Annotated in this window: 54 protein-coding genes, 1 tRNA gene and 2 pseudogenes (2 of these 57 running past the window's edge); 23 read left to right on the forward strand and 34 right to left on the reverse strand. The window is 52.8% G+C overall.

Annotated elements, in window-relative coordinates; translation table 11 throughout:
* The 4 genes from mutM to radC form a co-directional block, all read right to left on the reverse strand.
* A protein-coding gene (mutM, locus tag GBC03_03810; GenBank protein QFS69399.1) for a bifunctional DNA-formamidopyrimidine glycosylase/DNA-(apurinic or apyrimidinic site) lyase crosses the window boundary here: on the reverse strand, nucleotides 1–302 show its 5' portion. Its footprint begins 508 nt before the window's first position; the window shows 302 of its 810 coding nt (coding positions 1–302); its start codon is at nucleotides 300–302; its stop codon lies off the left edge, out of view.
* Nucleotides 303–400: 98 nt separating this feature from the next.
* Complete coding sequence (gene rpmG, locus GBC03_03815; GenBank protein ID QFS69400.1) at nucleotides 401–568, reverse strand: 50S ribosomal protein L33; 168 nt, start codon at nucleotides 566–568, stop codon at nucleotides 401–403.
* Nucleotides 569–588: 20 nt separating this feature from the next.
* On the reverse strand, nucleotides 589–825 hold the full coding sequence (gene rpmB / locus GBC03_03820; GenBank protein QFS69401.1) for a 50S ribosomal protein L28: 237 nt from the start codon (nucleotides 823–825) through the stop codon (nucleotides 589–591).
* A 216-nt stretch (nucleotides 826–1041) separates the two neighbouring features.
* On the reverse strand, nucleotides 1042–1707 hold the full coding sequence (gene radC / locus GBC03_03825; GenBank protein ID QFS69402.1) for a DNA repair protein RadC: 666 nt from the start codon (nucleotides 1705–1707) through the stop codon (nucleotides 1042–1044).
* Nucleotides 1708–1877: 170 nt separating this feature from the next.
* Between radC and coaBC the strand changes: the two genes are divergently transcribed.
* The 3 genes from coaBC to slmA all read left to right on the forward strand — a co-directional run bounded on the left by coaBC (nucleotide 1878) and on the right by slmA (nucleotide 4242).
* A complete protein-coding gene (gene coaBC, locus GBC03_03830; GenBank protein QFS69403.1) occupies nucleotides 1878–3101 on the forward strand; it encodes a bifunctional phosphopantothenoylcysteine decarboxylase/phosphopantothenate--cysteine ligase CoaBC in 1224 nt (407 codons plus the stop codon).
* A complete protein-coding gene (locus tag GBC03_03835; protein ID QFS73905.1) occupies nucleotides 3082–3537 on the forward strand; it encodes a dUTP diphosphatase in 456 nt (151 codons plus the stop codon). The genes coaBC and GBC03_03835 overlap by 20 nt, the downstream gene beginning before the upstream one ends.
* 108 nt (nucleotides 3538–3645) lie before the next feature.
* Entirely contained in the window at nucleotides 3646–4242 is a 597-nt protein-coding gene (gene slmA / locus GBC03_03840; protein ID QFS69404.1) for a nucleoid occlusion factor SlmA, read from the forward strand.
* A gap of 39 nt (nucleotides 4243–4281) precedes the next feature.
* On the opposite strand, the gene pyrE is transcribed toward slmA, so the two are convergent.
* Nucleotides 4282–4923, reverse strand: coding sequence for an orotate phosphoribosyltransferase (pyrE, locus tag GBC03_03845; GenBank protein ID QFS69405.1), 642 nt, complete (start codon nucleotides 4921–4923; stop codon nucleotides 4282–4284).
* A 78-nt stretch (nucleotides 4924–5001) separates the two neighbouring features.
* Nucleotides 5002–5718, reverse strand: a complete 717-nt coding sequence (locus GBC03_03850) for a ribonuclease PH (protein QFS69406.1) — start codon at nucleotides 5716–5718, stop codon at nucleotides 5002–5004.
* Between the two features lie 125 nt (nucleotides 5719–5843).
* Between GBC03_03850 and GBC03_03855 the strand changes: the two genes are divergently transcribed.
* Nucleotides 5844–6707: a YicC family protein gene (locus GBC03_03855; protein ID QFS69407.1), complete on the forward strand. Its 864-nt coding sequence runs from the start codon at nucleotides 5844–5846 to the stop codon at nucleotides 6705–6707.
* A 255-nt stretch (nucleotides 6708–6962) separates the two neighbouring features.
* Complete coding sequence (locus GBC03_03860) at nucleotides 6963–7580, forward strand: trimeric intracellular cation channel family protein (protein QFS69408.1); 618 nt, start codon at nucleotides 6963–6965, stop codon at nucleotides 7578–7580.
* Here the strand turns inward: GBC03_03860 and ligB are convergent.
* Entirely contained in the window at nucleotides 7577–9262 is a 1686-nt protein-coding gene (ligB, locus tag GBC03_03865; protein ID QFS69409.1) for an NAD-dependent DNA ligase LigB, read from the reverse strand. The two genes, GBC03_03860 and ligB, sit on opposite strands and share 4 nt — an antisense overlap.
* Before the next feature lie 256 nt (nucleotides 9263–9518).
* Here ligB and GBC03_03870 point away from each other — a divergent pair, with 256 nt between their 5' ends.
* The 5 genes from GBC03_03870 to recG all read left to right on the forward strand — a co-directional run bounded on the left by GBC03_03870 (nucleotide 9519) and on the right by recG (nucleotide 15505).
* Nucleotides 9519–10142, forward strand: coding sequence for a guanylate kinase (locus GBC03_03870; GenBank protein ID QFS73906.1), 624 nt, complete (start codon nucleotides 9519–9521; stop codon nucleotides 10140–10142).
* Nucleotides 10143–10196: 54 nt separating this feature from the next.
* Complete coding sequence (gene rpoZ, locus GBC03_03875; GenBank protein QFS69410.1) at nucleotides 10197–10472, forward strand: DNA-directed RNA polymerase subunit omega; 276 nt, start codon at nucleotides 10197–10199, stop codon at nucleotides 10470–10472.
* Between the two features lie 18 nt (nucleotides 10473–10490).
* A complete protein-coding gene (gene spoT, locus GBC03_03880) occupies nucleotides 10491–12602 on the forward strand; it encodes a bifunctional GTP diphosphokinase/guanosine-3',5'-bis pyrophosphate 3'-pyrophosphohydrolase (GenBank protein ID QFS69411.1) in 2112 nt (703 codons plus the stop codon).
* A gap of 128 nt (nucleotides 12603–12730) precedes the next feature.
* Entirely contained in the window at nucleotides 12731–13420 is a 690-nt protein-coding gene (trmH, locus tag GBC03_03885) for a tRNA (guanosine(18)-2'-O)-methyltransferase TrmH (GenBank protein ID QFS69412.1), read from the forward strand.
* 3 nt (nucleotides 13421–13423) lie between these two features.
* Nucleotides 13424–15505: an ATP-dependent DNA helicase RecG gene (gene recG / locus GBC03_03890; GenBank protein QFS69413.1), complete on the forward strand. Its 2082-nt coding sequence runs from the start codon at nucleotides 13424–13426 to the stop codon at nucleotides 15503–15505.
* A 45-nt stretch (nucleotides 15506–15550) separates the two neighbouring features.
* On the opposite strand, the gene gltS is transcribed toward recG, so the two are convergent.
* Nucleotides 15551–16756: a sodium/glutamate symporter gene (gene gltS, locus GBC03_03895; protein ID QFS69414.1), complete on the reverse strand. Its 1206-nt coding sequence runs from the start codon at nucleotides 16754–16756 to the stop codon at nucleotides 15551–15553.
* Between the two features lie 229 nt (nucleotides 16757–16985).
* Here gltS and xanP point away from each other — a divergent pair, with 229 nt between their 5' ends.
* The 4 genes from xanP to GBC03_03915 all read left to right on the forward strand — a co-directional run bounded on the left by xanP (nucleotide 16986) and on the right by GBC03_03915 (nucleotide 23381).
* Complete coding sequence (xanP, locus tag GBC03_03900) at nucleotides 16986–18377, forward strand: xanthine/proton symporter XanP (GenBank protein QFS69415.1); 1392 nt, start codon at nucleotides 16986–16988, stop codon at nucleotides 18375–18377.
* 121 nt (nucleotides 18378–18498) lie between these two features.
* Nucleotides 18499–20232, forward strand: a complete 1734-nt coding sequence (locus GBC03_03905) for an AsmA family protein (protein ID QFS69416.1) — start codon at nucleotides 18499–18501, stop codon at nucleotides 20230–20232.
* Between the two features lie 194 nt (nucleotides 20233–20426).
* On the forward strand, nucleotides 20427–21989 hold the full coding sequence (locus GBC03_03910; protein ID QFS69417.1) for a PTS glucose transporter subunit IIBC: 1563 nt from the start codon (nucleotides 20427–20429) through the stop codon (nucleotides 21987–21989).
* A gap of 12 nt (nucleotides 21990–22001) precedes the next feature.
* Nucleotides 22002–23381 carry a glycoside hydrolase gene (locus GBC03_03915; GenBank protein ID QFS69418.1) on the forward strand — a complete coding sequence of 460 codons (1380 nt, stop codon included), beginning with the start codon at nucleotides 22002–22004 and terminating at the stop codon, nucleotides 23379–23381.
* On the opposite strand, the gene GBC03_03920 is transcribed toward GBC03_03915, so the two are convergent.
* Nucleotides 23365–24123, reverse strand: coding sequence for an SIS domain-containing protein (locus tag GBC03_03920; protein ID QFS69419.1), 759 nt, complete (start codon nucleotides 24121–24123; stop codon nucleotides 23365–23367). The two genes, GBC03_03915 and GBC03_03920, sit on opposite strands and share 17 nt — an antisense overlap.
* A gap of 97 nt (nucleotides 24124–24220) precedes the next feature.
* Here GBC03_03920 and GBC03_03925 point away from each other — a divergent pair, with 97 nt between their 5' ends.
* Complete coding sequence (locus GBC03_03925; GenBank protein QFS69420.1) at nucleotides 24221–25396, forward strand: MFS transporter; 1176 nt, start codon at nucleotides 24221–24223, stop codon at nucleotides 25394–25396.
* On the opposite strand, the gene yicI is transcribed toward GBC03_03925, so the two are convergent.
* Entirely contained in the window at nucleotides 25393–27711 is a 2319-nt protein-coding gene (yicI, locus tag GBC03_03930; protein ID QFS69421.1) for an alpha-xylosidase, read from the reverse strand. The two genes, GBC03_03925 and yicI, sit on opposite strands and share 4 nt — an antisense overlap.
* A gap of 11 nt (nucleotides 27712–27722) precedes the next feature.
* Nucleotides 27723–29105 carry a glycoside-pentoside-hexuronide family transporter gene (locus tag GBC03_03935; protein QFS69422.1) on the reverse strand — a complete coding sequence of 461 codons (1383 nt, stop codon included), beginning with the start codon at nucleotides 29103–29105 and terminating at the stop codon, nucleotides 27723–27725.
* A gap of 288 nt (nucleotides 29106–29393) precedes the next feature.
* Between GBC03_03935 and GBC03_03940 the strand changes: the two genes are divergently transcribed.
* From GBC03_03940 to GBC03_03955, 4 genes and pseudogenes are all read left to right on the forward strand, one after another.
* A tRNA-Sec gene (locus GBC03_03940) sits at nucleotides 29394–29488 on the forward strand.
* A gap of 194 nt (nucleotides 29489–29682) precedes the next feature.
* Nucleotides 29683–29841 (forward strand): annotated as a pseudogene (locus GBC03_03945) (integrase).
* 2 nt (nucleotides 29842–29843) lie between these two features.
* A complete protein-coding gene (locus GBC03_03950) occupies nucleotides 29844–30059 on the forward strand; it encodes a sugar nucleotide-binding protein (GenBank protein ID QFS73907.1) in 216 nt (71 codons plus the stop codon).
* A gap of 459 nt (nucleotides 30060–30518) precedes the next feature.
* Nucleotides 30519–33377, forward strand: coding sequence for an autotransporter outer membrane beta-barrel domain-containing protein (locus tag GBC03_03955; protein QFS69423.1), 2859 nt, complete (start codon nucleotides 30519–30521; stop codon nucleotides 33375–33377).
* 93 nt (nucleotides 33378–33470) lie between these two features.
* Here the strand turns inward: GBC03_03955 and GBC03_03960 are convergent.
* From GBC03_03960 to GBC03_03990, 7 genes and pseudogenes are all read right to left on the reverse strand, one after another.
* A pseudogene (locus GBC03_03960) lies at nucleotides 33471–33791 on the reverse strand (IS4 family transposase).
* Nucleotides 33792–33835: 44 nt separating this feature from the next.
* Nucleotides 33836–34327, reverse strand: a complete 492-nt coding sequence (locus tag GBC03_03965; protein ID QFS69424.1) for a GNAT family N-acetyltransferase — start codon at nucleotides 34325–34327, stop codon at nucleotides 33836–33838.
* 164 nt (nucleotides 34328–34491) lie between these two features.
* Complete coding sequence (locus GBC03_03970; protein ID QFS69425.1) at nucleotides 34492–35589, reverse strand: alkene reductase; 1098 nt, start codon at nucleotides 35587–35589, stop codon at nucleotides 34492–34494.
* A gap of 18 nt (nucleotides 35590–35607) precedes the next feature.
* The gene (locus GBC03_03975; GenBank protein QFS69426.1) at nucleotides 35608–35820 is read right to left on the reverse strand and encodes a DUF1471 domain-containing protein; all 213 of its coding nucleotides are present in this window, start codon (nucleotides 35818–35820) and stop codon (nucleotides 35608–35610) included.
* 157 nt (nucleotides 35821–35977) lie between these two features.
* Entirely contained in the window at nucleotides 35978–36394 is a 417-nt protein-coding gene (locus tag GBC03_03980) for an SRPBCC family protein (protein QFS69427.1), read from the reverse strand.
* A gap of 26 nt (nucleotides 36395–36420) precedes the next feature.
* Entirely contained in the window at nucleotides 36421–37218 is a 798-nt protein-coding gene (locus GBC03_03985; protein QFS69428.1) for an SDR family oxidoreductase, read from the reverse strand.
* A 19-nt stretch (nucleotides 37219–37237) separates the two neighbouring features.
* Nucleotides 37238–38248 (reverse strand): aldo/keto reductase, encoded by a 1011-nt coding sequence (locus GBC03_03990; GenBank protein ID QFS69429.1) that lies wholly within the window; start codon nucleotides 38246–38248, stop codon nucleotides 37238–37240.
* Nucleotides 38249–38380: 132 nt separating this feature from the next.
* Here GBC03_03990 and GBC03_03995 point away from each other — a divergent pair, with 132 nt between their 5' ends.
* On the forward strand, nucleotides 38381–39268 hold the full coding sequence (locus GBC03_03995; GenBank protein ID QFS69430.1) for a LysR family transcriptional regulator: 888 nt from the start codon (nucleotides 38381–38383) through the stop codon (nucleotides 39266–39268).
* Nucleotides 39269–39436: 168 nt separating this feature from the next.
* Here the strand turns inward: GBC03_03995 and GBC03_04000 are convergent, their stop codons facing one another.
* Entirely contained in the window at nucleotides 39437–39952 is a 516-nt protein-coding gene (locus tag GBC03_04000; protein QFS69431.1) for a hypothetical protein, read from the reverse strand.
* A gap of 192 nt (nucleotides 39953–40144) precedes the next feature.
* Between GBC03_04000 and GBC03_04005 the strand changes: the two genes are divergently transcribed.
* Entirely contained in the window at nucleotides 40145–41047 is a 903-nt protein-coding gene (locus GBC03_04005; protein ID QFS69432.1) for an EamA family transporter, read from the forward strand.
* 47 nt (nucleotides 41048–41094) lie between these two features.
* On the opposite strand, the gene GBC03_04010 is transcribed toward GBC03_04005, so the two are convergent.
* From GBC03_04010 to GBC03_04070, 13 genes are all read right to left on the reverse strand, one after another.
* Nucleotides 41095–41730, reverse strand: a complete 636-nt coding sequence (locus GBC03_04010) for a hypothetical protein (GenBank protein QFS69433.1) — start codon at nucleotides 41728–41730, stop codon at nucleotides 41095–41097.
* Nucleotides 41731–41746: 16 nt separating this feature from the next.
* Entirely contained in the window at nucleotides 41747–42595 is an 849-nt protein-coding gene (locus GBC03_04015) for a fimbria/pilus periplasmic chaperone (GenBank protein QFS69434.1), read from the reverse strand.
* Complete coding sequence (locus tag GBC03_04020) at nucleotides 42489–43574, reverse strand: fimbrial protein (GenBank protein QFS69435.1); 1086 nt, start codon at nucleotides 43572–43574, stop codon at nucleotides 42489–42491. The genes GBC03_04015 and GBC03_04020 overlap by 107 nt, the downstream gene beginning before the upstream one ends.
* Complete coding sequence (locus GBC03_04025; GenBank protein ID QFS69436.1) at nucleotides 43571–46132, reverse strand: fimbria/pilus outer membrane usher protein; 2562 nt, start codon at nucleotides 46130–46132, stop codon at nucleotides 43571–43573. Before GBC03_04025 ends, GBC03_04020 begins: the two co-directional genes overlap by 4 nt.
* Nucleotides 46104–46850 (reverse strand): fimbria/pilus periplasmic chaperone, encoded by a 747-nt coding sequence (locus GBC03_04030; GenBank protein QFS69437.1) that lies wholly within the window; start codon nucleotides 46848–46850, stop codon nucleotides 46104–46106. The genes GBC03_04025 and GBC03_04030 overlap by 29 nt, the downstream gene beginning before the upstream one ends.
* Nucleotides 46851–46901: 51 nt before the next feature.
* On the reverse strand, nucleotides 46902–47459 hold the full coding sequence (locus GBC03_04035; protein ID QFS69438.1) for a type 1 fimbrial protein: 558 nt from the start codon (nucleotides 47457–47459) through the stop codon (nucleotides 46902–46904).
* Between the two features lie 897 nt (nucleotides 47460–48356).
* Nucleotides 48357–49175 carry a lipoprotein NlpA gene (gene nlpA / locus GBC03_04040; protein ID QFS69439.1) on the reverse strand — a complete coding sequence of 273 codons (819 nt, stop codon included), beginning with the start codon at nucleotides 49173–49175 and terminating at the stop codon, nucleotides 48357–48359.
* A gap of 168 nt (nucleotides 49176–49343) precedes the next feature.
* A complete protein-coding gene (locus tag GBC03_04045) occupies nucleotides 49344–50087 on the reverse strand; it encodes a 2-dehydro-3-deoxy-phosphogluconate aldolase (protein QFS69440.1) in 744 nt (247 codons plus the stop codon).
* Entirely contained in the window at nucleotides 50074–51183 is a 1110-nt protein-coding gene (gene dgaE / locus GBC03_04050) for a D-glucosaminate-6-phosphate ammonia lyase (protein ID QFS69441.1), read from the reverse strand. Before dgaE ends, GBC03_04045 begins: the two co-directional genes overlap by 14 nt.
* A 3-nt stretch (nucleotides 51184–51186) precedes the next feature.
* Nucleotides 51187–52044: a PTS system mannose/fructose/sorbose family transporter subunit IID gene (locus tag GBC03_04055; protein QFS73908.1), complete on the reverse strand. Its 858-nt coding sequence runs from the start codon at nucleotides 52042–52044 to the stop codon at nucleotides 51187–51189.
* Nucleotides 52044–52793 (reverse strand): PTS sugar transporter subunit IIC, encoded by a 750-nt coding sequence (locus tag GBC03_04060; GenBank protein QFS69442.1) that lies wholly within the window; start codon nucleotides 52791–52793, stop codon nucleotides 52044–52046. Before GBC03_04060 ends, GBC03_04055 begins: the two co-directional genes overlap by 1 nt.
* 23 nt (nucleotides 52794–52816) lie before the next feature.
* The gene (locus GBC03_04065) at nucleotides 52817–53302 is read right to left on the reverse strand and encodes a PTS sugar transporter (GenBank protein ID QFS69443.1); all 486 of its coding nucleotides are present in this window, start codon (nucleotides 53300–53302) and stop codon (nucleotides 52817–52819) included.
* A gap of 11 nt (nucleotides 53303–53313) precedes the next feature.
* On the reverse strand, nucleotides 53314–53739 hold the full coding sequence (locus GBC03_04070) for a PTS fructose transporter subunit IIA (protein QFS69444.1): 426 nt from the start codon (nucleotides 53737–53739) through the stop codon (nucleotides 53314–53316).
* 1 nt (nucleotide 53740) lies between these two features.
* Between GBC03_04070 and GBC03_04075 the strand changes: the two genes are divergently transcribed.
* Nucleotides 53741–53947, forward strand: a complete 207-nt coding sequence (locus GBC03_04075; GenBank protein ID QFS69445.1) for a hypothetical protein — start codon at nucleotides 53741–53743, stop codon at nucleotides 53945–53947.
* A 4-nt stretch (nucleotides 53948–53951) separates the two neighbouring features.
* Here the strand turns inward: GBC03_04075 and dagR are convergent, their stop codons facing one another.
* Together dagR and GBC03_04085 are read right to left on the reverse strand one after the other, a co-directional pair.
* Nucleotides 53952–56750, reverse strand: coding sequence for a transcriptional regulator DagR (gene dagR, locus GBC03_04080; GenBank protein ID QFS69446.1), 2799 nt, complete (start codon nucleotides 56748–56750; stop codon nucleotides 53952–53954).
* A 103-nt stretch (nucleotides 56751–56853) separates the two neighbouring features.
* The gene (locus GBC03_04085; protein ID QFS69447.1) at nucleotides 56854–57270 is read right to left on the reverse strand and encodes a GNAT family N-acetyltransferase; all 417 of its coding nucleotides are present in this window, start codon (nucleotides 57268–57270) and stop codon (nucleotides 56854–56856) included.
* Between the two features lie 129 nt (nucleotides 57271–57399).
* Here GBC03_04085 and GBC03_04090 point away from each other — a divergent pair, with 129 nt between their 5' ends.
* On the forward strand, nucleotides 57400–57671 hold the 5' portion of the coding sequence (locus GBC03_04090) for a hypothetical protein (protein ID QFS69448.1). 22 nt of this gene lie beyond the right edge of the window; 272 of the gene's 294 nt are visible here — the first part of the coding sequence; the start codon lies at nucleotides 57400–57402; its stop codon lies beyond the right edge, outside the window.

The following is a 57671-nucleotide window of genomic DNA, read 5'->3' on the forward strand; positions in this document are numbered from 1 at the left end:
TTACCATTACTCATCACTAAATCGACGTGGTCGTGTTTTTCTGCCGGAAGTTCTTCAGGAAGGATACGCAAACTGCCCGACATCCCCAGATGGATGATTATCCAGCCATCGGGCAGTTCCAGCAGAAGATATTTCGCACGACGCTGAACGCTGAGCACCGGTTTGTCGCTCAGACGGTAGATCTCTTCTGACACCGGCCAACGCAGACGTCCATTACGCACATTGGCATGCAGAATGGTTGCCCCGACCAGGTGCGGCTCAATACCGCGGCGGCTGGTTTCGACTTCAGGTAATTCAGGCATAACGTCTCCGGCTGTGTATCAGGTCTCACTAATATGGGGATGGCCAGAAAACAAAAAACCCCGCCGAGGCGAGGTTTTTCATTACAGCAAAGCGGAAATTACTTAATTTTCGCTTCTTTGTAGAGAACGTGCTGACGGACAACTGGATCGAACTTTTTCAGTTCCAGTTTTTCCGGCTTAGTACGTTTGTTCTTCGTGGTGGTATAGAAGTGACCAGTACCAGCAGAAGAAACCAGCTTGATCTTCTCACGAATACCTTTAGCCATGATTTATTTCCTCTTAGTACTTAGTACTTTTCGCCACGGGCACGCAGTTCAGACAGAACTGTTTCGATGCCTTTCTTATCAATTACACGCATACCTTTAGCAGATACACGCAGGGTGACAAAACGCTTTTCGCTCTCAACCCAGAAACGGTGAGAGTGCAGGTTAGGCAGAAAACGGCGTTTAGTCGCGTTCAGTGCGTGGGAACGGTTGTTACCGGTCACCGGACGCTTGCCAGTAACTTGGCAGACTCGGGACATGTCTATTCTCCAAAAATCAAATTAGCTCGAGCTTCGTATGGGGTATCGGCGCCTCGTCAGGCTTTACAGCCCGGTCATCGCGGTTCTAAGCGAACACTCGATTGCCAGGCCCAAATGCCAAACCCGAGATTCTCAAAGGTGGCGTAGTATACGCTGAGTCAGCGATGTGCTCAAGTCCCGAACAGACAAAGATCCCGATGGATCGCGCAAAGTGCGTCAAATCCAACCACGTTCCGCAAACGAAACGTACTCTCCGCGTCCAATGACAAGGTGATCAAGCACACGGATATCCATGAACTGACAGCATTTTACGACACGCTCAGTGATAAGTTTATCCGCTTTACTCGGCTCTGCACACCCCGACGGATGATTATGTGCAAGGATCACCGCAGATGCATTGATTTTTATCGCTTCACGAATAATTTCACGCGGATGAATCTCAACATGGGTGAGGGTGCCAGAAAAAAGGCGGCTATGTTTAATGACCTTGTGTTGGGAATCGAGAAAAACCACCATAAAAACTTCTCGCCCTTCCCCCGCAAATTGACTCTGCAAAAAATCCCGTGTTAACAACGGGCTGAGTAACGGGTTCGAGCCTTTTATTTGTACTTCATAAAAGCGACGGGCCAGCTCCGCAATGCCTTTAAGCTGCGCGTATTTTGCCACGCCAATCCCTGTCACCGTACTGAACTGCGAGTAGTCCGCCGTCAACAAGCTATAGAGAGAGCCAAAATGTTCCAGGATCTCTTTTGCCAGCGTAAAGACATCTTTTCCGGGCGTTCCAGTCCGCAAGAAGAGCGCCAGCAGTTCATCATCCGTCAGCGTATCTACCCCAAGTGCCAACAGTTTTTCCCTTGGCAATACATACTCAGCAGTTTCCATCCCCACACCTCCTTATGCCAGCACGAATGGTGGCATAGCCATGAGGGGGAATCGACGTACAATTTCCACTCCTGCGTAGCGCCTCGCAAAGTGATTCATGGGTGAGCGCACGACAGTTTACGGATTGTGATAAAATATCCGCCTTCTGGTGTAATCCAACAGGAAAGATCATGATGAGCCTGGCCGGTAAAAAAATCGTTCTCGGCGTCAGCGGCGGCATTGCTGCCTACAAAACCCCTGAACTGGTGCGTCGTCTGCGCGAACGCGGTGCCGATGTCCGTGTGGCAATGACCGAGGCGGCTAAAGCCTTTATTACCCCACTCAGCTTACAGGCGGTTTCCGGGTATCCCGTTTCCGACAGTCTGCTGGATCCCGCGGCAGAAGCCGCGATGGGCCATATTGAGTTGGGGAAATGGGCCGACCTGGTGATTCTCGCCCCTGCCACCGCAGACCTTATCGCGCGTGTCGCAGCCGGCATGGCAAACGATCTGGTGTCCACGATTTGTCTGGCGACACCTGCGCCCATTGCCGTTTTACCGGCGATGAACCAGCAGATGTATCGGGCTGCGGCGACTCAGCACAATCTGGACGTTCTGACTTCCCGTGGGTTGCTCATCTGGGGGCCGGACAGCGGCAGCCAGGCATGCGGTGACGTGGGTCCGGGTCGCATGCTGGATCCCTTAACGATTGTCGATATGGCCGCGGCGCATTTCTCCCCTGTCAACGATCTGCAACATCTCAATATCATGATTACCGCGGGCCCGACGCGTGAACCGCTCGACCCGGTGCGTTACATTTCCAACCACAGCTCAGGTAAGATGGGGTTTGCCATCGCCGCTGCGGCCGCCCGTCGTGGGGCGAACGTTACGCTGGTCACCGGCCCCGTGTCGTTACCCACGCCGCCTTTTGTACAGCGTGTCGATGTGATGACCGCTCTGGAGATGGAAGCAGCAGTGCAATCCGCCGTACAACAGCAACATATTTTTATCGGCTGTGCTGCGGTAGCAGACTATCGCGCCGCCGTTGTCGCACCGGAAAAAATTAAGAAACAGGCAACGCAGGGTGATGAATTAACAATAAAAATGGTCAAAAACCCGGATATCATCGCCGGGGTTGCCGCACGTAAAGACCATCGTCCCTATGTCGTTGGGTTTGCCGCGGAAACGAATAATGTGGAAGAATACGCCCGGCAAAAACGTAACCGCAAAAATCTTGATTTGATCTGTGCAAACGATGTTTCACTCTCAACTCAAGGATTTAATAGCGACAGCAACGCTCTACACCTTTTCTGGCAGGATGGAGATAAAGTCTTACCGCTTGCGCGCAAAGCACTCCTTGGCCAATTATTACTCGACGAGATCGTGACCCTTTATGATGAAAAAAATCGACGTTAAGATTCTGGATCCGCGTGTTGGCAAGCAATTCCCGCTGCCGACGTATGCCACCTCCGGTTCCGCCGGACTTGACCTGCGGGCCTGTCTTGATGACGCCGTAGAACTGGCGCCGGGCGCAACCACGCTGCTGCCAACCGGGCTGGCTATTCATATCGCCGATCCGTCTCTGGCTGCCGTCATCCTGCCGCGTTCGGGTCTGGGCCATAAGCATGGTATCGTGCTGGGCAACCTGGTGGGGTTGATTGACTCTGACTATCAGGGGCAACTGATGGTGTCCGTCTGGAACCGCGGTCAGGACAGTTTCACCATTGAGCCGGGTGAACGCATCGCACAGATGGTCTTTGTGCCGGTTGTGCAGGCCGAATTTAACCTGGTGGAAGAGTTTGATGCCACTCACCGTGGTGAAGGCGGTTTCGGCCATTCCGGTCGTAAGTAAGAAAGTTACGCATCCCGATAACGTCATAACATCACCGCAAGCCCTGTGTTTGCGGTCATAGTGTGGATGCTCGCCTGCAAGTGCTTATTTTCAGGGGTATTTTGTAACATGGCAGAAAAACAAACTGCGAAAAGGAATCGTCGCGAAGAAATACTTCAGTCTCTGGCGCTGATGCTGGAATCCAGCGATGGAAGCCAGCGCATCACAACGGCAAAACTGGCGGCTTCTGTCGGCGTTTCCGAAGCGGCGTTGTACCGCCACTTTCCCAGCAAGACACGCATGTTCGATAGCCTGATTGAGTTTATCGAAGACAGCCTGATCACCCGTATCAATTTGATTCTGAAAGATGAAAAAGATACCCACGCGCGTCTGCGTCTGATCGTGTTATTGATCCTGGGTTTCGGTGAGCGCAATCCCGGCCTGACGCGTATCCTGACCGGGCATGCGCTGATGTTTGAACAGGATCGTCTGCAAGGGCGTATCAATCAACTGTTCGAACGCATTGAAGCACAACTGCGCCAGGTGCTGCGGGAAAAGCGGATGCGCGAAGGTGAAGGATACGTGACGGATGAAACGTTGCTGGCAAGCCAGTTACTTGCCTTCTGCGAAGGTATGCTGTCGCGCTTCGTGCGTAGTGAATTCAAATACCGTCCAACGGATGATTTTGATGCCCGCTGGCCACTGCTCGCCTCACAACTGCAGTAATGCTTGCCGGATAGCGCGCGCGTTATCCGGCCATTCTGGTTAAACGCCAAACGCTTCCCGATACGCCCGCACCGCCGCCAGATGTTTTGCCATTTCCGGCTTCTCTTCCAGATAGGCAATCAGGTCTTTCAGGGTGATGATAGAAATCACCTTACAGCCATAATCGCGCTCGACTTCCTGAATGGCGGAAATCTCGCCACGCCCCCGCTCCTGACGATCCAAAGAGATCAGCACGCCAGCCAGCGTCGCGCCATTGGCCTGGATGATTTCCATCGATTCCCGGATTGCCGTACCGGCAGTGATCACGTCATCCACCAGCATCACGCGGCCCTGCAGTGCGCTGCCAACCAGATTGCCACCTTCGCCATGATCTTTAGCTTCTTTGCGGTTAAAGCAGTACGGCAGGTCTTTGTCGTGATGCTCCGCCAGCGCGACCGCCGTGGTGGTTGCAATCGGAATACCTTTGTAAGCCGGGCCAAAAAGCAGATCAAACTCAATGCCAGAATCCACCAACGCTTCGGCGTAAAAACGACCTAACAGTGCCAAATCGCGCCCGGTATTAAACAGCCCGGCGTTGAAGAAATAGGGGCTCTTTCGCCCGGATTTCAGCGTGAATTCGCCAAACTTGAGTACCTGTTTGTTAAGCGCAAACTCAATAAACTGGCGTTGATAGGGTTTCATGGATTCGCTCCTCATTTCACTTTCATCATTGACAAAATCTACGGACAAAAAAAAGGCGACTCATTGGTCGCCTTAAAATCAATTTTCTAACGCCGCCTTCTGCGTCGTGACAATGGATTCGATTCCCCCTCGGGCCAGTGCCAACAAGGTGAGAAGTTCTTCATGGCTGAACGGCTCGCCTTCTGCCGTCCCCTGCACTTCAATGATGCGCCCGTCTTCGGTCATCACCACGTTCATGTCGGTTTCCGCCGCCGAGTCTTCAACATACTCCAGATCGCAGAGCGCTTCGCCGTTGACGATCCCCACAGATACTGCCGCAACCATCCCTTTCATTGGGTTGGTTTTCAGCTTACCGCTTGCCACCAGCTTGTTCAGCGCATCCGCCAGCGCAACGCAGGCTCCGGTAATGGAAGCGGTACGCGTGCCGCCATCGGCCTGGATCACGTCGCAGTCCAAAGTGATGGTAAATTCACCCAACGTTTTGAGATCGACCGCAGCACGCAGCGCACGGGCGATCAGACGTTGAATCTCCATCGTACGACCGCCCTGCTTGCCCTTTGCTGCTTCGCGCGCGTTACGGGTATGCGTTGCACGCGGCAACATGCCATATTCAGCGGTGATCCAGCCCTGGCCCTGACCTTTCAGAAAACGCGGTACGCCTTCTTCAATCGAGGCTGTGCACAGCACTTTGGTATCGCCAAATTCGACCAGCACCGAGCCTTCAGCATGTTTTGTATAGTTACGGGTCAGGGTTACGGGACGCACCTGATTAGCGCTACGGCCTGCTGGACGCATATTGAGATCTCCGGCTTGAAACGAATGTGGCTGCGCATTATACGGACTTCCAGCTGTTATTCCTATCCTGACAAGGCCGGGATGGCTATAATCCCCCCATCTCTCCTTTAAAAACAGGAACGTCTATGATCCGCAGTATGACAGCCTACGCCCGGCGTGAAATCAAGGGTGAATGGGGTAGCGCCACCTGGGAAATGCGCTCGGTAAACCAGCGTTATCTGGAAACTTACTTTCGTCTGCCGGAACAGTTCCGTAGCCTTGAACCTGTTGTTCGTGAACGCATCCGTACGCGCCTGACGCGCGGTAAAGTCGAGTGCATGCTGCGCTTTGAGCCCGATGCGAGCGCGCAGGGCGAGCTCATCCTGAATGAAAAGCTCGCAAAACAACTCGTGAACGCGGCCAACTGGGTCAAAATGCAGAGCGATGAAGGAGAAATCAATCCAGTCGATATCCTTCGCTGGCCTGGCGTCATGGCGGCACAGGAACAGGATCTTGATGCCATTGCGGCTGAAATCCTGACCGCACTGGACGGTACGCTTGACGATTTCATCGTTGCCCGCGAAACGGAAGGTCAGGCTCTGAAAGCGCTGATCGAACAACGTCTGGAAGGTGTCAGCGCTGAAGTCATTAAAGTTCGCGCCCATATGCCAGAAATTCTGCAATGGCAGCGTGAACGTCTGGTCGCTAAGCTCGAGGACGCTCAGGTCCAGTTGGAGAATAACCGTCTGGAGCAAGAACTGGTCCTGATGGCACAGCGCATCGATGTGGCAGAAGAACTGGATCGCCTGGAAGCCCACGTCAAAGAAACCTACAACATCCTGAAGAAAAAAGAGGCGGTGGGTCGCCGTCTGGACTTCATGATGCAGGAATTCAACCGCGAGTCGAATACGCTGGCGTCTAAATCCATCAATGCCGAAGTGACCAATTCCGCGATTGAACTGAAAGTCCTGATCGAGCAAATGCGCGAGCAGATCCAGAATATCGAGTAAAGTGTCTTTCCGCGTAGCCCGTCAGTCGATGGCGGTGCTACGTTTTTTCGCAAGTCTCGCTGACTCTCACACATTTTCAGGTTAGTTTTTCTTATCCATTTTACTGACGAAAAAATCCTCACATCCCATACTACTTCATCAAAACAGTAATTTCGCATTACCTGACATTATTAAAAATCACTCGCCTTAGAAAATCTCAATCGTGACGATGAGTGCAAGTCGTTACTCTTTGTCCCCTAAATACTGGGGGGAGTCATGCTGTTACATGTTTTGTACCTGATAGGAATCACTGCCGAAGCCATGACCGGTGCACTGGCGGCGGGTCGCCGTCGGATGGATACATTCGGCGTTATCATTATTGCCACCGCGACGGCCATCGGCGGCGGCTCTGTCCGCGATATTCTGCTCGGGCACTATCCTCTGGGTTGGGTTAAACATCCCGAATACGTAATTATTGTCGCCACGGCGGCGGTCTTAACGACTATTGTGGCTCCCGTCATGCCCTATCTGCGCAAGGTGTTCCTGGTACTGGATGCCTTAGGCCTGGTCGTCTTTTCCATCATTGGCGCCCAGGTGGCCCTGGATATGGGGCATGGGCCGATCATTGCCGTCGTAGCGGCGGTTACCACCGGCGTCTTCGGTGGAGTGTTGCGCGATATGTTCTGTAAGCGTATTCCGCTCGTTTTCCAGAAAGAGTTGTACGCCGGCGTCTCATTCGCCTCTGCCGTGCTTTACATCATCCTGCAACACTATGTTTCCAATCAGGATATCGTGGTTATCTCAACCCTGATGTTTGGCTTTGTCGCCCGACTCCTGGCGCTGCGCCTTAAGCTGGGTTTGCCCGTGTTTTACTACCGCCACGAAAGCCACTAAGGGATAAAGCTCTCAATGTGCTGGGCCGCCAGCCAGTGGCTCAGTTGCTTAACTTCCGCGTTGTCCAGCCATGCCATCACCTGACGTGCGCGACGCGGGCCGACCGCCGGAAGTTGTTGCCAGTACGATTCCGTTCGCCCTGACAACTGCAGCCACGAACGATCGCCGCTGGCATTGAGCGCCGTCTGGGGTAACGGGATGCCCAGCGCCAGTATCCAGCGAATAAACGGCTGTTTTCTCACCAGATTAAACTGATGCCACACCTGCTCACTCTTCGCATTCGCAAAGCCCGGCGTGTGCTGAATCTGCTCCTGAGTTAAAGCCAGCCACGAAAAGATATGCTCAAAGTGATGCTGTTGATGAAGCGCCCGCCAGCCTGCCTCACCCACACCGTCTAACTGTAAAACAGCACCAGAGCCCGCCCAGACGAGGCGCGAGATAAACTGCTCCTGACACGATGCAGAAGCAAAAAAGCAGGTCAATGCGTTGAAGCGATTTTCAGGCGGCATCGGTTTAGTCCGTTCCGAACTCCGCCAGACGACATCGTCAATACGCGGGATCCCCTGTCCGGCAAGACTCACCAGGATCCGATCGCCTGGGGCAATATCCCACTCTTCCCAGCGGGTTACGGAACCGATATTCACCCGCTGTACCCGTTTATCGTCCAGCATGACGGGAGCGAGTGTCGCCACAACGGCGATTTTTCCGCTTTTGCCGACCGTAAACTGAATCGCTGTGACCTCAGCCACCTGCGCAACGGGCGGGTATTTCCAGGCGACCAGCCAACTCCCTTGTCCCGGTAACCACTGGCGGGACGCCGGCTCTTTGCTCATCCGCACAACGACCCCATCGGTGACAAAGGGCAAAGCGGACGTCCACCAGTGCGTACGCGCCCGTTCCACTGACTCAACATTGTCTGCCGGCAGCGTGAATTTTTTCGCGAGCGTAAACCCCGCCGCACTCAACTGGTTTACTCTTTCGGACATTGTCTGCGGGCCATCAGGCCATGCCCAGATAAAAATCCCCAGTGATGATAAGTCACTGACGTTGCCCTTGCGCATCAACAGACCCGCGACCTTCGAACGGGCATTCATTCCGCCCATTTTTTGCTGGATATGCCCTTCCTGTTGCAGAAAGATCTCGCCCTGCAACACGCTATTTGCCAGCGCACCCACCACAGTTTGCGGCACAGCAGGAATCTGTTGTACTTTTTGCGTCCAGTCTTCGCCTTTCAGGCCATCGCCACGGCTGATCGCCTGGGTCAGTTTGCCCTGCTGATATTTCAGCGTAACCGCCACGCCATCAACCTTCGGCTGTACCCACAAATCGTTGTGCTCGCGCATCCATTGCTGCATTGCTCGCTTGTCTGCCAGCTTTTGCACTCCGGTATGGGCGACAGGATGGGGGATCGTACCGCCTGGCGAGGGCAACGTCAGGCTGGGCGGGTCGTCGTCAGCAAAGCAATGCTGCCACTGGAGCAGTTGCGCATGCAGCTGATCGTAGACGCCATCCTCAACCGCGCTAACGCCCTCTTTCCAGTAGGCGTCATCCCACTGTGTAATTTGCTGTTGCAAACGAGAGATCTCCTCGTGGGCTCTGGCCGCCGACCATACCGGGCATATCGCCAGAACCTGCGAGTGCCACAACCACAACCCCATCAATATCGCTGTCCCTGTTTTCATCGCCACCTCCGTTGTACGTTGCCAGGCAGATATAGCGCGTTGCGTGACCTACGCCGAGTGACAAAAGTTAAGATTGCGTACAGGCTTCCAACGATTCCTCTCATTTGCAGCGAATGTTGCGTAAATCAGGAAACTGGCGCGCAAAAAGCAATAATCTGGCGCAAAAAGTGTGACAAAGGCTACGTCGCGTAGCGGCGACGTGTATAATAAGCCCGTATGTAGGTTCATTTTCGATAATCACATACGTAAGATACTCATGGCTCAAGGCACGCTTTATATTGTTTCTGCCCCCAGTGGCGCGGGTAAATCCAGCCTGATTCAGGCTTTGTTAAAAACCCAACCGTTGTATGACACCCAGGTTTCTGTTTCGCACACCACGCGCGCTCCGCGCCCGGGTGAGGTTCACGGCGAACATTATTTCTTTGTGAATCATGATGAATTCAGAACCATGATTGGTAACGACGCGTTTCTGGAACACGCAGAAGTTTTTGGCAATTACTACGGCACCTCGCGTGAAGCCATTGAGCAAGTACTGGCCTCCGGGGTAGATGTCTTTTTGGATATCGACTGGCAGGGCGCGCAACAAATTCGCAAGAAGATGCCGCATGCACGCAGTATCTTTATTCTGCCGCCGTCTAAACTTGAACTGGATCGCCGCTTGCGGGGTCGTGGGCAAGATAGCGAAGAGGTGATTGCAAAACGTATGGCGCAAGCTGTTGCAGAAATGAGCCATTACGCCGAATATGATTATCTTATTGTGAATGATGACTTCAACACCGCCCTGAGCGATTTGAAGACCATTATTCGCGCCGAACGTCTGCGCATGAGCCGCCAAAAGCAGCGTCATGACGCTTTAATCAGCAAACTGTTGGCAGACTGAACCCACTTTCAGTATCATGCCCAGTCATTTCTTCACCTGTGGAGCATTTTAAGTATGGCACGCGTAACTGTTCAGGACGCTGTAGAGAAAATTGGTAACCGTTTTGACCTAGTACTGGTCGCCGCGCGTCGCGCTCGTCAGATGCAGGTAGGCGGAAAGGATCCGCTCGTACCGGAAGAAAACGATAAAACTACCGTAATCGCGCTGCGCGAAATCGAAGAAGGTCTGATCAATAACCAGATCCTCGACGTACGTGAGCGCCAGGAACAGCAAGAGCAGGAAGCCGCTGAAATACAAGCCGTAACCGCAATTGCTGAAGGTCGTCGTTAATCACAAAGCGGGTCGCCCTTGTATCTGTTTGAAAGCCTGAATCAACTGATTCAACACTACCTGCCGGAAGACCAGATCAAACGTCTTCGGCAGGCGTATCTCGTTGCACGTGACGCTCACGAGGGCCAGACACGTTCAAGCGGTGAACCTTATATCACGCACCCTGTTGCCGTAGCCTGCATTCTGGCCGAAATGAAACTCGACTATGAAACGCTGATGGCTGCACTGCTGCATGACGTGATCGAAGATACTCCCGCCACCTACCAGGACATGGAACAGCTTTTTGGTAAAAGCGTTGCTGAACTGGTAGAGGGGGTATCGAAGCTTGATAAACTTAAGTTCCGCGATAAGAAAGAGGCGCAGGCCGAAAACTTTCGCAAGATGATTATGGCGATGGTGCAGGATATCCGCGTCATTCTCATCAAACTCGCCGACCGCACTCACAATATGCGCACGCTGGGCTCATTACGCCCGGACAAACGTCGCCGCATCGCTCGTGAAACCCTCGAAATTTATAGCCCGCTGGCGCATCGTTTAGGTATTCATCACATTAAAACCGAGCTCGAAGAACTGGGTTTTGAGGCGCTGTACCCGAACCGCTATCGCGTGATTAAAGAGGTGGTTAAAGCCGCACGTGGCAACCGTAAAGAGATGATCCAAAAAATCCTCTCTGAAATCGAAGGGCGTCTGCAGGAAGCGGGTATTCCGTGCCGTGTGAGTGGTCGTGAGAAGCACCTCTATTCCATCTATTGCAAGATGGTGCTTAAAGAGCAGCGTTTTCACTCAATCATGGATATCTACGCGTTTCGCGTTATCGTTCATGACGCCGACACCTGTTATCGCGTGCTCGGTCAGATGCACAGCCTCTATAAGCCGCGTCCTGGACGGGTAAAAGACTATATCGCGATTCCAAAAGCGAACGGCTATCAGTCTTTGCACACGTCGATGATCGGCCCGCACGGCGTCCCGGTTGAAGTCCAGATCCGTACAGAGGATATGGACCAGATGGCGGAAATGGGGGTCGCGGCGCACTGGGCTTATAAAGAGCACGGTGAAACCAGCACTACCGCGCAGATTCGTGCCCAGCGCTGGATGCAAAGCCTGTTGGAACTGCAGCAAAGCGCCGGTAGCTCGTTTGAATTTATCGAGAGCGTGAAATCCGATCTTTTCCCGGATGAGATTTACGTTTTCACACCGGAAGGGCGCATTGTCGAACTGCCTGCCGGTGCAACACCCGTCGACTTTGCCTATGCGGTGCATACCGATATTGGCCATGCCTGTGTGGGCGCGCGCGTCGACAGACAGCCCTACCCACTGTCGCAGCCGCTGACCAGCGGTCAGACGGTCGAAATCATTACCGCGCCGGGGGCACGCCCGAACGCCGCATGGCTTAACTTTGTCGTCAGTTCAAAAGCCCGCGCCAAGATCCGCCAGTTGCTGAAAAACCTCAAACGCGATGATTCCGTCAGTCTGGGACGCCGCCTGCTCAACCATGCGTTGGGTGGCAGTCGTAAGCTTGCCGAGATCCCGCAAGAAAGCATTCAGCGCGAACTTGAGCGGATGAAACTCGCGACGCTTGACGACCTGCTGGCAGAAATTGGCCTCGGCAATGCCATGAGCGTGGTGGTGGCGAAAAACCTGCAACAGGGTGATGCCTCTGCAATCCAGTCTGCGGCGCCGGGCCACGGTCATTTGCCCATCAAAGGCGCAGATGGTGTGCTGATTACCTTTGCCAAGTGCTGTCGTCCGATTCCTGGCGATCCGATCATTGCCCACGTCAGTCCGGGTAAAGGTCTGGTCATCCACCATGAATCCTGCCGTAACATCCGTGGTTACCAAAAAGAGCCAGAGAAGTTTATGGCGGTGGAATGGGACAAAGAGACGGAGCAGGAATTCATCACCGAAATCAAAGTGGATATGTTTAACCATCAGGGTGCACTGGCTAACCTGACGGCGGCGATCAACACCACGACCTCTAATATTCAGAGTCTGAATACCGAAGAGAAAGATGGTCGCGTCTACAGCGCCTTTATTCGCCTAACCGCGCGCGATCGCGTGCACCTGGCGAACATCATGCGCAAAATTCGCGTGATGCCAGACGTGATAAAAGTCACCCGTAACCGAAATTAACTTATAAACAAAATCATTCGAATTGCAGCAAGGTGGCAAGCGAATGAACCCCCAGGAACGTACAGAAATACGTGAATGGGGTGAGTGAGTGCCGCCAACGCCGGGGCAATTTGAAGGATGAAGCGTATATGAATGCACAGCGTTATGCCCGCATTTGCGAAATGCTCGCCAGGCGCCAGCCGGACCTGACTGTCTGCATGGAGCAGGTTCACAAACCTCATAACGTTTCTGCGATCATTCGTACCGCAGATGCCGTTGGCGTCCACGAAGTTCACGCCGTCTGGCCGGGTAGTCGTATGCGCACCATGGCCTCGGCGGCGGCAGGAAGCAACAGTTGGGTGCAGGTGAAAACCCACCGCACGATTGGCGACGCGGTCACCCATCTTAAAGGCCGGGGCATGCAGGTTCTGGCAACGCACCTCTCTGATAACGCTGTCGATTTCCGCGAAATAGATTACACGCGTCCGACCTGTATTCTGATGGGTCAGGAGAAAACCGGTATTACGCAGGAAGCACTGGATTTGGCGGATCAGGATATCATCATCCCCATGATCGGCATGGTTCAGTCGCTTAACGTTTCCGTCGCCTCTGCGTTGATTCTTTACGAAGCACAGCGCCAGCGACAGAACGCCGGAATGTACCTTCGCGAAAACAGCATGTTGCCGGAAGACGAACAGCAGCGCCTGTTGTTTGAGGGCGGCTACCCGGTGCTGGCAAAAGTCGCCAAACGCAAGGGGCTGCCCTATCCGCATGTCAATCAGCAGGGCCAAATTGAAGCCGATGACGTCTGGTGGTCCACCATGCAGGCGGCGAAGTAAATCATGAGTGGCCGCCTGTTAGATGCTGTCCCGCTCAGTTCACTAACGGGCGTTGGCGCAGCGCAAAGTAGCAAACTGGCGAAAATTGGTCTGCATACCGTGCAGGACCTGCTGTTACACCTTCCTCTGCGTTATGAAGACCGTACCCAACTCTATCCCATTGGTGAACTGCTGCCGGGCGTTTACGCCACCGTTGAAGGGGAAGTGCTGAACTGCAATATCACCTTCGGGGGTCGACGGATGATGACCTGCCAGATCAGCGACGGTTCCGGCATTCTGACAATGCGTTTTTTCAACTTTAGCGCGGCGATGAAAAACAGCCTTGCTACCGGACGGCGCGTACTGGCCTATGGCGAAGCGAAACGCGGGAAGTACGGCGCGGAGATGATCCACCCGGAATACCGGGTGCAGGGCGATCTCAGTACGCCAGAGTTGCAGGAGACACTCACCCCGGTTTATCCCACCACCGAAGGTATCAAGCAGGCGACACTGCGTAAGCTCACCGATCAGGCGTTGGATCTGCTGGACACCTGTGCCATCGCTGAACTCCTGCCGCCGGAATTATTACAGGGCATGCTCAGCCTGCCCGAAGCGCTTCGCACGCTGCATCGCCCACCGCCGACGCTACAGTTAAGCGATCTCGAGACCGGCCAACATCCAGCACAGCGTCGTCTGATCCTGGAAGAGTTACTGGCGCATAACCTGAGCATGCTGGCACTTCGTGCGGGCGCGCAGCGCTTCCATGCCCAACCGCTAAGCGCCAACGATAAGCTGAAAAACCAACTGTTAGCCTCGCTGCCTTTTAAGCCAACCGGTGCGCAGGCCCGCGTGGTGGCGGAAATCGAGCACGATATGGCTCTCGATATCCCGATGATGCGTCTGGTGCAGGGCGATGTCGGCTCCGGTAAAACGCTGGTTGCCGCGCTTGCAGCCCTGCGGGCGATTGCGCATGGTAAACAGGTCGCGCTGATGGCTCCGACCGAGCTACTGGCGGAACAGCATGCCCACAACTTCCGCAACTGGTTTGCCCCGCTTGGCGTTGAAGTCGGCTGGCTGGCGGGCAAACAAAAAGGGAAAGCTCGTCTGGCGCAACAAGACGCTATCGCCAGCGGACAGGTACAAATGGTGGTGGGGACGCACGCGATCTTCCAGGAACAGGTGCAGTTCAACGGCCTTGCGCTGGTCATCATCGATGAACAGCACCGTTTTGGCGTGCATCAGCGTCTCGCGCTGTGGGAGAAAGGCCAGCAGCAGGGTTTCCATCCGCACCAGTTGATCATGACCGCGACGCCTATTCCGCGGACGCTGGCGATGACCGCCTACGCGGATCTCGATACCTCCGTCATTGACGAACTGCCGCCCGGACGTACCCCCGTCACAACGGTGGCCATTCCGGATACCCGCCGCAGCGATATTATTGACCGGGTGCGCAACGCCTGTACGCAGGAAGGTCGCCAGGCCTACTGGGTCTGCACGCTGATTGAAGAATCCGATCTGTTAGAAGCCCAGGCCGCGGAAGCCACGTGGGAAGAGTTGAAACTCGCACTGCCAGAACTGAACGTCGGCCTGGTCCACGGACGTATGAAACCTGCCGAGAAACAGGCGGTAATGGCGGCGTTTAAGCAGGGCGAGCTGCATCTGCTGGTCGCCACGACGGTTATCGAAGTGGGTGTGGATGTCCCTAACGCCAGTCTGATGATTATCGAAAATCCGGAACGTCTCGGTTTGGCACAGTTACACCAACTGCGTGGGCGCGTCGGCCGTGGTGCGGTGGCTTCACACTGCGTGCTGCTCTACAAGTCGCCGCTATCGAAAACGGCGCAGAAACGCCTGCAGGTGCTGCGCGACAGTAGCGATGGCTTTGTGATTGCGCAAAAAGATCTCGAGATTCGCGGACCGGGTGAATTGTTGGGTACGCGGCAGACGGGGAATGCGGAATTTAAGGTGGCGGATTTACTGCGCGATCAGGCCATTATTCCGGAAGTTCAGCGCATTGCGCGCCACATTCATGAACGTTACCCACAAGAGGCAAAGGCGCTGATCGAACGCTGGATGCCAGAAACAGAGCGCTACTCTAACGCCTGACGGCAATGCACAAGCGCGGCAGTTTATCCCCACCGCGCCCTCTCTCTATTGCGCAAAAATGGGCAGTAGCAGATACAGTTTGATCACCAGCGCATTGACGATGTCGATGAAAAACGCACCGACCATTGGCACCACCAGAAAGGCCATATGTGAAGGCCCGAATCGCTCGGTAATCGCCTGCATGTTGGCAATTGCCGTTGGTGTCGCCCCCAGACCAAACCCGCAATGTCCCGCTGCCAGCACGGCTGCATCGTAGTTTTTGCCCATCATCCGCCAGGTCACCACTATTGCATACAGCGCCATAAAGATGGACTGCACGACCAGGATCGCCAGCATCGGCAGGGCCAGTGATGCCAGTTCCCACAGCTTCAGGCTCATCAGCGCCATGGCCAGAAACAGCGACAGACTGACGTTCCCGAGGACAGACACCGCACGCTCAAAGACACGATAAAATCCCACCGCGGCCAAACCGTTGCTGACAATCACGCCGACAAACAGCACGCAAACAAACGTCGGCAGCTCAAACACCGTTCCCGCCAATAGTTGCGCAACAATCCGGCCTACGGTCAGACAGATAGCAATAAGCGCAATGGTTTCGATCAATACCAGAGAGGTGATCATGCGCCCGACGTCCGGTTTTTCAAACGCGGTAGGCACCGCCTGATCGTCAGGCATGCCGTCCGGTGTCGTCGAGTGTTTGACCAGGTAACGCGCAACAGGCCCGCCAATCAGCCCCCCGAGGATCAAACCAAAGGTAGCGCACGCCATCGCCACTTCGGTCGCGTTAGCAAAGCCGTAGCGTTCGATAAACAACTTACTCCAGGCCGCGCCGGTACCGTGTCCACCAGACAGCGTGATCGAGCCGGCAATCAGCCCCATCAATGGATCAAGTCCCAGCAGGCTGGCCATCCCGATGCCGATGGCGTTTTGCATCAGCAGCAACCCCACCACCACGATCAGGAAAATCCCCACTACGCGACCACCTGCCCGCAGGCTGGCGATGTTGGCGTTTAAACCGATGGTTGCGAAAAATGCCAGCATCAGCGGATCGCGCAAGGTCATATCGAAGTTCACTTCCCAACCCATGCTCTTTTTCAGCACCAACAGGGCCAGCGCCACCAGCAACCCGCCGGCAACGGGTTCTGGAATCGTGTATTTCTTGAGAAAGGAGACGGACTGAACCAGTTTACGCCCCAGCAGCAACGTCAGCGTTGCGGCAACGAGGGTTGATAAGGTATCGAGTTGAAACATACAAAGCTCCTTGAGTACGTCTGAATCAGTTACGCACGATGTCTTATTCCTGAGACTATTTTTAGCTTTTAATGGCAATTCGGCACGGATTTTAAGCAGAAAAGCGCGGTAAGTTATATAAAAATGTTATTTTATCTATTTTAAATATTAAGAATACCCACTCGCAAACGTTTGCTTTTACCCTCTGCTCAGATAAAATGCCCGCTTTGTCACCACGGGATTATCACTGATGTCTGTTAACACCCTCGAGTCCGAAAATGCGCAACCGGTTGCGCAGACTCAAAACAGCGAACTGATTTATCGTCTTGAGGATCGCCCGCCGCTTCCACAAACCCTGTTTGCCGCCTGTCAGCATCTGCTGGCGATGTTCGTTGCGGTGATTACGCCGGCGCTGCTCATCTGTCAGGCGCTGGGGTTACCGGCTCAGGATACGCAACACATTATCAGTATGTCGCTGTTCGCCTCCGGCGTGGCCTCCATTATTCAGATTAAAGCGTGGGGTCCGGTAGGTTCAGGGTTGTTATCGATTCAGGGCACCAGTTTTAACTTCGTGGCACCGCTGATTATGGGCGGTACGGCACTGAAAACCGGTGGCGCAGATGTCCCCACCATGATGGCGGCGCTGTTTGGTACCCTGATGCTGGCCAGTTGCACAGAAATGGTGCTCTCCCGCATCCTGCATCTTGCGCGTCGTATTATCACTCCGCTGGTCTCGGGCGTGGTGGTGATGATCATCGGCCTGTCGCTGATTCAGGTTGGTCTAACGTCCATCGGCGGCGGCTATGCCGCGATGAGCGACAACACCTTCGGGGCCCCAAAAAATCTGATGCTGGCAGGCGTTGTGCTACTGCTGATTATTCTGCTCAACCGTCAGCGTAATCCGTACCTGCGCGTGGCTTCACTGGTTATCGCCATGGCCGCAGGTTATGCACTGGCGTGGTTTATGGGCATGCTGCCAGAAAACAGCGCGCCAGCCTCCCAGGAACTGATCATGGTGCCGACACCGTTGTACTACGGTCTGGGCATTGACTGGAATCTGCTGCTGCCGCTGATGCTGGTGTTTATGATCACTTCTCTGGAGACCATCGGCGATATCACCGCAACGTCCGACGTTTCCGAGCAGCCCGTTTCTGGCCCGCTGTACATGAAACGTCTGAAGGGGGGTGTTTTGGCGAACGGCCTGAACTCATTCGTCTCTGCGGTCTTTAACACCTTCCCGAACTCCTGTTTCGGACAGAATAACGGGGTCATTCAGTTGACCGGCGTGGCCAGTCGCTACGTTGGCTTCGTGGTTGCGCTGATGCTGATCGTACTCGGCCTGTTCCCGGCGGTGAGCGGCTTTGTGCAGCATATTCCTGAGCCGGTACTCGGCGGGGCTACGCTTGTCATGTTCGGTACTATCGCGGCATCTGGCGTACGTATTGTTTCCCGTGAACCGCTGAACCGCCGCGCGATCCTGATTATTGCGCTGTCGCTGGCAGTCGGTCTTGGTGTCTCTCAGCAGCCGCTGATCCTGCAGTTCGCACCTGACTGGGTGAAAAATCTGCTCTCTTCCGGAATCGCTGCGGGCGGAATCACCGCTATTGTACTGAACCTGATTTTCCCACCTGAAAAGCAGTAAACGCTTTGCGACGGTGATTCAACTTCACCGTCGCTATCATACTCTTTCACGATTCCTGCCTTGAGGATTGCGCGTAAATCGTGCATAACTCAACTATGTGCACTTCGCAGGATGGAAGACCATGAAATTTATTGGAAAGCTGATTATCTACGTGCTGATCGCCCTTCTGGTGGTGATTCTCGGCCTCTATTTCCTGCTGCAAACACGCTGGGGCGCAGAACACATCAGTTCCTGGATATCTGAGCACAGCGACTATCGACTGTCCTTTGAGGCGATGGACCATCGTTTTTCTTCTCCTTCGCATATCCTGCTGAAAAACGTCACCTTTGGCCGCGACGGGCAACCCGCCACGCTTGTGGCAAAAACGGTCGATATTGGCCTGAGCACTCGCCAACTGACGCATCCACGACATGTCGATACGATCCTACTACAAAATGGCACCCTGAATATTTCTCCTCAGACGGCACCGCTCCCCCTCCAGGCCGATCGCCTGCAGTTGCTGGATATGGCGTTTAACAGCCCTGGCAGCGAGTGGGATCTGAGCGCCCAACGAGTGAATGGCGGCATCATCCCCTGGCTGCCTGAAGCCGGTAAAGTGCTCGGCGGCAAAGCGCAAATCCAGCTCAGCGCCGGCTCTCTGACGCTGAATGATGTTCCTGCTGCCAACGTCCTGATTGAAGGCAGTATCGATAACGAACAGGTGACATTAAGCAATATCGGCGCAGATATCGCGCGCGGTGCCTTAACCGGCGTGGCAAAACGCCATGCCGACGGCAGTTGGATGGTTGAGAATCTGCGTCTGAACGATATCCGACTGCAAAGCGATAAATCGTTGGCAGACTTTTTCGCGCCGCTTAATACCATTCCGTCGCTACAGATTAATCGCCTTGAGGTCACCGACGCGCGTCTTCAGGGCCCGGACTGGGCGGTCACCGATCTTGACCTTAGCTTGCGCAATCTGACCTTCAGCAAAGACGACTGGCAAACGCAGGAAGGCAAACTGTCGATGAATGCCAGCGAGTTCATTTTTGGCTCATTGCACCTGTTCGATCCCATTCTGAATGCCGAATTTTCACCGCAAGGTATCGCACTGCGCCAGTTCACCACCCGCTGGGAGGGCGGTATGGTCAGAACCTCCGGCAACTGGCTGCGCGAGGGTAAAGCGCTGATCCTCGATGACGCGGCCATCGCGGGCATAGAGTACACCCTGCCGGAAAACTGGAAACAGCGCTGGATGCAGCCGCTACCGGCATGGCTGAACAGCCTGACGCTGAAGAAATTTAATGCCAGCCGCAACCTGGTGATTGATATCGATCCGACGTTCCCGTGGCAGTTGACCGCGCTGGATGGCTATGGCGCGAATCTGGGGCTGGTGCAAAACCAGCAATGGGGCGTCTGGAGCGGAAATGCAACCCTTAATGCCGCTGCCGCCACCTTCAACCGCGTCGACGTGCGCCGTCCCTCCTTGTCTTTAGCTGCCAACGCCAACACGGTGAACATCAGTGAACTGAGCGCCTTTACGGAAAGAGGGATTCTGGAAGCAACCGCCAGCGTGTCGCAGTTACCACCACGCCAGACGCAGGTCAGCCTGAATGGACGCGGCGTCCCGGTGAACGTTCTGCAACCGTGGGGATGGCCGACTCTGCCGATCGCCGGTGACGGCAATATTCAACTGACCGCCAACGGTACAGTACAGGCTAACGCGCCCCTCAAACCCACGGTGAATGGGCAGTTGCACGCCGTGAATGCGGATAAACAGCAGGTCACGCAAACCATGCAGGCTGGCGTCGTCTCTGCGGGTGAAGTGACGTCGACCGAACCCGCTCCAACAACCCCCGCTCCCGTTACGCCGTAATCTCCCCACCTCGCCCCCGGATGTTCTCGATCCGGGGCGTTTTTCGCATGAAAACGAAACAGGTACTCATTTATCGGCTATTTGTGCCTATTTCCCGCAACAGGTTTTCATCTCCACAGAGAGTTGTTATAACGATGAGGTTGGAAGTCTTATTTAATAATTACAAACACTCTATATAAAATAAAGGAATAGCCATGTCTGTAATACGTCAACGTATTCTGGCGGATATGCAAAGATTCTCCAGAGCAATGATCGGGGCGGTCTTGTTCTTACCTGTTATTGGCTTAATTCTGGCCTTAAGCTCAATATTAACTAACCCGACGCTTATATCCGAAACCAGCTTTTTACATCAAATAGGTCAACTCCTTGGTGATACCTTCTGGCCATTATTTGGCAACCTGGGACTGCTTTTCTGTGTCGGGATCAGTTATGGCCTGGCGAAAGATAAAAAAACCGAAGTCGCACTGGTTGCCGTCATGTGCTTTATTATGTTTTTGGGCGCTAACCACTCCTGGCTGGAATATACTCACGGCATCGCTGAAAAGGTCAATGGCGAATATTATGGCACCGGACAAACGCAAATTTTAGGTTTTGTCGTTGTCGATATGGGGATCTTTTTAGGGATTATTCTCGGCTGCACCATTGCCTGGGTACACAATAAAGTCTCTGAAATAGAACTGCCTGGCGCACTCTCGATGTATGGCGGGGCGAAACTGACCTTAATCGCCATGACGCCGGTGATCCTCTTTTACGCTATTGCGTTTACCTGGTTCTGGCCATTCATAACGCACGGCATCGCCGCGTTAACCAGTTTCATGAAAAATGCCGGGGTAGCAGGCGTCTTCGTGTACGGTTTCTTTGAAAAATTCCTGATTCCAACAGGGCTGCACCACTTTGTCTGGTCACCGTTCCAGTTAACCCAGATTGGCGGAACCCTGAACGTTGACGGGCAAGTCGTCTCCGGGACGCAGGCTATCTTCCTGGCCTATATGCGCCATCCGGATCTCACCCCGGTGATGAACGAAGCGCTACGCTTTTCCCAGCAGGGGATGACGACGATCTTTGGCCTTTCCGGCGCGGCGCTGGCGTTCTACCACACCGCCACACCGGAGAAGAAAATGATGGCGAAGGCAATTCTGTTGCCCGCGATTATTACCTCTATTCTGACCGGAATTACCGAACCGATTGAATTTACGTTCCTGTTTATTTCACCGCTGTTATGGCTGATTCACGCCACGCTGACCGCCGCTTCTCAGGCGATTTGCGATCTGCTGACGGTTCGCCCGTGGGGCGCGTCCGGACTCATTGAGTTTCTGATTTATAACCTGCCGCTACCGGCAGCCCTCACCCGCTGGCCGTTATACGTCCTGATCGGTATCGGGCAGTTCGCTGCGTACTACGTGATTTTCCGCACCCTGGTTATCAAACTGAACCTGAAAACCCCGGGTCGCGAAGATGACGGCGAAGTGAAGCTCTACAGCAAAGAAGATTACCGCAATAAAAAGGCCAACGCAGGTCAGGCCGTCACCGATGAGATCATTAAAGGCTTAGGTGGCAAAGAGAACATTATTTCTGTTGATAACTGTTTTACCCGATTACGCGTCGCGCTCCATCATCCCGACAAAATTGATGAAGCCCTGTTAAAAACGACCGGCGCCAATGGCGTAGTGCGTAATCAAAATGAAGTTCAGGTTATTTACGGTGTGAGGGTTGGACAGGTTCGATCCCGGGTAGATAACTGGCTGGCAAATAATTAATCAGGAGTTGTTATGAAATTAACTGTATTAGGTGGAGGCGGTGTTCGTTCCGCGTTCCTGGCAAAATCTCTGGCCTATAATGCACATCGTATTGGTTTACAAGAAGTGGTATTCCTCGATAATGCAGAAGAGAACCTGAAAATTTTCGGCGAAATCGCCCGTTATGTTTTTGCCACGATTCGACCTGATATTCGTTTCAGCCTGACGACGGATCCGGTATCCGCATTAAAGAACAGCAATTATGTCATCACCACGCTGCGTGTCGGCGGCGATGAAAGCCGCGTGCGCGATGAACGTATTGCGCTGAACCATAACACATTGGGTCAGGAGACCACCGGAGCGGGCGGTTTTGCGATGGCGATGCGCTCAATTCCCGCCATTCTCAATTACTGCCGCCTGATTGAAGAGCATGCCGCCCCCGATGCCATTCTGTTCAACTTTACCAACCCTTCCGGGCTGGTTACCGAAGCCATCATTAAGTCCGGGTTTAAACGTCGGGTTTATGGCATTTGCGATGCGCCCTCGGAGCTGATTCGCGAACTGCCCGCCATCCTCAACTGCGACGAAGCGGATTTGAAAGTGGAATGCTATGGTCTGAACCACTTCTCCTGGTTTACCCACTTCACTGTGAAAGGGGAGGACGTGACCGACAAACTGGTGAGCAACCCGGAACTGTACAGTAAAACGGCGATGCAGTACTTCTCACCGGTGCTGGTTCAGCTTTGCGACAAGCAGTTGCTGAATGAATATCTCTACTACTACTACTATCGCGAAGTAGCACTGAAAGCGATTCAGGATGCGCCGGAAACCCGCGGTGAAGCCATTGCACGGATCAACAAGGAAATGCGCGAGGAACTCCAGAACGTGGATGCGCAGGCAAACCCGGAAGCCGCATTTGATATCTGGATGAAACACTATCTGCGCCGCGAAAATAGCTATATGCAAAACGAGTCGCATCAGGAAAAATTCAATACTCGCACACCGTTAACGCTGCAACAGTTTATTGAAGAGCCGGATAGTGGCGGTTACGCAGGGGTGGCGCTGGATATTCTTGAAGCCGTGAACAGTTCCACCAGCAAGCGCATTGTTGTCTCGTTACAAAATAACGGTACGCTGGATTTCTTACGTCCTGATGATGTTATTGAGATCAGCTGTGACCTGAGCAAAGAGGGGCTGAAACCCGTTACGCCAATCCACGTACCGGACGCCCAGAAAAACATGATCTCCTGCGTTAAAGAGTACGAACGTCTGGCAGTGGACGCCATCATGCGCAAAGATAAGAGTCTGGCTATCCGCGCATTAATGGCGCACCCGCTGATTGGCTCCTGGTCACTGGCCAAACAGCTGGTTAGCGAGTATCTCGACGAAGCGCAGTTTAGCGACTGGAAATGATCGTCCCCGGGGCGTCGACTGACGCCCCGCCCGGATTTTGCAAAAACCAGAGCTTCAGCAGATGTTCGAATCCCAGGATGCAGTAACCAAAGAAAGGATTGCTCCAGTAGATATCATCATCAAACTTTTGTGGATCGTGGATGATGACGGCGGTGTCCGCCGCCTGGGCAAGCGGGCTTTGATAGTCACCGGTAAAGCAGACCAGGTCGGTATTTTTTCCTTCCAGCGCTTTGACCCAGTTTAATGCCGAACTGCTGCGACCGGATTTAGACACCAGCCAGATAGAGTCGAATTTTGCAGCCGTTTTTTGTTCAAGTATTTCATAGTCCGGCCAAAGTGCCAGACTGGCATTCACGCCAATCACCAGGAATTTATTATAAATATATTGAGCAATCAGTTGAGAGAAGCCGCTACCATGAATAAGAATACGGTCGTGTTGCAGCCGATTTAATAGCTGCGACAGGTTTTCGGCAGGCTGGATATTCATAAAGTTAATATCATTTGTCACATCAAGTTTTGGCATTGTGATATTAAACTTAATGAAGTACACCAACTCCAGCCAACCGCTAAACTTGAGTTTTTTCGCCAGTCGAACCAGCGAGGACGGGTTGCTGTAACAGTGCTCCGCGACTGTGCGAATACCCTCACGAATGCATTGCTCTGGATTATTCTGAATAAAGCGCAGGACGGTGACTTCTGTCTTACTTAATTTTACATCACGAAATACATTTTCCAGTTCCATTTTAAGCTCCTGTGAGTGCAAAATAAATTTATCACTTTTTAAAACAATCGGTCTGTGCAACAGGTCACTTCATCACAATTTCATATTAAAAAAAGAAATGAATAAAAATCTAGCATTACTCGCGATGATGTTTTTCTTGTGGGGAAATATCACGGCAATTAACAGCGTGCTGATCATATTTTTCTATCAGTATTTTCATCTGTCATGGTCGCAGTCTATTTTCATTACCGTTATTTTTTACGTTGCCCCTTTTCTGACCTGCCTGCCCTGCTCAATGCTGATTGAACGCCAGGGATACCGTAAGGTACTGCTGCTGTCGCTAACGTTGTCGGTTGCGGGATGTCTGATGTTCGCCCTTGCACTGCAACTGGATTCCTTCGCCCTGTCACTGCTGGCGATGTTTGTGGTGGCAACTGGCGTGGCGGCGATGCAGGTTGTCGCTAACCCTTATCTGACGTTGCTCAGCCCGCCACACAAACGGATCGGCAATCTGTGCCTGGCCTCTGCCGTTAATTCGCTGGGCACTACGCTTGCCCCCATGCTGGTTGCACTGCTGCTGGCGTTTTCCCCGGTTGATATCCTGGCACGCGAAGAGCCCATCAGCGCGCTCTGGCTTTGCCTCGCCCTCTTTTCGCTGGCGCTGATTGCGGGGGTTTTCTGGATCCGCCTGCCGGATGTGGTGCGCCCGGAAAAAGCCGCGTCCGGGACGCATAATGCCTGGAAGAACAGAGAACTGTTATTCAGCGTGGCGGCGATTTTTGTTTATGTTGGCGTCGAGGTGAGCCTTGCAACCAGCCTGGTGAAATATCTCATCACCATCGGCGGCTGGAGCACCACGGCCGCGATGTCGCTGGTCTCTTTTTACTGGGGAGGTGCGCTGGCGGGTCGTTTTCTTTATGGTCTGCTCGCCGACAAAACAGGCAATTACACGCCGTTTCTGGTGGCGACACTGGCCTGTGCAACGGCGGTTATCATGGCGATATGGCTGAACGATATCACCGGCGGTTACCTGCTTATCCTGACCGGCTTAGGAAACTCGATTCTGTATCCGATTATCTTCGGGCATACCATCAACAAAAATCCGGCAATTGCCAACATTTCTGCCGCAGCCATGGTGATGGCCGGGATTGGCGGCGCGGTCATTCCCTTATTGCAGGCGGTCTGCATTGACGGACTCAATCTCCGGTTCAGCTTTTTACTACCGGTCGTGCTGTATCTGCTGCTGGCGCTGTGGGGGCGGCTGAATCTCCGCCCCCTCGCTACATCCGCTTAAAGCGTAATGACGATCTCATGACTCTGCGGTGTTACCACCACGCCCGGTTCGCTGCCCCGATGTGAACCACCGCGAATACCGCTAATTTGCGCAATGTTACGCAGGCACAGCGTCCAGCTGTGCGCATCGCCATTCCCCGTCACGGTGAGGGTGTTGCCATTGCGCTTAGCGGTCAGCGTAAAGACAACCGAACCGTCCGCCGCAGGGACTTCACAAACGGCTTCGCGTCCCTCGTCGAGAGCGAACAACTGAAAGGCGGTGCCGTCGTTCCACGCGTAATCCGGCTTTTGATTATTGCTGCCCAGCGCCAGCAGAGTGTTGTCACGCACGTACACTGGCAGACTCAGGAAGTCATGCTGCTGTTTGTGCCAGCGACTGCCCTGCACTTCGTCGTTGCGCCACAGGTGCGTCCAGCGTCCTTCCGGCAGGTAAAACTGCACGTCACCGGCTTGCGAGAACACCGGTGCCACCATCACAGAATCACCCAGCATATACTGACGGTCGAGATAATCGCATGCCGGATCGTCCGGGAACTCCAGCATCATGGCGCGCATCATCGGCGTGCCCCGTTCGTGCGCACGAACCGCCTCCCGGTACAGATACGGCATCATGCGGCACTTCTGCTCGGTGAAGTAGCGCACCACATCGCAGGATTCATCGTCATACGCCCAGGGCACACGATAGGATTTACTGCCGTGCAAGCGACTGTGGCTGGAGAGCAGACCAAACGCACACCAGCGTTTATAGACGTGTGCCGGCGCGGTATTCTCGAAGCCGCCGATATCATGGCTCCAGAAGCCAAACCCGGACAAGCCGATAGACAAGCCGCCGCGCAGGCTTTCCGCCATTGACTCATAGTTGGCGTAACAGTCGCCGCCCCAGTGCACCGGGAATTGTTGGGCACCCACGGAAGCGGATCGGGCAAACAGAACCGCCTCTTCTTCACCCACGGTCTCTTTCAGTACGTTCCATACCAGCTCGTTGTAGATATACGCATAATGGTTGTGCATTTTCTGCGGATCGGAACCATCAAACCATTGCACATCGGTCGGGATACGCTCGCCGAAGTCGGTCTTGAAACAGTCAACGCCGATATCCACCAGACCTTTCAGTTTGCTGGCATACCATTCACAGGCCTGCGGATTGGTGAAGTCATAAATCGCCAGCCCCGGCTGCCATTTATCCCACTGCCACAGAGAACCATCCGGACGCTTCAGCAGATAGCCTTTCTCTTTGAGTTCATTGAAAATCGGTGATTTCTGTCCAATGTACGGGTTGATCCAAACGCAGACCTTCAGCCCTTTCTCCTTCAGCCGACGAATCATCCCTTCCGGGTCCGGGAAGGTCACCGGATCCCATTCGAAATCACACCACTGGAAGGCCTTCATCCAGAAGCAATCGAAGTGGAAGACGTGCAGCGGCAGATTGCGCTTTGCCATGCCATCAATGAAGCTGTTTACCGTCGCCTCGTCGTAGTTGGTGGTGAACGAGGTGGTCAGCCACAGGCCAAACGACCAGGCTGGCGGCAGCGCCGGACGCCCCGTGAAGCGGGTATAGCGGTTCAGCACTTCTTTCGGCGTCGGGCCGTCGATCACGAAGTATTCGAGATATTCGCCTTCGACGCTGAACTGCACTTTCGACACCTTCTCCGAGCCGATTTCAAACGAGACGCACTGTGGATGGTTGACCAGTACGCCGTAGCCACGGTTAGTCATGTAAAACGGGATGTTTTTGTAAGACTGCTCAGTGCTGGTGCCGCCGTCGCGGTTCCAGGTTTCTATCGTCTGGCCATTGCGCACCAGTGCGGTAAAGCGCTCGCCCAGACCGTAAACCGTCTCGCCGACGCCCAGATCCAGGCGCTCGAACATGTAGTTTCGCTGCGTGTCGGTGTCCTGCACATAGCCGTTGTTCTTCAACTGACTGCCGGTGATGCGCACGCCGTTACGCAGGAAATCCAGCGACCAGAACTCACCTTTGGTAACGCGTACGCTTAAGTTACCGCTTTTCAATTCAGCAACGTCAGCCGTGTTCTGGATGTCGACCTTCACGTCCTGTAAAACGTTGAGCGGGTAATGCGGACCGTTATCCAGCGCCCCCTGAAAGTGTTCCATGCGTACGCCCACAACCCCTTCCTGCGGCGAAAAGAAACGCAACGTAAACAGCGGGGTATCCAGTTGCCAGGTGCGTTCACGTACGTCGCGCGGTGCGGCATAAACCACCAGTTCGTTACCGTGCTGTTCTACATCAAACACCTGGATCGGATGAGTCAAATTAAGGCCCGGCTGAATCAGCCAGTTCCCGTCGCTAATCTTCATACTCTGTTCCTTTAGTTCTGAAATTCGTTATGCGTAAATTCGTGCTGATTGCGGCGCGCGCCTTGTGCCAGTTGGTCAAGAATATTTCTCAGGTAGGGCGTTTTCAGGGTGTAATAGCGTTTGGCAATCACGGCGCTCAGCAGGTAACAGATGGCCGGGACGATCGTAAACAGCGCAATAATGATGCTGAGGGTGGCACTGTTCTGAGTTTTCGCCGCCGCGTCGTAACCGCCGCCCGCCAGCATCCAGCCAATAAGCGCGCCACCGAGCGCCAGTCCCAGCTTGAGTACGAACAGAGTGCCCGCAAAACTGATGCCGGTCAGACGTTTACCGTTGCACCATTCGCCATAATCGACGGTATCGGACATCATCACCCATTGGATCGGCGTCACCAGTTGGTGCAACACGCCGATCGCGAAGATGAAGACGAACATGGTGATGTCGGCCTGCATCGGGACGAAGAACATCGCGAGGCTAACCACGGCCAGCGCCGCATTGGTCCACCAGAAGATACTGACCTTGCATTTCCAGTCGGTGAGGGGTTTTGCCAGCGCGGAGCCAATCAGGTTACCGACGCAGTAGGTAGTAAGGAAGGCGACAAACACCTCCGGCGTTCCCATGATCCAGGTGACGTAATACATCATCGCACCACCGCGCACGCAGACGGCGAGGATATTGAGGATGGTCAGGAGCCCCACTATCCGCCACTGGTCGTTTTGCCAGATATCGCGCAGATCTTCACGCATCGAGGTGGTGCTCGGCGGCGCTTCCACACGCTCCTTAGTCGTGAAGAAGCAGAATGCCAGCATCAGAAACGCCACCACGGACAACACCGCTATCCCGCCCTGGAAACCCACCGCTTTGTTCTCGCTGTTAATGAGATTCACCAGTGGCATCATCAGCACGGTCGAGAGCATTCCGCCCGCCGTCGCCAACACAAAGCGCCAGGACTGTAGGGAAATACGCTGCGTCGGGTCGCTGGTAATCACCCCACCCAACGCGCAATACGGGATATTCACCACGGTATAAAGCAGCGTCAACAGCGTATAGGTGACAGCGGCGTAAATCATCTTACCGTTCAGGCTGAGGTCCGGCGTGCTGTATGCCAGAACGCAAACCACACCAAACGGCAGGGCGCCAAACAGTATCCACGGACGGAATTTTCCCCAACGAGAGCGTGTTCGGTCCGCCAGCAGTCCCATGCACGGGTCTGAAATAGCGTCCAGCGCGCGCGCCAGTAGAAACATGGTGCCGACAAAACCGGCAGGGATACCGAAAATATCAGTATAGAAAAACATCATATAAAACATTACGTTATCGAAAATAATATGACTGGCCGCGTCACCCATACCGTAGCCAATCTTCTCCTTAACAGACAAAACATGAATAGTCATAACACATCCTTTGGCGCTCCCATGCGCACTGGTACCGGTTACCGTTTTTGTAAACCATCCCGTTGGCTGCGAATATTCCGATATCTCGTTATCAAATTACGATTCTTGTTTTCTGTGATCGCGGTTGCGCCAGAAGATGTGAGGAAATGTAACTAGCGGAATTTATGAGGATTTATATGAAACCGATCATGGTAAGGAGAAAGGGAAGTTAAAAAAGTGAGTGAGGGGGTGTGGAAACGTCAGGAAGTAGCTATAATGCGCCCCGCCTCCATGTAGCAATGCAGGCGCGGAAGATCGTCGTCTCCGGTGAGGCGGCTGGACTTCAAATCCAGTTGGGGCCGCCAGCGGTCCCGGGCAGGTTCGACTCCTGTGATCTTCCGCCAGTTTGCGTCTACTGAACTCTCCCGAAGTCAATAATCTCCTTTGTAATCCCTTATATATCAGGCTGTCCTTGTATCCTGAGGTCACCCGACTTCAACCCACATCAAGTTGTTTTTGGGGGTGCATTGGGGGTATCAGGCTGGTTACTGGCGGAAATCTCCCAGGAGGATGGATTCATCAAAAGCCGGAGGATGTCATGGCGCTAATCGATGTTAAAGTGAAAACCGCGAAGCCAAAAGAAAAACCCTATAAGCTGGCTGATGGCGGCGGTATGTATCTGCTGATTAACGCTAATGGTTCCAAATACTGGCGTATGAAGTACCGCTTCGCCGGTAAAGAAAAGATGCTGTCTATGGCCTGTACCACACTGGCGCCCGGAATAACGCCAGCCGCTATGAGATCGCCCGGCATATCCTTACCGAACTGGGTCAGGAAGCGCGCCTGCCGGAGCTGTTGATTTCGTCCGAAGCCCCTGACGCACGAGATGTGCGGCTCAACACAAATAAACTGGCCGCTGCGGGGGGGGCTACTTTTACTGAGAGTCGCGCAGCGCTCAGTCAATGTCTCAAATAATTTAGATTTTAACCTTGCTGAAGTTCGTCCCTTATCCCATTTCCGCCAGATTCTGCGTGGTGAATAAAAACAAAAATTCCGCTTTTGCGCCTGGCGAAAGCGGATTCCTGCCACTCGCCCCACTCTTATTCAGATTTTTAATCCAAAAAAATAAATTATTTAAGATTTTTATATCTTAAATTCATTATATAAAAGAATTTAATAGCAAGAAAAATTTAAGACTATTTCATTATGATTTGATCCGAGCGGTTACTAAAATAATCACAACAGAAACCAAATAATAAAGTACAACCTTAGCGTGTTGATTATATTCCCAGGACGGGTGGTTACTGCTTAATGAGTTAAAAAGATTTTACTATTTTTCCATTTCATTATTGAAATAAAACACAGCAATAGAAACACTCTTATTAAACTTTATCACAAACCACGCACTAATATACGGATTTAAAAGGTACGCTTATGCTGTCTTTCTATTATCACAGGGAATTAAAACCGAGAAAAATTGCACTTATTATGAGTGCAATACTGGCCTCCGGGTCCGCCTGTGCGGCGGATGACTTGCTTTATATAACTCCCGCATCCCCTGAACAAAAGGTCACCATTAATAATGATTCGGTCTGGTCACGCATTAGCGTTTATTCTCCAAATGCTGACGTAATCGTAAATGGCAAAACAACCGTTAATGGCCAGGCCGGAATTTCACCGGGTGTGGCAATCAGCCAGAACGCTGGAAAGCTGGATTTAGGGGATGGTTCCGTTGTGAACTTTACCTCTGATCAGATCCACGCGATTGGTAATGAAGATGTGATTGACCTGAATGGCGACGGTCAATTTACGGCAAAGAATCTGACGGTCAACAGCACAGGCGCCGCCTTCAACGGGATCGGCGCACATGGCTCGAACCATCTGGTGCTGAAAGGCACCACGAATATTAATCTTAATACGACCAAAGAAAACATGCTGTTTCCTATGGCCCGCGCCGAAGGGATCTATCTTCAGGGCCATGCGTCAATGGATGCCGAAAATATCAATGTGACCTACCGTTCTAATGGTCCGGACACTATTGGTATTAATGAAGCATCCGGCCTTTGGCTATGGAATAATGAAGCCTCGGTTAATATTACCGGGACAACAAATGTTGACCTTGAAACCTCAACCCAGGGTGCGCTCTATGGGGTAAACCTTGCGGATACAAACGACGCAAATGGCGCCCGCAAGCATGTTTTCATGAATGAAGTTAACATCAAAATGCAGAGCAACATCGCCTATAACCCGGCGGTGCATAATGCAGTTTCCGGCTTTTTCACGATTTATGCGAACGCCGAAACGGAAGTTAATAAGCTGAATATTAATGCGTCCAGCAACAATAACCTTTACGGCCTTCATTTTGGTACAAATACCAGTGACGATAAATCGATCACCACGATCCATGAAGCGAACATCTACCTGAAAGGGGGAGAAAAATCCCGCATTTCAGGGGTCTCTAATTCAGCAAATAACAGCATCATCGGCAAATTAACCGTCGATACTGAAGGCGGCGAAAACGTCTATTTGCTCGACCGCGTCAGCAAAAAAACACATTTCCTCGGCGACGTCACGCTGGGTAGCCAGAAGGCATACGATACGACCACCGGCACCCTGTATTCGATTTATAACTCCGCGACGATCGATGGCGTCAAGTTGGTCGCGTGGGGCAAAATCTCTGCCGATCCGTATTCCGTCATTGATATCGCCACGACGGATAATTCGTATCTTTATGGGGATTCTGAAATCTGGCGAACGATATCGTATTCGAACATCGGCGTCATCAACATGACGCTGAACGGTGGCAATACGCGCTGGGATATGACCGGAAATTCAAAAGTCACCAACCTGACGCTGAAAGACGCGACGCTGAACTTCCTGCATGAAGACGGCGCCGCAAGCCGATCCACCCGCGCCACACCTGCCTTTAAGACGCTAACGCTGAATGGCGACTACCACGGTGAAAACGGTCATATCGTGATGAACACCGCGCTGGGTGATGACGCTTCTGAAACGGACCATCTGACCATCAACGGCAACACCAGTGGTTCGACGACCGTCCAGGTGAAAAACGCGGGCGGTAACGGCGCGCTGACCACCAACGGTATCGAGTTGATTAGCGTGGCGGGCGCCTCTGACGGTGTATTTAAGCAGTCCGGTCGTATCGTTGCCGGTGCGTATGACTATAACCTGCTGCGCGGCAACGGGCAGAATGCCAACAACTGGTATCTGACCAGCGCCCTGTCGCCAGAACCGGTTGACCCCGTCGATCCAACGCCTGCGCCAGCCTCACCAGAAGCCCCGGCAACAAAACCGGAAGCGCTGGTCCGCCCGGAAGCGGGCCTGTACGGTGCTAACCTGTACGCCGCGAATACGATGTTTAACCATCGTCTGCAGGACCGTCTGGGCGAAACGCATTACACTGACGCCATCACAGGCGAAGAATCTGTCACCAGCCTGTGGTTGCGTAACAGCGGCGGTCACACGCGCGCTCATGACAACAGCGGCCAGCTCGGCATTCAGAGCAATCGCTATGTCATGCAACTGGGCAGCGACATTGCCCAGTGGAGCACCGACAATCAGGATCGCTACCATGTCGGCGTGATGGCGGGTTACGCCAACCAGAAGAGCCGCAGCAACAGCAACAAAACGGGTTATCGCGCGGATTCATCCATCGACGGTTACAGCGTTGGGATGTATGGCACCTGGCTGCAAAACAACGAAACTCAGGAAGGCGCGTATGTGGATACGTGGGCGCTGTACAACTGGTTTGACAACACCGTCTCAGGTGAAGACGTTGCCGCGGAGAAATACAAATCCAAAGGTTTTACCGGTTCTGTAGAAGCGGGCTATACCTGGAAACTGAGCGATCTGAGCGAACGGTCGGCGGTGTATATCCAGCCGAAGGCCCAGGCAACCTGGATGGGCGTCAAAGCCGATTCCCATAAAGAAACCAACGGCACGCGTGTCGAAGGCAAAGGGGATGGCAACCTGCAGACCCGCCTCGGCATCCGTCTGTTCGGCAAAGGTCATAACTCACTCGATGACAACATCGGCCGTAACTTCCAGCCGTTTGTGGAAGTGAACTGGATCCGTAACAGCAAGGACTTTGGCGCAACGCTGAATGGCGAAAGCGTGGACTACGCTGGCACGAAGAATATCGGCGAAGTAAAAGCAGGTGTTGAAGGTCAGTTGAATAAGAATGTCACCCTGTGGGGCAACGTGGCGCAACAGGTGGGGGATAAGGGTTACAGCGATACCTCCGCGATGCTGGGCGTCAAAGTCGCATTCTGATACTAAGAAAGCCGGGAATTTCCCTAATGCTGGTCACTTAAAGTGATCAGCATTTTTTTATGCCGGATATTTCTGGGCTTTTACTCTCAATTCCTAGGGGTAACTTCGCTCCCTTCTTCCCGGTAATACCAGCCACTTTGCTTGCTCATACAACGTTCTTAACTCACCCGGCATCTTACCCGGTGAAGCCCATGGCAACGTTATCAGTAGCCAGGTTATTTCACTTATTGTCCCGCTAAAGCTCAGTTGGTAAGGCAGATAATCACCTTTCAGTTCGAACGCCATTCTTACCATCTGGTATCTCACCAGGTTGTAAGTCAGCAGTACACCCCATAACTCCTGTCGCACCAGTTCTGGCAACTTGCTGCGTAACGTCCAGAGATTGTCCATCATGCCCTGCTTCAGAAAGCCTAAAACTCCTTCTGCATTCGTGTTTTGCACGGTTCTCATCGCCTCACTTACAACGTCATCACCATCTCGTGCCACGCCATCCCACCGTGATCGGATTCTGACGGTTTGACGTAGCGATAGCCAAAGTGGGCATAGAGATCGACATGACGGTCTTTGCACATCAGGTGAATCGTTTTTTTGTGCATCGCTTTCATCCGCGTTACAAACTCACGCATCATCAGTGACGAGTAGCCTTTCCCCTGAAAATCCGGGTGTACCACCACCGACATAATCACCGCATTGGGCGCATCCGGATCGTGCCCCACCAGCTCCTTAAATTCTTCATCAGACATCACCACCGCCCAAGCGCATCCGGCATTGATAAAGCCAGCCACCTCACCGTTCAGTTCCATGCACATAAATCCCTGCGGATAGCGCTGGATACGGGTGGCAATCTTTTCCCGGGTTGCCGCTTCATCGCCTTCGTAGGCGAGCGTTTCAATCTCATAACAGCGGTCAATATCGGCGGGCGTGGCCTGACGGAATAGCGGAGTGGACATGCGTTTCCCTTTTACTGAATCAACTGGAGAGCCTCATCATACCTGTTGACAATACGGTTTACGCTGATTGTATTCACATGAAGAAAGAAGGGGATGCCCGGCGTTGTGTTATTCACCGGGCCATTTGTGGATGCGCGAGCAGATCGACGCGCTGCGTCATGGAATCAGAGAACCGGGTAATCCAGATACCCTTCTTTCCCACCGCCGAAGAACGTCTCTTTAATGGGCGCATTCAGCGGCAAGTCATTTTTCAGACGATGCGGCAGATCCGGGTTGGCAATAAACGGGCGACCAAAACCGATCAGATCGGCCCAGCCGTTCGCCAACGCCTCTTCAGCACGCGCTTTGGTGTATTTACCGGAATAAATCAGCGTGCCGTGGAAGATAATGCGCAGCGCTTCTTTAAACGCGGCAGGCATGACCGGCGCATCTTCCCAGTCCGCTTCTGCGATATGAATATAGGCAATGCCCAGCTCATTCAGCACACAGGCCGCCGCCAGGTAGGTCGCTTCCGGCGTATCATCTTTTGAACCCATCAGCGTGGTCAGCGGTGCGAGACGAATGCCCACACGCTCTTTACCAATCGCCGCAGAGACCGCCGTCACCACCTCTCGCATAAAGCGCAGACGATTTTGCAGCGAGCCGCCGTAGTCGTCATCACGCAGGTTGGCCTGCGAGTCAATGAACTGGTTGATCAGATAGCCGTTCGCCCCGTGCAGTTCAATACCGTCGAACCCCGCAGCGATAGCATTGCGCGCCGCCTGGGCATAGTCATTGACGATAGCCGGGATCTCTTCCCGCGTCAGGGCACGCGGCATGTCATGCTGCACCATCTCGCCGACGCCATTTTCCGGGCCACGCCCTTCAACATCGACAAACACTTTCACCCCTGGCGCCTGAATGGCAGAAGAAGAGACCGGTGCCGCGCCGCCAGGCTGCAAAACGGTGTGTGAAACACGACCGACGTGCCACAGCTGAGCGAAGATTTTACCGCCCGCCTTGTGCACGGCGTCGGTGACTTTTTTCCAGCCGGCAATCTGCGCTTCAGAATAGATGCCCGGCGTCCAGGCATAGCCCTGGCCCTGTTGGCTGATTTGCGTGCCTTCGCTGATGATAAGCCCTGCGCTGGCACGCTGTGCGTAATAGTCCGCCATCATGTCAGTCGCGACGTCGCCTGCCCCGGCGCGAGAACGCGTCATCGGCGGCATAACAATCCGGTTTTTTAACGGCAAGGCATTCAGCGCATAGTGATCGAATAACATAATGGGTTCCTCTCGCGATTATTTATACAGTTCTGCACTCATGGTGACGGTGTTACCCATGCGCGCACTGGTAATTTTGTATTCAGAGGCGTTCATCTCTTTGGCTTTTTGCGCGATGACCGCTTCAGCGGAATCCAGCGTGGTGCCCGTTGCCGTCACGCTTTGCGCAGAGGCGTTAAACGCCGCAGCAGAGAGCAGAGAAGCCGTAAAAATAGCGAAAATAGTTTTCATGTTTATATCCCAGAATAAAGTGATAATTTGGCGTTGATTAACGCGATAGAAGAAGAATACGCCTATAGCCTGATGACATAAATGATACAAATGGCAATAGACTATTGCGTTTTAGTTAATAATAAGGCGTCAGATTCTCCGACGCCTGCAGGTCGTATCAGGAAACGAAGTTGTCCTTCAGCGCCTTGAGACCATCACTGTAGATGCCCGTAAATAGCGCCCGTGCCTCTTCGTCAGATACGTTCACTGGCGTGAATTCGCCGGACCATTCCACGCGGGAAACCTGGCTGTCGGCGGTCTCATGAACCGTGATGGTTGAGAGGTAATTCACCACCGGGAACGGCGCCTGAATAATGGAATAGGTGTAGCTGCGCTGACGATTATCAAACGCTTCCAGACGCTCAATCACGGTACCGCCGTCGGAAGTTGTCAGCGAACGCACGCGCCCCCCTTCTGTCACCACGCTTTTCGGGATGAACGGCAGCCAGTCCGGCAACGCGTCAAAGCCGCCCATCAGTTGCCATACGGCGTCGGCAGAAGCCGGAATTTCAATCGATACACTTGTCTTAGCCATGATATTTTTCTCTTAAATTTATAGGGTTACATTGTCAGGGTGTCGACGACGCCGCCATCAACGCGCAGGGCTGCCCCTGTCGTTGCCGAGGAGAGCGGTGACGCGAGATAAACCGCAAGATTCGCCACTTCTTCCACATCCGCCGCACGCTGGATGATGGAGCTCGGGCGTGCCGTTCTGACAAACTCGTCGGCTTGTTCACGCGGGCTACGTCCCGACTGCGCGGCGGCGTCCGCCAGCATCTCCTGCAGGCCATCAGTAAAAGTCGGCCCCGGCAGAATGGCGTTAACGGTCACACCGGTTCCGGCGAGTCGCTTCGCCAGACCATGGGACACCGCCAGATTCGCGGCTTTCGTGACGCCGTAGTTGATCATGTCGCCGGGGATAGCTACGCCCGATTCGGACGAAACAAAGATAATTCGCCCCCAGCCTTGTTCCGTCATGGCTGGCGCATAATGACGCGCCAGGCGCACGCCGGAGATAACGTTGACGTTGTAGAAGTGCAGCCACTCGTCATCCGGAACGCTAAAGAAATCTTTATCGTTGAAAATCCCCAGATTATTGACCAGCACATCCGCCGTCGGAACGGCGGCGATCAGCGCATTTACGCCATGTTCGGTGCTGAGATCGGCCACCACGCCGCGCAGCAACGCCGCAGGGTGTTGCGCCGTAATCGCGGCCATTGCGTCATCGACGCCGTGCTGTTTGCGACCGACGACAACCACCGTTGCACCTGCTTTTGCCAGTCCGGCAGCAATACCCTGCCCAATACCGGAGGTCGAGCCGCTGACAACAGCGACCTTACCTGTCAGATCCAGTTTCATATTTTTCTCACTCGGTTGATTAACGGGTCGGCAGCGGCGCGTTTTCCGCAACCAGAGCCTGACGGCGCATTTCCGCCCAGAATTCAGCCGGAACGGTTGCATTCAGTGCAGCCAGATCTTCCGCCATACGGCCAGGACGGCTGGAGCCAGGAATAACCGCCGCAACGGCAGGGTTCGCCAGCGCGAACTGCAGTGCTGCTGCTTTAACATCGACGTTAAAACGCGCGGCAATGGCGTGAATTTGCGCCACTTTCTGCTTAATGGCCGGGGAGGCTTTCTGATATTCAAAGTGCTCACCACCGGCAAGCACGCCGGAGCTGTAAGGGCCACCGACGACGATATCAACGTTATGTTCCAGTGCTTCCGGCATCAGACGTTGCAGTGCACGTTCGTGATCCAACAGGGAATAACGACCTGCCAGCAGGAACGCATCCGGCTTCGGCTCATCAAGCGCCAGCGTCAGTTCACAAGGTTCGACGCGGTTCACGCCCAGTCCCCATGCTTTGATCACTCCCTCATCACGCAAACGCGTCAGCGCACGGAACGCACCCGTACGGGCAATATTGAACTGCTCCAGCCAGCTGTCACCGTAGAAATCCTGCGCCGGATCGTGGATCCAGACGATATCCAGATGGTCCGTTTTCAGGCGTTTCAGGCTGTCTTCAATCGAGCGCAGGGTGGCGTCGGCAGAGTAGTCATTCAGAATTTTGTTCTTCAGGCCGTGTTCGAAAAGACCGCCTTTCTCACCAAAATCACGTTTGGCGGGATCTTCCATTTCGTCCAGCATGATGCGGCCGACTTTACTGCTCAAAACATATTCATCGCGCGGATACTGAGACAGCGCTTCGCCCATACGAATTTCAGAAAGGCCAGAGCCGTACAGCGGCGCGGTATCAAAGTAACGCACGCCCAGGTTCCAGGCTTCGCTCACGGTGGCGTGGGCCTCTTCTTCCGGAATGGCACGGAACATGTTGCCGAGCGGCGCGCCGCCTAAGCCGATTTTGCCGGGAAGTAAATTTTTAATGCTCATAAGATGTCCTCAAGTATTCGGGTTTAGTTCGGGCGTTTTTTGCTATCGCCCTGTGACGAAGCTCACAATACCTTGCAATGTTGTGACTTGATAGGACATAATTCGTCTAACTTAAGTCCTTTGAGGTCTAATATGATTGATTTACGCCAACTGAAGTACTTCGTAGTGGTCGCAGAAGAAGAGCACGTAGGACGTGCTGCTGAGCGACTGCATATCTCGCAATCGCCGCTCAGCCGCCAGATTGCGCAACTGGAAGAACGCCTGGGACTGATGCTGTTTGAGCGCAATCAACAACGCATCCGACTGACTGCCGATGGGCAGACATTCCTCGCCGAAACGCGTTCATTGCTGACGCATGCCAATCGTCTGGAATCACTGGGTAAACGTCTGGGACGCGGTGAAGATGGAGGCTTGTGTATTGGCTATATTGAAAACGCCATGCATTCCGGCGTGCTTTCTACGGCGTTGCGTACGTTACGTGTATCGCGCCCGGATGTGCATATCGCGCTTTACAGCCAGCCACCGGCTACCCAGATTGAAGGCTTGCGCCAGCGCAGCCTCGATTTTTCTCTGGTCGATACGCCGCCCGCAGACTATGAACAGGACCTGGAATACATTCAGGTTCTGAACGATCGTATGCTGTTGGCCTTACCGCAAAACCATCCTCTGGCACAGGAGGAAAACCTTGTCGCGTCGCAACTTGGCGATCAGCAGTGGATTGCGGTGATTCATAACGACGATGCGCATTCTCGCGATCATTTTGTCGCCGCCTGCGTAAAAGCCGGGTTTAATCCTGATATTCGTTTAGAAGCCGGCGAACCGCTGACAGCATTAGGTCTGGTCGCTGCAGGATTAGGTCTGGCATTAATTCAACATAGCCTGCGTCACAATGCGCCGGAAGGCGTGGTATTACGCGAATTGCCGTGGATGAATTATTCCACGCAATTATGGGCCGCCTGGCATAAAGCTAATCAACGCCCGCTGGTATCCCATTTCCGCCAGATCCTACGCGGCGAATAAAAAAGAATCCGCTTTTGCCACAGACGAAAGCGGATTCTCATAAAGAAACGAACGGCGCGCACGTTACGCGTTAAAGGTAAAGGCGACAGCGAAACCTCTGTGATGGCTGACGTTAACGTCGCGTTCTGATGTAAAAAGCCGGGGAAAGCTCCCCGGCTTTTTAATAGGTTAATCAAACACCCCGTTAATAATTGCGGTGACCACCGCGGTACTCAGCGCAATCAGGACCAGATTATCCCCTATGATTTTCCATTCATAGCCCGGATAGTAAGGGAGTTCTCCCAGCATCGATGCCGGAACCGTTTTTTTCGCGATCCCCGGAGGAAGCGGTTTTCCTCGTGCCAGGTTTTTTGCTATTCCCGGCGGCAAAGATTTATAACCCGTCAGACCATAATTCACCGCCAGATGACGCGCTGTCGCAAAACTAATGTCGGACTCGACGTGATCGGGTTTGCCATAATTTTTACGATGATCGGAAGAACCGTTGTTTTTCTGGGCCGAATTTCCTTTTTGTCCGTTATTTCCCTGGTTGCCCTTATTTCCCTGATTGCCACTGCTGTTGCCCTGGCCGCCGCCATGACCGTTTCCGTTACCATTTCCCGGATTTGCCATCACTGGCGCGGCAAACAGGGAGAGAGAAACCAGAGTGGCCAGCACAGCCGTTAAACCACGACGCTTACCCATGATGTGTTCCTTCCTGCTGAAGTTTCATTTTGACAATAGAACGCCGCCATCCCCCGCGCAATGTCAAAAACGCCTGGATTCGGATTTGCATGCAGGCCATGAATAAACAACCTGTTATGGCGAGGGAAACGCTTCTGTCTTATCTGTTATCATGCCTGCAAATAACGTCGAAAAAACAAAGCCGAGGAAAGCATGGGGTCCACCAGAAGAGGGATGCTGAATGTCCTGATTGCCGCCGTTTTATGGGGAAGTTCAGGGGTCTGCGCGCAGTACATCATGGAGCAAAGCCAGATGTCGTCGCCATTTCTGACCATGACGCGCCTGATATTTGCCGGCTTAATTCTGCTGATGCTCTCCGTGGTACACGGCGACAAAATCTTTTCCATTTTCAAAGATCGCAAAGACGCTCTGAGCCTGTTGATTTTTTCTGTCGTTGGCGCGTTGACGGTGCAACTCACCTTCCTGCTAACCATCGAAAAATCCAACGCCGCGACCGCCACGGTGCTGCAATTTCTGTCGCCAACGATCATCGTTGCGTGGTTCGCGCTGGTGCGTAAAGCCCGTCCCGGCGCGCTGGTGCTGACCGCCATCCTCACTTCGCTCATCGGCACCTTTTTACTGGTGACGCACGGCAACCCCACCTCACTGTCAGTTTCGCCCGCCGCGCTGTTCTGGGGGATTGCCTCAGCGTTTGCCGCCGCATTTTATACGACTTACCCGTCAGCGCTGATTGCGCACTACGGCACCTTGCCGATTGTCGGCTGGAGTATGTTAATCGGTGGGATGATTCTGCTGCCGTTTTACGCCGGAGAGGGCACAGATTTTGTGGTCAATGGCAGCCTGATCCTGGCGTTTTTCTACCTGGTGGTGATTGGCACGTCGCTGACGTTCAGCCTGTATCTGAAGGGTGCGCAGATGATTGGTGGGCCGAAAGCGAGTATTTTAAGCTGTGCCGAACCGCTGAGTAGCGCCCTGCTGTCGCTGCTGTTGTTGGGCATTACCTTCACCCTGCCGGACTGGCTGGGCACGCTGCTGATCCTGTCCTCCGTGGTGTTGATCTCGATGGATTCCCGCCGCCGCGCCAGAACGGTGTAACAAAAAAGAGTGGACGCACGAAAGCACCGTCCACTCTGCGACTTTCATCATGTCGTTTTTATGTTTATTAACCTTTTGTATAGTCTGCAGTTTTTTTGGTCAATCAGTTTACGCGTCAGCGCCCATCGTTCCCGATAGACAAGCTTGTCGCTCACCTCAAGTTCAAGCGCAATTTCTTTAACAGACATTCCCTGCAACAAATGAAAGACAATTTGCTGTTCGCGCAGCGTGAACAAAAAACTTCTTGAGCGGCATTTTTTATTACCACTGATCACGGCATCACAATGCACCATAAAAGCATCTATACGCTCCCTGATCGCGTTGAGATCTTGCAGCCCTTCGAACGACAGAAAAGAGGTATGTTCGGGTTTATACATATCCACAAAAAAAAGGATATGATTAAAACTCATTCGCTTTATCTCTTCTCCTTTTGCCGACAGCGTGATGTCATTTTCAAGTACGCGATCGCGCTGCTTATAAGTTACATTAAAACGCAATGAAAATGGGATAAAGTTAATATACTTATCTATCAGGTGAAATGGAATATCTTCATTGAGTTCCGTTTTCAAACCAGACTCATGTAACGCATCTGCAAAAAGCGTGTGAATGGCAATACCATCATAGATGTTTTTTGTCAGATAAATAAACTTATACCGTAAGGATGAGGAATTAAAATTAAGCATAGCAGTATCCTTCGCATTAGTTTTTATAGGTATTGACCACACCATAATCATCAATCCATGAAAATGTTTCGACAGTACGGTTTCCCGTTGCACCTTTAGGTAAAATAACCGTTTTTGTCGACAACGGTGCGAGGAGACCATCATCAGGTAACTGTTTTATTTCTGTACCGTCGTTGAGCGTAAGACCCATTAATGTCACATGCAAAGGCGAATTATTCTTTACCAATAGACAACGATTCCCCCCACAATCTGAGGCGGTTATCTGTATTTTCTTCACACTCTCTTCCAGCGTGTTTGCCGCTAGCGACAGCGGTCGCCAGAATAACTTTACCCGGGTACGAAAAGCGACCTGCAGCGCGCCGGAACCGCTCTTGCTATCGGCAACTGGCGGGACTTCAAGCGTATTCAGCCAGAATAGAGACTCTCTGTCTTCAGGCAGCGTCTGCCGATCGCCGACGAACTGAATACGCACCGCGCGAGAGGTGTTGCCTTCAAGCCTGAAAATTGGCGGTAAAATGATAAACGGCGTTTTAATGTCCTCTGGACGCTCTAAAAGCGACTCTTTTTCCGTCCACAGCTGTAATAAGACCGGCCTCAAACCTTCATTGTAAACCGTAAAGGTAGACTCACGGTCTTTCTCATTAACGATCACTCGCGTGTAATTAATGTAGGTTGCCGCCATTGCCGATGATGGTAGCAAAAGTAATATCAGGAAGTGATTCAAAACATGCTTAAGTCGTTTCTTCACGCCCTCTCCTTTATTTATAAACCAGGGTGAAGGTAACCGCACCTTTAACAACGCCTGAAGACACGTTCGCTTCCGTCTGATATAACCCCGCCCGTAGCGGCACAGTATAATTTGCATTATTCTGAGTCGGATCGTAATCAGTCAGGAGATACGCCGTGTTAAATGACAGAGGAATATCCTGATCGTTCAGTAACTGAATCCCAACGCCACTGGCTGTTGACGTACTCGCCAAAGCAAAAACACCATTGGCGTTATTAATAATGGCCGTAGTCGGTGTAAATAAATAACTGATACTCGATAATCCCGCCGGACACTTCGTGAAATTCAGATTAAAATCTGTACGTGCCGCGGTATAACCTACTCCGCTAAAATCCGTCCGACTGACTGGGGGTAAATTAACCGTGACATCCGATGTCGTACAGGTTCCCCCCGTTGTCGAAATCACCAGACCACCCGCCAGAAAATCAGCAATCATATAGGTTCCGCTTCCGACGGAAGTACTGCCCCCATAAGTCTGGTAATGACGCATATACATCGGGTCAAAAACGGAGGTGCTGCCCGCAGTCAACGACGTGGAGGTTTTAACAAAGCGAATCTGGACATCGACGCCAAGCTTCCATGAACTGCCATCGTCCGTCACCGTGAATAACTGCGTTGGCGTCTGATAAACGCCGTTGGCGACGGTGAGTGGATACCAGTCGCTGGTTTGCCCTTTAACCGTATAGCGCCAGCGGGCGATATAGCCCAATCCCGCTTTTACCGCGGTGTTATAGACGTTGTAACTTTGTCCATCAACCTGTGTGGTGCCCCAAATGGTATAGGGAGGGTATCCCTGTACGGCCATCGGTACCGCATAACTCTGATAGCTGGTTCGATGAGAGCAGGTCCAGGCTGTTGGGTTGTAAGAGGTTACCCATGTTCCCAGTAAATCCCCTACGGCAGCGTCTTTACCCACCTGTATGGTCGTAGAGTCAAAGTACTGGTAGTAGCCATTGGTACGATCACAATTCACCCATGTCCCGTCGGCACGCGCCACGCCGCACATCGCTACCAGTGTCAAAAAAGAGAGCACCACTCCCGTTACGATAGATTTCATTTTTCACTCCTTAATGACTGGCATACCGCATCAGCGCGACGTAAGTCGGCGGTATTCGCACTTTTCTGCTCTGATAAGCGGTAGCTGAACTGGCATTGCTGACCCACAGCACTTCCCCATTTCACACGCAGTGTGCCCGACAGATTCTTAACACGAGCAAAACTTTGCCCTCCCTGGGCGATATAACCGACAGTATTGCCGCGCTCATCCACGACATCTGCGCCAAACGGCAGAGACTCACCGGCATGTTGAAGGGTGAAAAGAACCGAATATCCCTTATCCGTCGCGTACTTCATCAGTACCACCGCACCCGCGGTAGGTACGCTGTTCTGACTGGTGACGTCCAGGGAGACATCGTTCGATAACCCTTTCGGATCGAGTTCGATGGTGTTCTGGCGATACGGGGAGAGATAAGGCACAGCGGCATTTCCGCTACGGTTAAGGCTGAGGCTGCTGTTATTCGTAACCTTCGCGCCCCCGGCATGCTCTGCTTCGATGACAGCCATGGTGTCACCCATAATAGGCGTCAGCACAATACCGTTTTGCCAGGCGATAGCGCCGCCAGAAAGGTTCATACCATATTGCTGATAACCCTGACCCGCAGAGAAGTTGCCTCCCAGGGTGGTCCAGGGTGAAGTCCAGTTTCCACTGGCCCCGCCAGTGGTTTTACTGCTGCTATGGTCGTAATGATCCTGATTAGCGAACGCGCTCCAGTTATACTGGCGGTTTTCTCCGGACGTTCCGGCGATTGAGTTTTGCAGTCCCCGATGCCCGCTCTCTTGTACATAGGTGGAGCTGAGATAAGCTGAGCGCGCACTATTCCCGAGGGGTAAAGAGATACCAATCGCAATTTTGTTGTCCCATTTATCTTTGACTAAATCGCGGGTACGACTGGCATTAAGGTTAAAATTGAACCACTTAAAGGCATTGGTGTAGCCCAATTGATATTCGGTGTCGCGCCCGCTTTTATTCCAGTAATCCTGGGTACTGGCGCTGATGTTAATACTCCCAAGCGTATCTGAAATAGTTTGCGTCGCGCTGAGTTGCAGCCGATTTTTACGGTTAATGCTGCTGGAATAGGCGCCTTTATTCGTTCTCTCTAAGTCGCGCATCAGCATTGCGTCATCAATATCGTAATAACCCGAACTGGAATAGCGGTAGCTCGCCAGCGTGATATTGGTATCCACGACAGGTAAGATCTTGGCAAATGAAAAACGGATGCTTTGGCCTTCACGTTTGCTGTCATCCGCAAACGTCGTTCGGGCATGCGTGATATCAGCAGAAAAGGCACCGACAGGGGTATTGAGCGCGATGCCACCGGCGACAGACTGATAATCTTCCCCGCCAATAGCCCCCGTGTAAGTGGTCAACAGGTTGGTGAAACCGTGACGAAATGTCCCCATCGCAATCTGCGGTTTTTCATTAACAGAGGAATTCCGATAGCGCCCAGCCATCAGCGAATAGCGACTGGTTCCCGGACGCAGCAGTTCAGCGATGGAAGCGTAGGTTACGGTAAAACTGTGCTCGCTTCCGTCCGCCTCTTTAACGGTGACCAGCAGATCGCCCCCTGTGCCGTTGGGGTACAGATCGTCAATACGGAATGCGCCGGGCGGTACCGTCGATTGATAAATGTGTACGCCTCGCTGACTGACGCTGACCAGGGCGTTAGTGTTTGCAACGCCAGTAATGACTGGCGCATATCCACGCTGTGAATCCTCATACATACGATCGTCAGAAGTCAGCATCACGCCGCGAAAACCGACGCTGTCAAAAACCTGACCATCGGTGGTGGAATCGCCCATCACCAGCTTACTGCGTAACGGGATAATGCCGCGCTCAAGGTAAGTGCTGGTTGAGTCATATTGCCAGCCCTTATCATTGTTCCAGTTAAAAATGCCACGATAGCGTAAGCGCCACGCATCCCAATTGAGTCCCCCCATCAAACCTAAATACTGGGAAGAGATGGCATCAGATCCGGACATATCGGCATGCCATGCGTTGTAATCATATTGCAGCGTTGCCGCAGGGATACCGTTATCCCATAATTCAGGATTCACATAGCCGCGAACCTGGCGAAGTTGCCATATCTGAGGAGCCTGCACATTAATACGCTGCGATGTCACATCGTAATAGGCTGTTAAATCGGGAGAAATATCATTAATACGCACGCAACTGTCATCAGTTTTGAGCAACTGACGCATTTCTGGTTCAATTTTATCAATATCGATACCCAGCATGGATACCAGCTTTAGTGTAAAACAAGGTCTGGCGACAAGGGGATTACTTTTATCATTTTCAAATTTAACGTCGCCGCGCCCTTTCCACTTATCATTCACATAAAGATCAACATGATATTGCCCCTGAGGGACCGGATTCCCCCGTGAATAATTACTCACATCAATCGCTGAGCGCAAAAAATCACTATTAAACTGCACATCATCGGTGTCAGCAAAGGCAACCTGAACAGAAACAAAAGAAAAGATAATGAATTGAGCAACGCGGGTTAGTCTCAGAGAACAAGAAATAGCATTATGGGCTATTTTGTAATTTATGCTCATTTGTTGTTTCTCCACCATAATCATTTATTACACTGTAAAAAAATGAAGCATCACTTAACCTTGCTGACTTTCTATTCGCGAGGGGGAATACTATTTCACTTTTAGGATTTACCATCCTTTGAGGAAATTTCTCTACAGATGCCAGGACTTCGGACTCTTTTGTCTTACGAATCTCAATCTTGTTAAAGGTGATGTAATAAGGAGAATCGTTGACAACTTTTATATTGTTCCCTTGTAGGGATAGTTTTAGTTCTTTATATGACTGCAATGGTGTTGGCTGCAGATTATCCGGACGATAGAATAATTTTATACGGGTACGAAATGCCAACTGCATACGGGTATTCCCCGACGTTGCGGCCTGTGCTTTTGGCGGAATCTCCAGCATGTTAAACCAAAAAACAGACTCCCTGTCCTGCGGTAATGCTGGGTTTGTCGCCATAATTCGCACCGCTTGCCCTTTAGCCGGGTCAATACGAACGACAGGAGGCGTAATGAGAAATGGAACGTTGATTTCTCCCGGTTTCGCCCGTGGGTTACCATCGTCCATCCATATTTGTAAAAGATAAGGATTACTCCCCCGGTTTTTTAGCTGTACCGTCGACTCCTTGTCTTTTGCATTAAAGACAATGCGTGTTCCATTAATAACAACGTCAGCCATGACGTTCATTGAGAACATCGAAAATAATAAAACCATGCCGGAAGATAATATCTTTAACATCTCGTTACCTCATAATCAGGAGTAAAGGATGTCCCCTTACTCCTGTTTCTGTTACTCGTATACCATGGTGTAATCGACCTGAGTCGTTACGGAACCCGCAGTCGCTGTGCCTGTCGCATAATATTGTGCAAAGTAATTCAGTGAACCGCTGCCAGACGAGATATCAACCGGGATATCATTCTGACCGGCCGCCACTGAAGCCCCTGCCACAATAGGATTACGATCGGCATTTAATAATTGAACCTGAACGAAAGTCGCGGCATCAGACGCGCCAGTATCAATATTCAGACGGCCGGTTGTGCTATCAACATAGGTACCGGGTTCAAAATAGGTGCTGGCATTATTCAACGCCGTACCTGAACAGCTGCTCAGTGAGATCGTAAACGGCGTCGCACCGGCTGTTGCCCCTGTTGTTGCGAGGGTAGACGAAGAGACGGTTGGCAGTATTACCGTTGCATCATTACTGCCGCCATCGACAGAAATAGTACAAGTGGTATCAGTAATTTGTCCGTTAATTGTAATAGTACCATCAACGGCAAATGCTGAAGCAGTAAATGCAGAAGTGAAAACCATTGCTAATGCGGACAACGCAAAATTATATTTACGCATAATTAATTCCCTGTTGTGGTTGATATAAATGAACAGCCCATTGAATGTGTTATTAAGATAAAACGATTCTCGCCCCATCATGAATACGGGCACTGAATAACACCTTTCGGTTCCATTGACATGATATACGCAAAACTTTCATCCGCAATATTAGGATTTTTCAACCAAAACCAATCAATCCAAATGCTTATCGGAAAATAAAGTGCTGCCTTCTATCTACGCTATTCACCCTTATAAATATATCGATAATTAGGTTTTTATAAGACAGCATTGGTTAAAAAAAGATAAAATTTTATAAATCGATTAAATTGATCTAAATCAATACACAAACCAAAACACAGCTAAATTAAACGCCTCACGATCACACTTAAAACAAAAAACAAAAACAATTTAAACAAAAAAGATACATTTGCAGTCGAATTTTTAGCCAGAAAAACCATTTTTCACGATTAAGAGAATAATCCTGACAAACCGACTCGGGTACTTTACGTAATGTGTTAATAATTAATAATTAATTATGAATGAAACATTCTTTTATTTTATTGTAAGAAAAATCTTATTTTAATAAAAAACGTAACCATCGTTAACCTGGTGTTGCAAAACCCGCCAATTCCAGGAATTTTCCCGTAACGATCTTTTCTTTTAGTCACATACTCTTTCTCAGAATATAAATCTACAGATTACTCATCATAACCTTACAAAAAAGGACAAATGACTATTAGAAGCGGGGTTTTTGAGTACAAAAAAGAATGGAAGTACATTGTTCATTGAAAAATCTGAACACAAGGAAAAGAAGGGATAATCTTAATGCTCGTTCAGCGATAAAGGTAGCGTTGTACAGTATCGCCAGAAGAGCGCTTCTGGCGATAAAATTCAGTTATCTGAATGCGTTACCGATCACCACCCCGGAACCGCACCGCCGTTAAAGATCGTTTCTGCCGCTTTTGCGACTTCAGGTGACTGATAAGACGCCAGAAATTCCTTCACATTTTCCGCATCTTTATTGTCTTCTCGCGCCACCAGGATGTTCACATACGGCGAATTTTTATCTTCGATAAACACGCTGTCGTGAACCGGAGAAAGCCCGGTTTGCTGAATATAAGTGGTGCTGATAATTGCCACGTCAACTTTCGGGTCGTCCAGTACGCGCGGCAGTTGCGCCCCTTCCAGCTCCATAATCTGTAAATGACGCGGGTTGGCGGTGATGTCCAGCGCCGTCGGCAGCAATCCTTTTCCTTCTTTCAGGGTAATCAACTGCTCTTTTTGCAGCAGCAACAGCGCCCGTCCGAGGTTGGTGGGATCGTTAGGAATCGCCACCGTTGCGCCGTCCGCCAATTGATCGACCGTTTTTATTTTTTTCGAGTAGCCGGCCATCGGGAAGACAAAGGTATTCCCCACCGCCACAAGCTTATAGTTATGCGCCTGATTATCCTGCTCAAGGAACGGGCGATGCTGGAAGACGTTGGCATCCAGTTCGCCGTGGTTGGTGGCATCGTTCGGCAACAGTGAGCCGCTGAAACCGACCAGTTCGACGTCGAGACCGTACTTCTCTTTCGCCACTTTTTTGGCGACTTCCGCCACATCCTGCTCGGCGCCGTTAATCACGCCGACTTTGATGTGCTTTGCATCACTGCTCTGCTGGTCGCAACCGACCAACAACAATCCCGCCAACAGTACCGCCGCCCCTGTCCGTAAATGAGGTATCGTCAATTTCACGTTTTTATCCTTTTGAAATAACCGCCTGATGAGTAATGAAATGACTATAGCGGGAAGGCTGCTGCGGTTTAAAAAACGAAAAGGCATCAATAAGAAGAAAAAAGCATAAAGAGGGAATATTCAAAAATCCTGATGACGCTGCGCCAACCACACGCAGCGCCATTCGGTTCAGACCAACGCTTTCACGATCTCCATTAACCGGACGATATCTTCAGGTCGGGTGTTGCCCGTTTGTGGGTCGATAATCGATGTGTATAAATGCGGCATTACGCGCGGCACGCCTGCCTCCAGGCAGGTTTGCAGTATGACGCCAAAGTTTTCCACATCAATGCCACCCGTCGGTTCGATCAGCGTCATGCCGTTACGTGCCGCAGTGGTTGCCAGCACATACAGCTCAGGAAGAGACTTTTCGCCCCCCATTGGGAAGAACTTCGCCGCGTGCGCGCCCATATCTTGCATCATACGGATTGCAGCATCGCATGAGACGCGCGCTGGCGTTCCCTGACCGCTACTGACGCCGGTGGAGATCAGTACCTCACCAGGCGTCCCCGTCGGGCTGACCAGCGCGTTGATGTGCGTTTGTTCTCCGCCTGTCGCCGCCAACGCCCCCGCCGCAAAACCACTGCCGGTGAAGGTCTGGTTGACGTGCGCCGGATGGACCTTTGATGCAATCATCGCTGCTTTGTAATACTGCGCCGGATCGCCTGCCCCCAGGCCCACTGAAACCGAGGGGACTTCGGCCATCCAACGTTTGACCTCCTGGACGCCTTCGTCAACTAACGAAAACTGCGCGGACAGGATGCCAATCACCGCATGTCCCTCGGCGGCGTCATAGATTTCCCGGGCGTTGGCGATATCTTTCGCCAGCACGTTAATCGCCACACGTTGGCGATAAAAATTAATCTGCTGCATGTTCTACAATCTCCCTGAGTCGCGCCACAATGAGTGCCATTTCCCCTTCGGCGACCGTACGTGGGTCGAGGCTAAAGACGCCCTGATGGAGGTTATAGCGACGGGCGTAGATAGCGATATCGCCTCCCCGAAGTTGAGCTTCGACTTCACGCGCGTCCAGACCGAGCACCTGCGTGTCGACCCGTACACGAATACGCCAGATAGCGCGCCCGGCTTCGTCTTGCTCAATATCGGCGGTCAGCCCACGGATTGCCGAAATCGCCTCTGCCGTCGGTTGCAACTGTTCGGCGGTCACCACAGTCTGCCCCTGGTAATAATTTTCCAGTGCATACACCAGTCCGACCATGTTCTCTTTACCGATCTTCATCGCTCTGGCGATGCCGTGATGCTGCGCTTTACAGGCGGCAATCCACGGTTTCTTGCCGGTGATAAACCCGGAGGTGGGCGCATTGAAGGCTTTTGCCCCGCTGTAGACAACCATATCCGCCCCACTCGCCACCCAGGCGTGTAAATCCTCCTCGGCGGCGGCATCGACAATCAACGGTAGGTTATGGATCTGCGCAACCTGTACAAAGTCGTCAATGCTGAGCATGCCCTTCTGTACACAGTGGTGCGATTTCACATACAACAGCGCGGCGGTCTCGTCGGTAATCGCACTCTCCAGTTGCCAACGCGCGGCGAGATTGCTCGCCCCGACCTCCACGACGCGCCCGCCGCCCAGACGAATGGCGCTGGTGATGGGAGCGCCATAATCCACGTTATGACCGCGCAGCATCACCACTTCGTTGGCCATGCCGCTGCTGTCTGGCATGAGAGCCACCCTGAGCGGGTCGCCACGAGTAATAGCGGCGGCAACGGCAATGGCGATCCCCGCCGACGCGCAGGAGGTCACATAGCTGTCCTGCGCGCCGGTAAAGCGGGAAACCAGCTCACCGGTACGGTCCACCAGCTCATCGATTTCGACAAAGGCGAAGGCCGCCCGCGCAGTGGCCTGCATCACCTGGGGCGCGACGCTGGAGACGCCAAGAATCGTCATCTTGCCGCAGGCGTTAATCACCTGTTTTAGTCCCAGCTGTTGATAGATATTCTGTGTCATGACTTACAACACTCCCAGCAGCGAACAAACCACGCTAAGCGCCACAATTGACAACAGAATGGTGGTGTATCGCGGCCCTTTCTTCACCAGAAAGATATAGATGGCAAACACCGCCGCCAGCGGCAGCAGGCCTGGCGCGATGGAGTCGAGGATCTGCTGCACCACCACTTCAGAACCCTTCAGCGCGCTGATTTTCAACGGCGTAGTGATCTTGACGTAGCTTGCCGACAGCGCGCCCATCATGATTAACCCCAGCACGTTCGCGCCGTAGATCAGTTCTTTGATTCGCCCCCCTTGCAGTAATCCGACGATAGAATCACGCCCCAGGGTGTAGCCCTTGTGGATCAGGCCGTAGCTGATCGCCAGCGTGATTGCCGGATAGAGGATCAGCGGTGCAATACCGCCAAACGCGCTGCCATTGGCGGCGAAAGGGATGAAAATCGCAATGAGCAGCGGCATGACGGCGGCCCAAACAATGGAGTCGCCCATCCCAGCCAGCGGGCCCATCAGACCGGTTTTAATCCCGGTAATTGAGGCATCGCTGATCGGCTCGCCGCGCGTTTTCTGCTCTTCCATGGCAATGGAAATCCCCTGGATCACCGCGCCAAAAGTTTGCTCAGAGTTGAAGAAGTTCAGGTGACGTTTTAGCGCCTCCACCTGCTCCTCTTTTTGTGGGTAGAGCTTTTTGATGATCGGCGTCATCGAGGCGCAGAAAATCAGGCTCTGCAGACGTTCATAGGAGTTGGATACCTCCGCGCCCAGCCAGTAGATAAACCACGCTTTGGTGATATCCGCTTTGGTCAACGCCCCGGTTGTCCGTGCGCGCTCAACCAGTTCATGCTGCATTACGTCGCTGCTCATCATGCTGCTCCTTCATTTTTCGCCAGACCTTTAATCAGGAAGGCCACACAGGTACCGAAGATCGCCATCGCCATGATGTCCACCTTGAGGTACAGCACCGCGAAGAATCCGCCGATAAACCACGGCAGCAGGCTCTTTTTACCGATCACCATAATGGTGATGGCGAAGCCCAGCGCCGGCAGGATCCCGCCCATGATTTCAAAGGAGTGGGTCAGCCAGTGCGGCATCAGTTTGAGGAAACTTTCCACCACGTCCTGACCGAAGTAGTTCGCGGCAAACACCACCGGGAAACGCAGCGCCAGTCCGAGCAATGCCGGGTAGAGGAACGCACAGCGCATGATGCCCGACATATTCGCCGTTTCCGCGTGCTTATCGGCCATATGTACCCAGGCCGCGTTCAGCGTACGACGCAACTGGTCGAGGAAAACGCCGATCACACCGAAGGGGATCGCCAGCGCAATCGCCAGGTTTGGATCCATCCCGGCTTTCACCGCGATAGGAATCGAGATACAGGCTGCCAGCGCCGGATCTGACGGCACGTTACCGCCAGGCGTTGAGGTCACGCCGAGATAAACGAGCTGCATCCCCGCGCCGATAATCATCGCCGTCTGCATGTTGCCAAGCAGCAGCCCGACAAAGACGGCCACCACCACCGGCTGAAGCAGCATGGCAGAGAAGGTGTAGCCAAGGCGTAAGCGGGCAAACCAGTAATACAACCCCATGAGGCTTGCAAAAACTAAGGTATCCATAGTGTTATCCCATTATCAGAGAATTAGAATTTTTTCAGGATATCGTCCAGCGACTGCGGTTTATCTTCCGGGATAGTCTGGAAGAACACCTGAATCCCACGACTTTTCAGGTCGTTAAGAATGCCAACGTCTTTTTCATCGAGCGTAATGTTCTGGAACACGGCTTTACGGTTTGGCCCGCCGCCCAGGCCGCCAACCTGAATGGTCGTGACATCAAACCCCTGTTGTACGGCCTGTTGAATCGCCGCCAGGGAGGGGAACAGCACCAGCACATTGCCGTCGCCCAGTTGGTTCTCTTTCCAGGAAGCCGCAAAGCTCTGGTTGCTGTAGCAATCCACTTTGATGTTCGGCGGCGCGGCCATCAGGTAGATGTTTTTCATAAACGGATCGGCGTCCAGTTCGTCACTGACCACTGCGATGCGGTTAGCCTGGGACTGTCCGACCCACTTCGTCACCACCTGTCCGTGGATCAGTCGGCTATCGATACGACATAACACGATGTTTGCCATGATGATTTTCCTTATTGTGATTGTTGTAATTGACGGACATGAGCGACAACGTCCAGGCAACTGCTGCGTCCGGCTTCCACCAGTTCACTGACGCAGAGGGTCAACGAACCGTGTTCACGTCTGTCCAGCGCTTCCAGCAGTAGCGACGCGTTCAACCCGGAAACGACCGCCACCGGATAATCCGCGCTCAGTCGCGCTGCCACATTGGACGTCGTACCGCCAACAAAATCGGTCAGAATAAGCGAGCCGTCCGGCATGGTTTTCACCACGTCCTCGACACGCTGATAAAACTCGCCCAGCGTATCGACGGGCATCAGTGCAATTTCCGTCACGCCTTTAATTTCGCCCATCACCATACGCAGGCTGTTACAGAGCTGTTGTCCCCAGCCACCATGCGTGAGCAGCAGAATTTCGGGCAACGGTTGAGTGGTAGTCAAAATGGCCTCCTGGCGCGATTACATGAGACTTGCAATGCCTGATGGCGCTTCGCTTATCAGGCCTACGGATAATGCTTTTGTAGGCCGGATAAGGCATTTATGCCGCCATCCGGCAAAACTCATCAAAGTAAGAGCAAGGGTTGTGCCAGTATTTGTGTCACGCGAGGGGGAAAAGAGAGCGGGCAGGGCGCAACGCCTCGCCCGTTAAGGGATCAGCTATAAAGCAGTTCGTAGATATAAAAATATTCCGCATCCGATAAACGGATGGCATAGGCCTCTTCAATGGGCAGAAACGCAGATTTAATGACACTAAACGCGCGGGGATCGAGATTCGGTTTGTTTTCCAGCGCCATCTGTAACGGTTTACGGTTGATCACGATACGCTCAACCATGCAACAGCAGTGGATCAGGAAGCGTAGTGTCACCTGGCGACTCGGTTTCAGGGAAAGCGTGGTCGTCAGGTGGTTAAGCACGCCCTCCATCTCCTTGAGAATGCGCTGCGGATTGAGCACCGAAATATGGTTAATAATGCTCTCCATGGTCAGCGCGCTGATAAAACGCATGGCACTGCGCTCCATCTCCAGACGGCGTTCGGCGCTGGAGAGATCCGGCGTCAGCAGACTTAACACCAGTTTTGGCCCCTGCTCTGAGAACAGTTCTTCCAACGAGATAAACGGAATATCCGGCAGCCCCGGCTGGAAAGTACCGACAATTCCCGCCAGTCGCTCATTGGCGTTCAGCGCCTGCTGGACGCGTTCGAGGCTGCGCACGTCGTTGTAATCGAGAATAACCATTCGCGTGTCCTGCGACATCAGTTCGCCAAAGCTCTCCTCAAGCACTTTTTTAATTTTTTCCGCCGTACCCATACCGGTAATGCAGGAGATAACCAGCACTTTGCCGCCGTTTTCCTGCTGCGGGGTACACAGCTGACAGGGGATGTTTTTGCTCTGCATGAGCGCCGCAAGCTGGGGCAGGTCGCTGGTTTCGTAGCTTAAATCCAGCCCGATCTCCAGCAGGCTGGTCAGCGTGATGTTGGGCATTAACAGTACGTCTATCTGAAATAACTTGCTGATCGTACTGCCGAAATGCACCAGTGAACCAATATCGACCATCAGAATCAGCCGCTGATAGCGTTGGGTCTGAATAATCTGGGTTAGCGTTTCCAGCGTGTCATGCACCGACTGCTCAAACGGCATGTCGACCGCGCTGAACAGATCGCGTTCCAGTACGCGGTTGACGTACTGCGCCATGCTGGTCGCGGTGGTTGCGCCGTGCGCGACGAGGATCACGCCGCAGTCCGGGCTGGCATCAATGCGCTGGCGGTAGTGACGGCACTCTTTCAGGAACAGACACAGCCAGACCACTTCCGTCGCCGGGCACTGAATATGCAGCAGTTCATTGATTTTCCGGCACAACAGCGTGGCGTTATCGTATTCATCCTTGCAGCGGTCGAGGATCAGGCTGGAAGAGTAGAGCTGCGGAATCAGTCCGCGCTGGACATAGCCAATCAGCGCCAGGAAGTGCTTGCGCAGCGGATTCACCAGATTTTCCGGCAGCGTAAAGCCCAGCACCTGCTCCACGCAGCCGATCAGTAGCGTCACGCGTTCTTCAATTTGATCGCCATAGCGCGGCGGATGCGCCACGCTATCGCGGCTGTAGAGGCCATATTCGAAGATTGAACTGAGCTTGTTTTTCAGGATAGCCAGCGTTTCCGCCGGCGGGACATTACTGTTGCGCAGATTGACATATTCACGGGTCAGGAAGCTGTAAAAGAGATCGCTCTCTTCGATTTCCGCCCCGGTCGCCAGTGAGGTTTTCAGCGCCGGCAGCGTACGCGCATCAATGTTCAGCCGCTCTTTTCCTTCAAACAGCGCGTCGACCAGCAGACGTTGTTCCGGCGTGGCATGGAACGGTATCTCCGCCAGCCGTTTATCCAGCTGTAGCGTGTCGTTATGTTCCGTCATCCCCGATGCCCACGCCTGGGCGCACAAGAACTGGATATCGCTCTTCAACTGACCAATGTTGCCCTCCAGCGGTTTGTTCAACAGCCAGAGCAACAGCGTTTTGTCGATGCTGACCGTACGCTCGATTTTGCGACTTTCACGCTGCAAAAAACCGACGATCAGCTCCACCTGTTCCTCAATCGATCGCTGACGAATCCCCGGCAAGTCGATGCTCACCTGAATTCGTCGTTGGAAGGTGCGCAACAGCGATGAACTCACCGGTTCCGTGGTCGCGCAAATCAGACGAACCGAGATTGGACGCGCCGTGGCGCTGGATCCCAGCGGACGGTACTCGCCCTTATCGAGAATAGAAAATAGTTTCTCCTGTCCTTCGTAGGGCAGGCGATGCACTTCGTCGAGCAGCAAATAGCCGCCGTCCGCCTGCTCGACCAGACCGGGTTTATTCTCGCTCGCACCGGTGAAGGCCCCCTGACGATGGCCAAACAGGTGCGAAGAGAGCAGTTCCGGGTTATGGGCGTACTCGGCGCAGTTAAAATAGACCAGCGGCGGCGGGGAACCGGCGGCTTGTTCGCAGGCAAAGCGGTGCATCAGTTCGGCAAAAAAGGTTTTCCCTACGCCGGACGGCCCGGTCAGCAACACATGCAGGCCCTGCGGATAGAGCACGGCGGCACGGCCTTTTTCTACGGCGTCACGCAGGCTGCGATCGTAGCCAATCAGACCGGTGAAAGGATCGTCACCGCCCGTATTTTCCGCTTGCGGAAGCAGGTCGGCCACCGAGCGCACTTCGCGCTCGCTACTCTCCAGCTTGCGCCCCAGCAACGTCTCCAGCGTCTGTCTGTGCAGGAAGAACACCGGACGTCCCCGGCTTTTAATCGCCAGACCATCGTTCCACAGCTGATTGAGATCTTTACTGACCGAGTTGCGCGCCAGCCCCAGGTTAAAGCCAATCGCCTCCGCCGTGAACGCCGTTTCCTGCGCCAAATCGGCACGATCCAGCCCACGCGTCAGCCTTTCAAGCTCTCCCAGTACGATCTCAATCCGTCTCATCTCTTTACCGCTTAAGAATTAAATGATTGTTCAGAACATACACTATTCTGCTATGCAAGAAAGTGAATCGACGTCCAGACGTCATGGTGAACCCGTCCGGTCATCAAAATGTTTTCGATAAATAATGCCGGGCGGCCCCTTTTTCCGGGAAGTCATCGAGGGTCAATTGCAGTTGATAACCGTTCTTCTGATAGAACGGCAGCGCCTGAAAACTCAGGGTATCGACCAGCGCATGGAGACAACCTCTCTCGCGAGCGGCGTGCTCTGCAGCCTGGATCAGTTGACTGCCGTAACCGCCTTTGCGCAGGGACTCATGCATCCATAAAAAATCAATGCTCAGCCATTCCCCTTTGATTTTGCCAATCAATCCACCGCGAATGTCCTGCTGCTCGTCACGCCAGTAAACCGCCAGATCGCCAAAATTCCTCGTTTTCAGAAACTGGAAATTGTAGGCACGCAGTCCAGCAAGCAGCGCGTTTTGATCGTCTTCGGTAACGGTATCTGTAATCTGTATCTGCACTCTATCCTCCTGAAAAACTACAACTTTTGGCTGAATCGTTTTCCGACAGTAGCACAGGCTGCTGAGGGAGTCGTACACCGTCTACACTTACTCTTGAAATGATGCGCATCGACTACAAGGATTATTATCATGAAACGAGCCGTTTTATCGATCATTGCCGCCCTTTTCTTGCTGCCCACGCTGGCACAGGCCGACTCGCCTTACGGCGCACTGCAATCCGCGCACGAAAAAAATACGATACTCAAGGACCTACGCAAAATCTGTACGCCGCAGGGTTCACCTTCTGACGAGGCGTGGGAAAAAACGATCATGGCGAATAAAGACAATCAACAGCACATCCGCGAGGCGGCGTTGGCGATGGAAAGGAATAATCAGAACAACTACTGGGAAGCGCTCGGCAA

Origin of the sequence: Citrobacter telavivensis, from assembly GCA_009363175.1 — a bacterium.
Classification (GTDB): domain Bacteria; phylum Pseudomonadota; class Gammaproteobacteria; order Enterobacterales; family Enterobacteriaceae; genus Citrobacter_A; species Citrobacter_A telavivensis.

What these genes read in the sequence shown, in the direction of transcription:
- rpmG (QFS69400.1), bottom strand. Translation starts at nt 568, where the DNA reads ATGGCTAAAGGTATTCGTGAGAAGATCAAGCTGGTTTCTTCTGCTGGT.
- rpmB (QFS69401.1), bottom strand. Translation starts at nt 825, where the DNA reads ATGTCCCGAGTCTGCCAAGTTACTGGCAAGCGTCCGGTGACCGGTAAC.
- radC (QFS69402.1), bottom strand. Translation starts at nt 1,707, where the DNA reads ATGGAAACTGCTGAGTATGTATTGCCAAGGGAAAAACTGTTGGCACTT.
- coaBC (QFS69403.1), top strand. Translation starts at nt 1,878, where the DNA reads ATGATGAGCCTGGCCGGTAAAAAAATCGTTCTCGGCGTCAGCGGCGGC.
- GBC03_03835 (QFS73905.1), top strand. Translation starts at nt 3,082, where the DNA reads ATGAAAAAAATCGACGTTAAGATTCTGGATCCGCGTGTTGGCAAGCAA.
- slmA (QFS69404.1), top strand. Translation starts at nt 3,646, where the DNA reads ATGGCAGAAAAACAAACTGCGAAAAGGAATCGTCGCGAAGAAATACTT.
- pyrE (QFS69405.1), bottom strand. Translation starts at nt 4,923, where the DNA reads ATGAAACCCTATCAACGCCAGTTTATTGAGTTTGCGCTTAACAAACAG.
- GBC03_03850 (QFS69406.1), bottom strand. Translation starts at nt 5,718, where the DNA reads ATGCGTCCAGCAGGCCGTAGCGCTAATCAGGTGCGTCCCGTAACCCTG.
- GBC03_03855 (QFS69407.1), top strand. Translation starts at nt 5,844, where the DNA reads ATGATCCGCAGTATGACAGCCTACGCCCGGCGTGAAATCAAGGGTGAA.
- GBC03_03860 (QFS69408.1), top strand. Translation starts at nt 6,963, where the DNA reads ATGCTGTTACATGTTTTGTACCTGATAGGAATCACTGCCGAAGCCATG.
- ligB (QFS69409.1), bottom strand. Translation starts at nt 9,262, where the DNA reads ATGAAAACAGGGACAGCGATATTGATGGGGTTGTGGTTGTGGCACTCG.
- GBC03_03870 (QFS73906.1), top strand. Translation starts at nt 9,519, where the DNA reads ATGGCTCAAGGCACGCTTTATATTGTTTCTGCCCCCAGTGGCGCGGGT.
- rpoZ (QFS69410.1), top strand. Translation starts at nt 10,197, where the DNA reads ATGGCACGCGTAACTGTTCAGGACGCTGTAGAGAAAATTGGTAACCGT.
- trmH (QFS69412.1), top strand. Translation starts at nt 12,731, where the DNA reads ATGAATGCACAGCGTTATGCCCGCATTTGCGAAATGCTCGCCAGGCGC.
- recG (QFS69413.1), top strand. Translation starts at nt 13,424, where the DNA reads ATGAGTGGCCGCCTGTTAGATGCTGTCCCGCTCAGTTCACTAACGGGC.
- gltS (QFS69414.1), bottom strand. Translation starts at nt 16,756, where the DNA reads ATGTTTCAACTCGATACCTTATCAACCCTCGTTGCCGCAACGCTGACG.
- xanP (QFS69415.1), top strand. Translation starts at nt 16,986, where the DNA reads ATGTCTGTTAACACCCTCGAGTCCGAAAATGCGCAACCGGTTGCGCAG.
- GBC03_03905 (QFS69416.1), top strand. Translation starts at nt 18,499, where the DNA reads ATGAAATTTATTGGAAAGCTGATTATCTACGTGCTGATCGCCCTTCTG.
- GBC03_03910 (QFS69417.1), top strand. Translation starts at nt 20,427, where the DNA reads ATGTCTGTAATACGTCAACGTATTCTGGCGGATATGCAAAGATTCTCC.
- GBC03_03915 (QFS69418.1), top strand. Translation starts at nt 22,002, where the DNA reads ATGAAATTAACTGTATTAGGTGGAGGCGGTGTTCGTTCCGCGTTCCTG.
- GBC03_03920 (QFS69419.1), bottom strand. Translation starts at nt 24,123, where the DNA reads ATGGAACTGGAAAATGTATTTCGTGATGTAAAATTAAGTAAGACAGAA.
- GBC03_03925 (QFS69420.1), top strand. Translation starts at nt 24,221, where the DNA reads ATGAATAAAAATCTAGCATTACTCGCGATGATGTTTTTCTTGTGGGGA.
- yicI (QFS69421.1), bottom strand. Translation starts at nt 27,711, where the DNA reads ATGAAGATTAGCGACGGGAACTGGCTGATTCAGCCGGGCCTTAATTTG.
- GBC03_03935 (QFS69422.1), bottom strand. Translation starts at nt 29,105, where the DNA reads ATGACTATTCATGTTTTGTCTGTTAAGGAGAAGATTGGCTACGGTATG.
- GBC03_03955 (QFS69423.1), top strand. Translation starts at nt 30,519, where the DNA reads ATGCTGTCTTTCTATTATCACAGGGAATTAAAACCGAGAAAAATTGCA.
- GBC03_03965 (QFS69424.1), bottom strand. Translation starts at nt 34,327, where the DNA reads ATGTCCACTCCGCTATTCCGTCAGGCCACGCCCGCCGATATTGACCGC.
- GBC03_03970 (QFS69425.1), bottom strand. Translation starts at nt 35,589, where the DNA reads ATGTTATTCGATCACTATGCGCTGAATGCCTTGCCGTTAAAAAACCGG.
- GBC03_03975 (QFS69426.1), bottom strand. Translation starts at nt 35,820, where the DNA reads ATGAAAACTATTTTCGCTATTTTTACGGCTTCTCTGCTCTCTGCTGCG.
- GBC03_03980 (QFS69427.1), bottom strand. Translation starts at nt 36,394, where the DNA reads ATGGCTAAGACAAGTGTATCGATTGAAATTCCGGCTTCTGCCGACGCC.
- GBC03_03985 (QFS69428.1), bottom strand. Translation starts at nt 37,218, where the DNA reads ATGAAACTGGATCTGACAGGTAAGGTCGCTGTTGTCAGCGGCTCGACC.
- GBC03_03990 (QFS69429.1), bottom strand. Translation starts at nt 38,248, where the DNA reads ATGAGCATTAAAAATTTACTTCCCGGCAAAATCGGCTTAGGCGGCGCG.
- GBC03_03995 (QFS69430.1), top strand. Translation starts at nt 38,381, where the DNA reads ATGATTGATTTACGCCAACTGAAGTACTTCGTAGTGGTCGCAGAAGAA.
- GBC03_04000 (QFS69431.1), bottom strand. Translation starts at nt 39,952, where the DNA reads ATGGGTAAGCGTCGTGGTTTAACGGCTGTGCTGGCCACTCTGGTTTCT.
- GBC03_04005 (QFS69432.1), top strand. Translation starts at nt 40,145, where the DNA reads ATGGGGTCCACCAGAAGAGGGATGCTGAATGTCCTGATTGCCGCCGTT.
- GBC03_04010 (QFS69433.1), bottom strand. Translation starts at nt 41,730, where the DNA reads ATGCTTAATTTTAATTCCTCATCCTTACGGTATAAGTTTATTTATCTG.
- GBC03_04015 (QFS69434.1), bottom strand. Translation starts at nt 42,595, where the DNA reads ATGCAAATTATACTGTGCCGCTACGGGCGGGGTTATATCAGACGGAAG.
- GBC03_04020 (QFS69435.1), bottom strand. Translation starts at nt 43,574, where the DNA reads ATGAAATCTATCGTAACGGGAGTGGTGCTCTCTTTTTTGACACTGGTA.
- GBC03_04025 (QFS69436.1), bottom strand. Translation starts at nt 46,132, where the DNA reads ATGAGCATAAATTACAAAATAGCCCATAATGCTATTTCTTGTTCTCTG.
- GBC03_04030 (QFS69437.1), bottom strand. Translation starts at nt 46,850, where the DNA reads ATGTTAAAGATATTATCTTCCGGCATGGTTTTATTATTTTCGATGTTC.
- GBC03_04035 (QFS69438.1), bottom strand. Translation starts at nt 47,459, where the DNA reads ATGCGTAAATATAATTTTGCGTTGTCCGCATTAGCAATGGTTTTCACT.
- GBC03_04045 (QFS69440.1), bottom strand. Translation starts at nt 50,087, where the DNA reads ATGCAGCAGATTAATTTTTATCGCCAACGTGTGGCGATTAACGTGCTG.
- dgaE (QFS69441.1), bottom strand. Translation starts at nt 51,183, where the DNA reads ATGACACAGAATATCTATCAACAGCTGGGACTAAAACAGGTGATTAAC.
- GBC03_04055 (QFS73908.1), bottom strand. Translation starts at nt 52,044, where the DNA reads ATGAGCAGCGACGTAATGCAGCATGAACTGGTTGAGCGCGCACGGACA.
- GBC03_04060 (QFS69442.1), bottom strand. Translation starts at nt 52,793, where the DNA reads ATGGATACCTTAGTTTTTGCAAGCCTCATGGGGTTGTATTACTGGTTT.
- GBC03_04065 (QFS69443.1), bottom strand. Translation starts at nt 53,302, where the DNA reads ATGGCAAACATCGTGTTATGTCGTATCGATAGCCGACTGATCCACGGA.
- GBC03_04075 (QFS69445.1), top strand. Translation starts at nt 53,741, where the DNA reads ATGGCCTCCTGGCGCGATTACATGAGACTTGCAATGCCTGATGGCGCT.
- dagR (QFS69446.1), bottom strand. Translation starts at nt 56,750, where the DNA reads ATGAGACGGATTGAGATCGTACTGGGAGAGCTTGAAAGGCTGACGCGT.